This is a genomic window from Mycobacterium sp. 050134 (genome assembly GCF_036409085.1).
Classification (GTDB): domain Bacteria; phylum Actinomycetota; class Actinomycetes; order Mycobacteriales; family Mycobacteriaceae; genus Mycobacterium.
On sequence record NZ_JAZGLV010000019.1, the window covers coordinates 1 to 56,550 of the forward strand.

General features: G+C 69.9%; 53 protein-coding genes and 4 pseudogenes (1 of these 57 only partly in view). 34 read left to right on the plus strand and 23 right to left on the minus strand.

The genetic code is table 11. The features are described from left to right. Positions 1-381 precede the first annotated feature (381 nt). The 6 genes and pseudogenes from hpf (at position 382) to SKC42_RS20810 (ending at position 6,936) form a co-directional block, all read left to right on the plus strand. On the plus strand, positions 382-1,071 hold the full coding sequence (gene hpf, locus SKC42_RS20785) for a ribosome hibernation-promoting factor, HPF/YfiA family (RefSeq protein WP_330966164.1): 690 nt from the start codon (positions 382-384) through the stop codon (positions 1,069-1,071). Between the two features lie 105 nt (positions 1,072-1,176). After that, on the plus strand, positions 1,177-4,023 hold the full coding sequence (secA, locus tag SKC42_RS20790; RefSeq protein ID WP_330966165.1) for a preprotein translocase subunit SecA: 2,847 nt from the start codon (positions 1,177-1,179) through the stop codon (positions 4,021-4,023). After that, positions 4,013-4,364 (plus strand): annotated as a pseudogene (locus tag SKC42_RS20795) (HD domain-containing phosphohydrolase); the annotation flags it as partial. The gene secA and the pseudogene SKC42_RS20795, both read left to right, overlap by 11 nt. 79 nt (positions 4,365-4,443) lie before the next feature. Further along, on the plus strand, positions 4,444-5,208 hold the full coding sequence (gene mddA, locus SKC42_RS20800) for a methanethiol S-methyltransferase (RefSeq protein ID WP_330966166.1): 765 nt from the start codon (positions 4,444-4,446) through the stop codon (positions 5,206-5,208). An 84-nt stretch (positions 5,209-5,292) separates the two neighbouring features. After that, positions 5,293-5,775 (plus strand): cation:proton antiporter regulatory subunit, encoded by a 483-nt coding sequence (locus SKC42_RS20805; protein ID WP_330966167.1) that lies wholly within the window; start codon positions 5,293-5,295, stop codon positions 5,773-5,775. Between the two features lie 3 nt (positions 5,776-5,778). Further along, the gene (locus SKC42_RS20810; protein WP_330966168.1) at positions 5,779-6,936 is read left to right on the plus strand and encodes a cation:proton antiporter; all 1,158 of its coding nucleotides are present in this window, start codon (positions 5,779-5,781) and stop codon (positions 6,934-6,936) included. A gap of 8 nt (positions 6,937-6,944) precedes the next feature. Here SKC42_RS20810 and SKC42_RS20815 read toward each other — a convergent pair whose 3' ends face one another. Continuing rightward, positions 6,945-7,514, minus strand: coding sequence for an Rv3235 family protein (locus tag SKC42_RS20815; protein WP_330966169.1), 570 nt, complete (start codon positions 7,512-7,514; stop codon positions 6,945-6,947). A 191-nt stretch (positions 7,515-7,705) separates the two neighbouring features. On the opposite strand from SKC42_RS20815, the gene SKC42_RS20820 reads away from it, so the two are divergent. The 11 genes from SKC42_RS20820 to SKC42_RS20870 all read left to right on the plus strand — a co-directional run bounded on the left by SKC42_RS20820 (position 7,706) and on the right by SKC42_RS20870 (position 19,984). After that, complete coding sequence (locus SKC42_RS20820) at positions 7,706-9,124, plus strand: WS/DGAT/MGAT family O-acyltransferase (protein WP_330966170.1); 1,419 nt, start codon at positions 7,706-7,708, stop codon at positions 9,122-9,124. 42 nt (positions 9,125-9,166) lie between these two features. Beyond that, positions 9,167-10,033, plus strand: a complete 867-nt coding sequence (gene ppk2, locus SKC42_RS20825) for a polyphosphate kinase 2 (RefSeq protein WP_330966171.1) — start codon at positions 9,167-9,169, stop codon at positions 10,031-10,033. A 2-nt stretch (positions 10,034-10,035) separates the two neighbouring features. After that, a complete protein-coding gene (locus SKC42_RS20830; protein WP_442932213.1) occupies positions 10,036-10,551 on the plus strand; it encodes a DUF6912 family protein in 516 nt (171 codons plus the stop codon). A 128-nt stretch (positions 10,552-10,679) separates the two neighbouring features. Beyond that, positions 10,680-11,825, plus strand: a complete 1,146-nt coding sequence (locus tag SKC42_RS20835; protein WP_330966247.1) for a ferredoxin reductase — start codon at positions 10,680-10,682, stop codon at positions 11,823-11,825. Between the two features lie 84 nt (positions 11,826-11,909). After that, positions 11,910-13,205, plus strand: coding sequence for a fatty acid desaturase family protein (locus SKC42_RS20840; RefSeq protein WP_330966173.1), 1,296 nt, complete (start codon positions 11,910-11,912; stop codon positions 13,203-13,205). A 114-nt stretch (positions 13,206-13,319) separates the two neighbouring features. Beyond that, entirely contained in the window at positions 13,320-14,576 is a 1,257-nt protein-coding gene (locus SKC42_RS20845; RefSeq protein ID WP_330966174.1) for an acyl-CoA dehydrogenase family protein, read from the plus strand. Positions 14,577-14,632: 56 nt separating this feature from the next. Beyond that, positions 14,633-15,697 carry an AraC family transcriptional regulator gene (locus SKC42_RS20850; RefSeq protein WP_330966175.1) on the plus strand — a complete coding sequence of 355 codons (1,065 nt, stop codon included), beginning with the start codon at positions 14,633-14,635 and terminating at the stop codon, positions 15,695-15,697. 87 nt (positions 15,698-15,784) lie between these two features. Then, the gene (locus tag SKC42_RS20855) at positions 15,785-17,281 is read left to right on the plus strand and encodes a flavin-containing monooxygenase (RefSeq protein WP_330966176.1); all 1,497 of its coding nucleotides are present in this window, start codon (positions 15,785-15,787) and stop codon (positions 17,279-17,281) included. Beyond that, complete coding sequence (locus tag SKC42_RS20860) at positions 17,278-18,996, plus strand: GMC family oxidoreductase (protein ID WP_330966177.1); 1,719 nt, start codon at positions 17,278-17,280, stop codon at positions 18,994-18,996. Before SKC42_RS20855 ends, SKC42_RS20860 begins: the two co-directional genes overlap by 4 nt. A 16-nt stretch (positions 18,997-19,012) precedes the next feature. Further along, positions 19,013-19,549 (plus strand): hypothetical protein, encoded by a 537-nt coding sequence (locus SKC42_RS20865; protein ID WP_330966178.1) that lies wholly within the window; start codon positions 19,013-19,015, stop codon positions 19,547-19,549. Positions 19,550-19,600: 51 nt separating this feature from the next. Continuing rightward, complete coding sequence (locus SKC42_RS20870; RefSeq protein WP_330966179.1) at positions 19,601-19,984, plus strand: hypothetical protein; 384 nt, start codon at positions 19,601-19,603, stop codon at positions 19,982-19,984. A 19-nt stretch (positions 19,985-20,003) separates the two neighbouring features. On the opposite strand, the gene SKC42_RS20875 is transcribed toward SKC42_RS20870, so the two are convergent. Beyond that, complete coding sequence (locus SKC42_RS20875; RefSeq protein ID WP_442932207.1) at positions 20,004-20,498, minus strand: DUF302 domain-containing protein; 495 nt, start codon at positions 20,496-20,498, stop codon at positions 20,004-20,006. A gap of 9 nt (positions 20,499-20,507) precedes the next feature. Then, a complete protein-coding gene (locus SKC42_RS20880) occupies positions 20,508-21,686 on the minus strand; it encodes a thiolase family protein (protein WP_330966180.1) in 1,179 nt (392 codons plus the stop codon). 97 nt (positions 21,687-21,783) lie between these two features. Here SKC42_RS20880 and SKC42_RS20885 point away from each other — a divergent pair, with 97 nt between their 5' ends. Next, positions 21,784-22,257 carry a winged helix-turn-helix transcriptional regulator gene (locus SKC42_RS20885; protein ID WP_330966181.1) on the plus strand — a complete coding sequence of 158 codons (474 nt, stop codon included), beginning with the start codon at positions 21,784-21,786 and terminating at the stop codon, positions 22,255-22,257. A gap of 79 nt (positions 22,258-22,336) precedes the next feature. On the opposite strand, the gene rsgA is transcribed toward SKC42_RS20885, so the two are convergent. After that, positions 22,337-23,323, minus strand: a complete 987-nt coding sequence (rsgA, locus tag SKC42_RS20890) for a ribosome small subunit-dependent GTPase A (protein WP_330966182.1) — start codon at positions 23,321-23,323, stop codon at positions 22,337-22,339. After that, positions 23,320-24,615, minus strand: coding sequence for a 3-phosphoshikimate 1-carboxyvinyltransferase (gene aroA / locus SKC42_RS20895; RefSeq protein WP_330966183.1), 1,296 nt, complete (start codon positions 24,613-24,615; stop codon positions 23,320-23,322). The genes rsgA and aroA overlap by 4 nt, the downstream gene beginning before the upstream one ends. Before the next feature lie 55 nt (positions 24,616-24,670). On the opposite strand from aroA, the gene SKC42_RS20900 reads away from it, so the two are divergent. Beyond that, positions 24,671-25,432, plus strand: a complete 762-nt coding sequence (locus tag SKC42_RS20900; RefSeq protein ID WP_330966184.1) for an SOS response-associated peptidase — start codon at positions 24,671-24,673, stop codon at positions 25,430-25,432. Positions 25,433-25,437: 5 nt separating this feature from the next. On the opposite strand, the gene SKC42_RS20905 is transcribed toward SKC42_RS20900, so the two are convergent. Next, positions 25,438-26,793: a PE domain-containing protein gene (locus tag SKC42_RS20905; RefSeq protein WP_330966185.1), complete on the minus strand. Its 1,356-nt coding sequence runs from the start codon at positions 26,791-26,793 to the stop codon at positions 25,438-25,440. Between the two features lie 155 nt (positions 26,794-26,948). On the opposite strand from SKC42_RS20905, the pseudogene SKC42_RS20910 reads away from it, so the two are divergent. Further along, a pseudogene (locus tag SKC42_RS20910) lies at positions 26,949-27,356 on the plus strand (3-hydroxyacyl-CoA dehydrogenase NAD-binding domain-containing protein); the annotation flags it as partial. A gap of 37 nt (positions 27,357-27,393) precedes the next feature. On the opposite strand, the pseudogene SKC42_RS20915 reads toward SKC42_RS20910, so the two are convergent. Together SKC42_RS20915 and SKC42_RS20920 are read right to left on the minus strand one after the other, a co-directional pair. Further along, a pseudogene (locus SKC42_RS20915) lies at positions 27,394-27,552 on the minus strand (TetR family transcriptional regulator); the annotation flags it as partial. After that, the gene (locus SKC42_RS20920) at positions 27,545-28,798 is read right to left on the minus strand and encodes a cytochrome P450 (protein ID WP_330966186.1); all 1,254 of its coding nucleotides are present in this window, start codon (positions 28,796-28,798) and stop codon (positions 27,545-27,547) included. The pseudogene SKC42_RS20915 and the gene SKC42_RS20920, both read right to left, overlap by 8 nt. Before the next feature lie 736 nt (positions 28,799-29,534). On the opposite strand from SKC42_RS20920, the pseudogene SKC42_RS20925 reads away from it, so the two are divergent. After that, positions 29,535-29,756: pseudogene (locus tag SKC42_RS20925) on the plus strand (integrase catalytic domain-containing protein); the annotation flags it as partial. 9 nt (positions 29,757-29,765) lie between these two features. On the opposite strand, the gene SKC42_RS20930 reads toward SKC42_RS20925, so the two are convergent. Together SKC42_RS20930 and SKC42_RS20935 are read right to left on the minus strand one after the other, a co-directional pair. Further along, positions 29,766-30,251, minus strand: coding sequence for an aminoacyl-tRNA deacylase (locus SKC42_RS20930; RefSeq protein WP_330966187.1), 486 nt, complete (start codon positions 30,249-30,251; stop codon positions 29,766-29,768). A 13-nt stretch (positions 30,252-30,264) separates the two neighbouring features. Next, positions 30,265-31,113 carry an SDR family oxidoreductase gene (locus SKC42_RS20935; protein ID WP_330966188.1) on the minus strand — a complete coding sequence of 283 codons (849 nt, stop codon included), beginning with the start codon at positions 31,111-31,113 and terminating at the stop codon, positions 30,265-30,267. A gap of 189 nt (positions 31,114-31,302) precedes the next feature. On the opposite strand from SKC42_RS20935, the gene SKC42_RS20940 reads away from it, so the two are divergent. Then, complete coding sequence (locus tag SKC42_RS20940) at positions 31,303-32,064, plus strand: sigma-70 family RNA polymerase sigma factor (RefSeq protein WP_442932208.1); 762 nt, start codon at positions 31,303-31,305, stop codon at positions 32,062-32,064. Then, entirely contained in the window at positions 32,061-32,363 is a 303-nt protein-coding gene (gene rsrA / locus SKC42_RS20945) for a mycothiol system anti-sigma-R factor (protein WP_330966189.1), read from the plus strand. The genes SKC42_RS20940 and rsrA overlap by 4 nt, the downstream gene beginning before the upstream one ends. A gap of 15 nt (positions 32,364-32,378) precedes the next feature. On the opposite strand, the gene SKC42_RS27810 is transcribed toward rsrA, so the two are convergent. Beyond that, entirely contained in the window at positions 32,379-32,453 is a 75-nt protein-coding gene (locus SKC42_RS27810; protein ID WP_085976515.1) for a 50S ribosomal protein bL37, read from the minus strand. 192 nt (positions 32,454-32,645) lie between these two features. Here SKC42_RS27810 and SKC42_RS20950 point away from each other — a divergent pair, with 192 nt between their 5' ends. After that, entirely contained in the window at positions 32,646-32,861 is a 216-nt protein-coding gene (locus tag SKC42_RS20950; protein WP_108921016.1) for a biotin/lipoyl-binding carrier protein, read from the plus strand. Positions 32,862-32,906: 45 nt separating this feature from the next. Continuing rightward, complete coding sequence (locus tag SKC42_RS20955; protein ID WP_330966190.1) at positions 32,907-34,421, plus strand: sensor histidine kinase; 1,515 nt, start codon at positions 32,907-32,909, stop codon at positions 34,419-34,421. 67 nt (positions 34,422-34,488) lie between these two features. Here the strand turns inward: SKC42_RS20955 and whiB1 are convergent, their stop codons facing one another. Next, positions 34,489-34,743, minus strand: a complete 255-nt coding sequence (whiB1, locus tag SKC42_RS20960) for a transcriptional regulator WhiB1 (RefSeq protein ID WP_330966191.1) — start codon at positions 34,741-34,743, stop codon at positions 34,489-34,491. Positions 34,744-35,013: 270 nt separating this feature from the next. Then, positions 35,014-35,988: a diacylglycerol/lipid kinase family protein gene (locus tag SKC42_RS20965; protein WP_330966192.1), complete on the minus strand. Its 975-nt coding sequence runs from the start codon at positions 35,986-35,988 to the stop codon at positions 35,014-35,016. Positions 35,989-36,058: 70 nt separating this feature from the next. Between SKC42_RS20965 and SKC42_RS20970 the strand changes: the two genes are divergently transcribed. Further along, positions 36,059-36,520 (plus strand): hypothetical protein, encoded by a 462-nt coding sequence (locus SKC42_RS20970; protein WP_442932209.1) that lies wholly within the window; start codon positions 36,059-36,061, stop codon positions 36,518-36,520. On the opposite strand, the gene SKC42_RS20975 is transcribed toward SKC42_RS20970, so the two are convergent. The 3 genes from SKC42_RS20975 to SKC42_RS20985 are packed head-to-tail and all read right to left on the minus strand — an operon-like array spanning position 36,472 to position 38,671. Then, positions 36,472-36,900: a GNAT family N-acetyltransferase gene (locus SKC42_RS20975; protein ID WP_330966251.1), complete on the minus strand. Its 429-nt coding sequence runs from the start codon at positions 36,898-36,900 to the stop codon at positions 36,472-36,474. The genes SKC42_RS20970 and SKC42_RS20975 overlap by 49 nt on opposite strands. A gap of 50 nt (positions 36,901-36,950) precedes the next feature. Beyond that, on the minus strand, positions 36,951-38,063 hold the full coding sequence (locus SKC42_RS20980; RefSeq protein ID WP_330966193.1) for an isochorismate synthase: 1,113 nt from the start codon (positions 38,061-38,063) through the stop codon (positions 36,951-36,953). Beyond that, positions 38,060-38,671 (minus strand): acid phosphatase, encoded by a 612-nt coding sequence (locus SKC42_RS20985; RefSeq protein ID WP_330966194.1) that lies wholly within the window; start codon positions 38,669-38,671, stop codon positions 38,060-38,062. The genes SKC42_RS20980 and SKC42_RS20985 overlap by 4 nt, the downstream gene beginning before the upstream one ends. A 76-nt stretch (positions 38,672-38,747) precedes the next feature. On the opposite strand from SKC42_RS20985, the gene SKC42_RS20990 reads away from it, so the two are divergent. Beyond that, complete coding sequence (locus tag SKC42_RS20990) at positions 38,748-39,548, plus strand: ParA family protein (RefSeq protein WP_330966195.1); 801 nt, start codon at positions 38,748-38,750, stop codon at positions 39,546-39,548. Positions 39,549-39,582: 34 nt separating this feature from the next. Here SKC42_RS20990 and SKC42_RS20995 read toward each other — a convergent pair whose 3' ends face one another. Together SKC42_RS20995 and SKC42_RS21000 are read right to left on the minus strand one after the other, a co-directional pair. Further along, positions 39,583-40,824, minus strand: a complete 1,242-nt coding sequence (locus SKC42_RS20995) for an Rv3212 family protein (protein WP_330966196.1) — start codon at positions 40,822-40,824, stop codon at positions 39,583-39,585. Between the two features lie 11 nt (positions 40,825-40,835). After that, positions 40,836-42,344: a DEAD/DEAH box helicase gene (locus SKC42_RS21000; RefSeq protein ID WP_330966197.1), complete on the minus strand. Its 1,509-nt coding sequence runs from the start codon at positions 42,342-42,344 to the stop codon at positions 40,836-40,838. Between the two features lie 280 nt (positions 42,345-42,624). Here SKC42_RS21000 and SKC42_RS21005 point away from each other — a divergent pair, with 280 nt between their 5' ends. After that, positions 42,625-43,344, plus strand: coding sequence for a ferritin-like fold-containing protein (locus SKC42_RS21005; protein ID WP_330966198.1), 720 nt, complete (start codon positions 42,625-42,627; stop codon positions 43,342-43,344). A gap of 6 nt (positions 43,345-43,350) precedes the next feature. Here the strand turns inward: SKC42_RS21005 and SKC42_RS21010 are convergent, their stop codons facing one another. Then, the gene (locus SKC42_RS21010) at positions 43,351-44,139 is read right to left on the minus strand and encodes an MmpS family transport accessory protein (RefSeq protein ID WP_330966199.1); all 789 of its coding nucleotides are present in this window, start codon (positions 44,137-44,139) and stop codon (positions 43,351-43,353) included. 196 nt (positions 44,140-44,335) lie between these two features. On the opposite strand from SKC42_RS21010, the gene SKC42_RS21015 reads away from it, so the two are divergent. After that, entirely contained in the window at positions 44,336-44,611 is a 276-nt protein-coding gene (locus SKC42_RS21015) for a DUF3107 domain-containing protein (protein WP_330966200.1), read from the plus strand. On the opposite strand, the gene SKC42_RS21020 is transcribed toward SKC42_RS21015, so the two are convergent. After that, complete coding sequence (locus SKC42_RS21020) at positions 44,598-45,281, minus strand: TetR/AcrR family transcriptional regulator (protein WP_330966201.1); 684 nt, start codon at positions 45,279-45,281, stop codon at positions 44,598-44,600. The genes SKC42_RS21015 and SKC42_RS21020 overlap by 14 nt on opposite strands. Before the next feature lie 190 nt (positions 45,282-45,471). On the opposite strand from SKC42_RS21020, the gene SKC42_RS21025 reads away from it, so the two are divergent. From SKC42_RS21025 to SKC42_RS21035, 3 genes are all read left to right on the plus strand, one after another. After that, positions 45,472-46,506, plus strand: a complete 1,035-nt coding sequence (locus SKC42_RS21025; protein WP_330966202.1) for a DUF3152 domain-containing protein — start codon at positions 45,472-45,474, stop codon at positions 46,504-46,506. 212 nt (positions 46,507-46,718) lie between these two features. Beyond that, the gene (gene moeZ / locus SKC42_RS21030) at positions 46,719-47,915 is read left to right on the plus strand and encodes an adenylyltransferase/sulfurtransferase MoeZ (protein WP_330966203.1); all 1,197 of its coding nucleotides are present in this window, start codon (positions 46,719-46,721) and stop codon (positions 47,913-47,915) included. Positions 47,916-48,006: 91 nt separating this feature from the next. Beyond that, complete coding sequence (locus SKC42_RS21035; RefSeq protein ID WP_330966204.1) at positions 48,007-48,861, plus strand: TIGR02569 family protein; 855 nt, start codon at positions 48,007-48,009, stop codon at positions 48,859-48,861. 10 nt (positions 48,862-48,871) lie between these two features. Here SKC42_RS21035 and SKC42_RS21040 read toward each other — a convergent pair whose 3' ends face one another. The 3 genes from SKC42_RS21040 to SKC42_RS21050 are packed head-to-tail and all read right to left on the minus strand — an operon-like array spanning position 48,872 to position 50,179. Continuing rightward, complete coding sequence (locus SKC42_RS21040; RefSeq protein ID WP_330966205.1) at positions 48,872-49,174, minus strand: MGMT family protein; 303 nt, start codon at positions 49,172-49,174, stop codon at positions 48,872-48,874. A 2-nt stretch (positions 49,175-49,176) separates the two neighbouring features. Then, the gene (locus SKC42_RS21045) at positions 49,177-49,989 is read right to left on the minus strand and encodes an alpha/beta hydrolase (protein WP_330966206.1); all 813 of its coding nucleotides are present in this window, start codon (positions 49,987-49,989) and stop codon (positions 49,177-49,179) included. Continuing rightward, positions 49,967-50,179: a hypothetical protein gene (locus tag SKC42_RS21050; protein WP_442932214.1), complete on the minus strand. Its 213-nt coding sequence runs from the start codon at positions 50,177-50,179 to the stop codon at positions 49,967-49,969. Before SKC42_RS21050 ends, SKC42_RS21045 begins: the two co-directional genes overlap by 23 nt. Positions 50,180-50,329: 150 nt before the next feature. On the opposite strand from SKC42_RS21050, the gene SKC42_RS21055 reads away from it, so the two are divergent. Continuing rightward, the gene (locus SKC42_RS21055) at positions 50,330-53,491 is read left to right on the plus strand and encodes an ATP-dependent DNA helicase (protein ID WP_330966208.1); all 3,162 of its coding nucleotides are present in this window, start codon (positions 50,330-50,332) and stop codon (positions 53,489-53,491) included. Next, a protein-coding gene (locus SKC42_RS21060; protein ID WP_442932215.1) for an ATP-dependent helicase crosses the window boundary here: on the plus strand, positions 53,455-56,550 show its 5' portion. 222 nt of this gene lie beyond the right edge of the window; 3,096 of the gene's 3,318 nt are visible here — the first part of the coding sequence; the start codon lies at positions 53,455-53,457; its stop codon lies beyond the right edge, outside the window. The genes SKC42_RS21055 and SKC42_RS21060 overlap by 37 nt, the downstream gene beginning before the upstream one ends.

Consider the following 56,550-nt stretch of genomic DNA (forward strand, 5'->3'; position numbering starts at 1 on the left):
GATCAAGGCCCACTGGGCATCGGTAAGCAACTGAAACCGCGACATACCCCAAGCCTCACGCACAACACCCGAAACCATTGTCAGACACGCCCTAGGTGTGTCCCTGCGTGTGAAGAACTCGCTACGGGTCGGGGAAATCACTGGCATCCCCAGGCGAACACGAGCTAACGTCGAGGACAATCTTCAATGACTCATTGGTCTGGCTCACTGGTCATTTCCAGGGACCCCGCTGACGGGAAGGGGTGAGTACTCGGCACCTTGCTCCGGCGGGCAGCCTGCGGCGGTGATCCCTCTCGGACCCGTTCCCACCCCGTCGGCGCGTTGTGAAAGCCCGGGCACGCAGGGCGCGTGCGACGTGACGAGAGAAACGAGCTGTCCCGTATGTCAAGGAACACCGTACTGTCCGCTCAGATTCTGGACCAATCCCCGGCAGAGGCCGACGCGCAACCCGAACCGACACTCACGGCCGAGGTCGTGTTCAAGGGCCGCAACGTGGAGATCCCCGAGCACTATCGCGTCTACGTCTCACAGAAACTCGCCCGCCTCGAGCGGTTCGATCGCTCCATCTACCTCTTCGATGTAGAGCTCAAACACGCGCCCAACCGCCGTCAGCGCAAGTCCTGCCAGCGCGTCGAGATCACCGCGCGCGGCCGCGGGCCCGTGAGCCGGGCGGAGGCGTGCGCCGACAGCTTCTACGCGGCCTTCGAGTCCGCGGTCCACAAGCTGGAGAGCCGGCTGCGCCGCGTCAAGGACCGCCGCAAGGTCCACTACGGGGACAAGACGCCGGTCTCGCTGGCCGCCGCGACCGCGGTCGTCCCTCAGCCCGACGGGCGACCCAGCCCGGCCGAGGCGCTCGAGGCCCCGTCCGCCAACGGTGCCGACGGCCACGAGCCGGGACGCATCGTCCGGACCAAGGAGCACCCGGCCAGGCCGATGACGGTCGACGACGCGCTCTACGAGATGGAGCTGGTCGGACACGACTTCTTCCTGTTCCACGACAAGGGGACGGAGCGGCCGTGCGTCGTCTACCGGCGGCACGCCTACGACTACGGCTTGATCCGGTTGGCCTGAGGCGCTCCTGAGGTTCGGCGGCCTTTGCGGGGTCGTCACCTACCATGGGAGTCGCCTGATCGAAGACTCCTACCAACAGGGGACATCCCAAAAGGGGACCACACCGTGCTGTCGAAGTTGCTGCGCCTCGGCGAAGGTCGCATGCTCAAGCGTCTCAAGCGGGTGGCCGACTACGTCGACACCCTGTCCGACGACGTCGAGAAGCTGACCGACGCCGAGCTTCGGGCCAAGACCGACGAGTTCAAGAAGCGGCACGCCGACGGCGAGAGCCTCGACGACCTGCTGCCCGAGGCATTCGCCGTGGCCCGCGAAGCGGCCTGGCGGGTGCTGGACCAGCGCCCCTTCGAGGTGCAGCTGATGGGCGGCGCGGCGCTGCACTTCGGCAACGTCGCCGAGATGAAGACCGGTGAGGGCAAGACCCTGACCTCGGTGCTGCCGGCCTACCTCAACGGCATCGGCGGCAAGGGCGTGCACATCGTCACCGTCAACGACTACCTGGCCAAACGCGACAGCGAGTGGATGGGCCGCGTGCACCGCTTCCTCGGGCTGGACGTCGGCGTGATCCTCGCGCAGATGACGCCCGACGAGCGCCGGGTCGCCTACGCCGCGGACATCACCTACGGCACTAACAACGAGTTCGGCTTCGACTACCTGCGCGACAACATGGCGCACTCGCTCGACGACCTGGTGCAACGCGGCCACAACTTCGCCATCGTCGACGAGGTCGACTCCATCCTGATCGACGAGGCCCGCACCCCGCTGATCATCTCCGGGCCGGCGGACGGCGCCTCCAACTGGTACACCGAGTTCGCCCGGCTTGCGCCGCTGATGGAAAAAGACGTGCACTACGAGGTCGACCTGCGCAAACGCACCGTCGGCGTGCACGAACTGGGCGTGGAGTTCGTCGAGGACCAGCTCGGCATCGACAACCTCTACGAGGCCGCCAACTCGCCGCTGGTCAGCTACCTCAACAACGCCCTGAAGGCCAAGGAGCTGTTCACCCGGGACAAGGACTACATCGTTCGCGACGGCGACGTGCTGATCGTCGACGAGTTCACCGGCCGCGTGCTCTACGGCCGCCGCTACAACGAGGGCATGCACCAGGCCATCGAGGCCAAGGAGCACGTCGAGATCAAGGCCGAGAACCAGACGCTGGCCACCATCACGCTGCAGAACTACTTCCGGCTCTACGACAAGCTCTCCGGCATGACCGGTACTGCCCAGACCGAGGCGGCCGAGCTGCACGAGATCTACAAGCTGGGCGTCGTCCCCATCCCGACGAACAAGCCGATGGTCCGCACCGACCAGTCCGACCTGATCTACAAGACCGAGGAAGCCAAGTACATCGCCGTGGTCGACGACGTCGCCGAGCGGTACGAGAAGGGCCAGCCGGTCCTGATCGGCACCACCAGCGTCGAGCGCTCCGAATACCTATCGCGGCAGTTCACCAAGCGCCGGATCCCGCATAACGTCCTCAACGCCAAGTACCACGAGCAGGAGGCGGGCATCGTCGCCGTGGCGGGCCGGCGCGGCGGCGTCACCGTCGCGACCAACATGGCCGGCCGCGGCACGGACATCGTGCTGGGTGGCAACGTCGACTTCCTCACCGACCAGCGGCTGCGGGAGCGTGGCCTCGACCCGGTGGAGACGCCCGACGAGTACGAGGCGGCCTGGCACTCCGAGCTGCCCAAGGTCAAGGAGGAGGCGTCCAAGGAGGCCGACGAGGTGATCGAGGCCGGCGGCCTGTACGTGCTGGGCACGGAACGGCACGAGTCGCGCCGCATCGACAACCAGCTGCGCGGCCGCTCCGGCCGGCAGGGCGACCCGGGGGAGTCGCGGTTCTATCTGTCGCTCGGTGACGAGCTCATGCGGCGGTTCAACGGTGCCGCGCTGGAGGCGATGCTCAACCGGCTCAACCTGCCCGACGACGTGCCGATCGAGGCCAAGATGGTCACCCGGGCGATCAAGAGCGCCCAGACCCAGGTCGAGCAGCAAAACTTCGAGGTCCGCAAGAACGTCCTGAAATACGACGAGGTGATGAACCAGCAGCGCAAGGTGATCTACGCCGAGCGTCGCCGCATCCTGGAGGGCGAGAACCTCAAGGAGCAGGCGCTGGACATGATCCGCGACGTGGTCACGGCCTACGTCACCGGAGCGACGGCCGAGGGCTACGCCGAGGATTGGGACCTGGACGCGTTGTGGACGGCGCTAAAGACCCTGTACCCGGTCGGGATCAGCCACGAGGCCCTCGCGCGCCTCGACGGCGACGGGAACGTCGATGACCGCGACGACCTTACCCGCGAGGAGCTCCTCGACGAGCTGCTCAAGGACGCCGAACGTGCCTACGCCGCGCGGGAAGCCGAGCTCGAGGAGCTCGCCGGCGAGGGCGCGATGCGGCAGCTGGAGCGCAACGTGCTGCTCAACGTCATCGACCGCAAGTGGCGCGAGCACCTCTATGAGATGGACTACCTCAAGGAGGGCATCGGCCTGCGGGCGATGGCGCAGCGCGACCCGCTGGTCGAGTACCAGCGCGAGGGCTACGACATGTTCATGGCCATGCTCGACGGCATGAAAGAGGAGTCCGTCGGGTTCCTGTTCAACGTGACGGTCGAGGCGGTGCCCGCCCCGCAGGTCGCCCCGGTGCAGGTGCCGGAGGGGCTGGCCGAGTTGGGTAAGCCGGCTCAGCCCGCCGAGCAGGGCGAACCCGAGGCCGCCCCGATTCGCGAAGAGCCGCGAAACGTGTTGCACGCCAAGGGGATTGACGACGAGGCGCCCGCCCTGACGTACTCCGGCCCGTCGGAGGACGGCTCCGCGCAGGTCCAGCGCAACGGCGGCGGTTCCCCGAAGGCGCCGGCCGGCGTCGCCGGGGGCGCGAGCCGTCGCGAGCGGCGGGCGGCGGCGCGGCAGCAGGGCCGCGGCGCCAAGCCGGCCAAGTCGGTCAAGAAGCGCTAACGGGCTTCGCCCCACACGAGCGCCCGGCTGGCCGGGCGCTCGAGACCGAGTGCCCGGCCAGCCGGGCGCTCGCGGCCCCGGGCGGCTACGCGGCCGGGCGCAGGCGGGCCAGCTGGACCCGATCGCCGTCGAGGCGGTGCTCCGGGCGGCGGGACAACCGGCGCGACGGACCAACCTGCGGCCGGATGGGCTGACGCCGAGCGGTCGAGGTGCTGTGCCACGTCGCCCGGTGATCAGCGAGAAGACGGCCCGCAACCACGTGGTAGCGCACCCACACCAAGATTGGGGTGTCTGACCGCATCGGCGCCAGCATGTACGAGCTCCGGCGCCGCCTAGTCAATCTGACTAGGCGCCACGGCGGGGCCAAGTTGAGGCAAATGACCTATATCCCAAAGGCCTTGCTCGGCGGACACTTAGCCCATGAAGCGTTACCTCACCGTCGCCTACGGCGCCGCGGCGTACCTGTTGTTCCTGGGCGCCTTTCTCTACCTCGTCGGTTTCCTCGGCAACATCCTGGTGCCGCGAACCGTCGATCACGGGCTGCCCGCGCCACTCGGCCAGGCGGTGCTGGTCAACACGCTGCTGGTGGGCGCGTTCGGCGTTCAGCACAGCGTCATGTCACGGCCGGCCTTCAAGGATTGGTGGACGCGCATCGTGCCGCCGTCGATCGAGCGCAGTACCTATGTGTTGCTGTCCAGCGCGGTGCTGGTCCTGCTCTACTGGCAATGGCGAACGATGGGCGCCGTCGTCTGGGATGTGCGACCACGGTCGGGGCGGCTTGCGCTGTGGGCGTTGTTCTGGCTCGGATGGGCGATCGCCCTGGCGTCGACTTTCATGGTGAGCCATTTCGACTTGTTCGGTCTCCGGCAGGTGTACCTTGCCTGGCGAGGAAAACCCTACACCCACATCGGTTTTCGCGTGAGGTTGTTGTATCGGCTGGTGCGCCACCCGCTGATGCTCGGTTTCCTCATCGCGTTCTGGGCGGCCCCCACCATGACGGCCGGACACGCCCTCTTCTCGATCGCCATGACCGGTTACATCGTGCTTGCCCTGCAGCTGGAGGAACGCGATCTGGTCGCGGCCCTGGGCGACGAATACCGCCGGTACCGCAGCGATGTGCCGATGCTGGTTCCCCTCAAGCAGCTGCCGCGGCGACGGACCCCGGCGGCCGTTCGGAAGAATTGACGCCCGCCCCAAGCCCTATGAGTTTGGCCGGCATCGCCCGCAACCGACCGCCCCTGCGCCACGCCGTCCCGGTATGTTGCGGGTATGGACGTCAAGGAGGTGTTGCTGCCGGGCGTCGGGCTTCGCTACGAATTCACCGACCACAAGGGTGACCGCATCGGGATCATCGCGAGGCGAAGCGGCGAATTCGACGTCGTCGTCTACGCCCGCCAGGACCCCGACGAAGCCCGGCAGCTCCTGCACCTCAGCGACGAAGAGGCCGAGGCCGTCGCCCAGATCCTGGGGGCGCCGCGGATCGCCGAGCGGTTCACGGAGCTGGCCTCCGAGATTCCCGGCCTCGAGACGGGACAGGTCCACATCCTTGCCGGCAGCCCCTTCGTGGGCCACCCGCTCGGGGATACGCACGCCCGCACCCGCACCGGGGCGTCCATCGTCGCCATCGTGCGCAACGAGCAGGTGCTCGCCTCACCCGGCCCGGCCGAAATGCTGCACGCCCGGGACGTGTTGATCGTCATCGGCACCGAAGACGGCATCGCCGGTGTCGAGCAGATCATCGATAAGGGTTGAGGCGTGCAGGTTTCCGGGGCGCTGCTGCTGCAACTCGGCGCCCTCCTGACGATGCTCGCGCTGGTGGGCGCCGCCGCGCGCCGATTCGCGCTCTCGCCGATACCGGTGTACCTGCTGGCGGGTCTGTCCCTGGGGAAGGGCGGGATCCTGCCGGTGGCCGCGGCCGGGGATTTCGTCACGACGAGCGCGCCCATCGGCGTCGTCCTGCTGCTGCTGACGCTGGGGCTGGAGTTCTCGGCCACCGAATTCGCCAGCAGCATGCGGCACCACCTGCCGTCCGCCGGCGTCGACATCGTGCTCAACGCGGCGCCCGGCGCGATCGCGGGCTGGCTGCTCGGTCTCGACGGCGTCGCCATCCTGTGCCTGGCCGGCGTCACCTATATCTCATCGTCCGGGGTCATCGCGCGGTTGCTCGAGGACCTCAACCGGCTCGGCAACCGCGAGACGCCCGCGGTGCTCTCCGTCCTGGTCCTGGAAGACTTCGCGATGGCGGCCTACCTGCCGCTGTTCGCCGTGCTGGCCTCCGGGGGTGGGTGGCTGCACGCCGTCGGTGGGATGGCCGTCGCGGTCGGCGCGCTGCTGGCGGCGTTCGCGGCGTCCTACCACTGGGGCCATCATGTCGGCCGGCTGGTCGAACACGCCGATTCCGAGCAGCTGCTGCTGCGGGTGCTGGGTATCACCCTGATGGTGGCGGCCGTGGCCGAGAGCCTGCACGCGTCCGCCGCCGTGGGCGCGTTCCTGGTGGGGCTGACGCTGACCGGTGACACCGCCGACCGGGCGCGCAAGGTGCTGGGGCCGCTGCGCGACCTGTTCGCCGCGATATTCTTCCTGGCGATCGGGCTGTCGGTCGACCCGCACGAGCTGGTCCCGATGCTCCCGGCGGCGCTGGTCCTGGCCGCGGTCACCGCGGCGACGAAGGTCCTGACCGGAATGCTCGCCGCCCGGCGCGACGGCGTGGCGCGCCGCGGCCAGCTGCGCGCCGGGACCGCGCTGGTCGCCCGCGGCGAGTTCTCGCTGATCATCATCGGGCTGGCCGGTGCGTCCGTCCCCGGGGTGGCCGCGCTGGCGACGTCCTACGTCTTCGTCATGGCGATCGTGGGTCCGGTGCTGGCGCGCTACACCGGCGGTCCGTTGCCGGCCAACGCCGAGCCGCCGGGCTAGTCCCCGGCTCAGCCGATGTGCAGGGCCACCACCTGCCACCGCTGCGCCACGCCCGCCGGCGCCCGCTCCACCCGGCAGGCGATGGCGTGCATCCGGTTGCCCCGGCTGTAGGAGCCGAAGACCTCCGCCGCGCCGTCGGGGTCGCGGTGGCCGGCGGGCTGCACTCGCGTCCGTCGGAGCACGGCGGCGCCCTGACCGGCCGCGGGCCCCGTCAGGGACCGGCCCGCCGACACCACGGAGTCGACCAGCGCGGGGGCGAGCATGGGCCGCAACTGGGCGGCCGGCCGGCGCCGGTCGATCACCTCGAGCACCCGCCGCAGGGCGGCGTCGGCGAACGCCGCCGCCTGGCGCATCGGCGCCGACATGACGGTGGCGACTTCCGGCGGGTGAGGCGCCGCCCCGGGCTGCCCGGTGCAGGGCGTCCGTGCTGCGCGCGGCGGCGGCGTCCGCCGGCGCCCCAGCGGCCGGCACTGGGGGCCGTCGCGCGGCACGTCCTGCGTCGGGGGCTCGTAGTCGACGACGGGGACGACAGCGAAAGCGCCACGGCCGGCGCGGCTTACGACATGGCTTGTTGTCAACGCGCACTCTCCAACATGCTCGATCCTTAGAGGGTGGCCTGCTGGAGAGTGGCAGACGGTGTTCGATCAGTGGTCATCATGGCACAACTTGCGCCCTCGCGTACCCGCGCGGAGGCGGGTGCCCACCGGGCGGTTACCGTGGGCGGCGGGATGGGTAGACAGCGTGAAATGACGAGGAGAACAGCGCCGTAATGGTGACCCGGTTGTCCCCCTCGGACACGTCGTTCTACCGGCAGGAGAACACCGCCACCCCGATGTACGTTGGGTCGCTGTCGATCCTGCGGCGGCCGCGCGCCGGGTTGAGCTACGAGACGCTGCTCGCCACCGTCGAACAGCGGCTCCCACAGATACCGCGATACCGGCAGAAGGTTCGCGAGGTGCGGATCGGCATGGCCCGGCCCGTGTGGATCGACGACCGTGACTTCGACATCACCTACCACGTGCGGCGTTCGGCGCTGCCCTCGCCCGGCAGCGACGAAGAGCTGTACGACCTGATCGCCCGGCTGGCCGCGCGGCCGATGGACAAGTCGCGCCCGCTCTGGGAGATGTACCTGGTCGAGGGGCTGGCCAAGAACCGGCTCGCCCTGTACACCAAGTCCCACCAGGCGCTCATCGGCGGCATGAACGCGCTGGAGATCAACCACGTTATCGCCGACCGCACGAGGCGGCCGCCCCCGTTCCCCGAAGACATCTGGGTACCGGAACGGAACCCGGGCAGCACCCGGCTGGTGATCGGCGCCATCGGCGACTGGTTGGCGACTCCGGGCGCGCAGCTGCAGGCCGTCGGGTCGGCGGTCGCCGGGTTGGCCACCAACTACGGCGAGCTCCTCGACGCCGGCCGCCGGGCCGTCGACTTCGCGCGCAACGTTGCGCGCGGCACCGCCCCGAGCAGCCCGCTCAACGCGCCCGTGTCGCGCCACCGCCGGTTCACGGTTGCGCGCGGCAGTCTGGAGGACTACCGCGCCGTGCGCGCGCGGTATGACTGCGACGTCAACGACGTGGTGCTCGCCGTGATCGCCGGCGCGCTGGGCAACTGGCTGATGTCGCGCGGGGTGGCGGTGTCGCCAACCGCGACGGTCCGGGCGATGGCGCCCCTGTCGGTCTACGCCGACGGCCAACTCGACGCGAGCGGGCCCGGCCAGAAGATCAGCCAGGTGATGCCGTTCCTGGTCGACCTGCCGGTGGGGGAGCCCAACGCGGTCGTGCGCCTGTCGCAGATCGCCCACGCGACCGAATCGAACCCGACGGCCGGATCCCTAGTGGATGCCAGGACCATCGTCACCCTCTCCGGTTTCGCGCCACCGACCCTGCACGCCATGGGGATTCGCGTCGCGACCAGCTTCCCGAGCTTCTCCCGGCGAACGTTCAACCTGCTCATCACCAACGCGCCCGGGGCGCAGTCGCAGATGTACATCGCCGGAACCAAGCTGCTGGATACCTACGGCGTGCCACCGCTGTTGCAAGACCAGGCGTTGGCCATCAGCGTGACGTCGTACAACCGGATGCTGTATTTCGGGATCAATGCCGACCGCGAAGCCATGAGCGACGTCGATCTGCTGCCCGGCCTGTTGAGCCAGTCGCTCGAGGAACTCCTGGAGGCGTCCCGCTAGCAGTCGGCCGTCCGAATCGTCGCCGCCATCTATCATTCGGTGGTGAGCACCGCGACAAACGACGGCGCGTCGGCCAAGGCGAAGAAGCGGAAATCGCCTTCGGCGGGCGCACCCAAGATTTCCGATTCCGTGTACCAGGCCGAGTTATTCAGGCTGCAAACGGAATTCGTGAAGCTTCAGGAATGGGTCCGGCATTCCGGGGCGCGCCTCGTGGTGATCTTCGAGGGTCGCGACGCCGCGGGGAAGGGCGGTGCGATCAAGCGGATCACCGAGTACCTGAGTCCGCGCGTCGTGCAAGTCGCCGCGCTACCGGTGCCCACGGAACGTGAACACGGGCAGTGGTACTACCAGCGCTATATCGCCCACTTGCCCACCAAGGGCGAGATGGTGCTGTTCGACCGGTCGTGGTACAACCGCGCCGGCATCGAAAAGGTCATGGGATTTTGCACGCCCCAGGAGTATGTGCTGTTCCTCCGGCAGACGCCGATCTTCGAGCAGATGCTGATCGACGACGGGATCCTGTTGCGCAAGTACTGGTTCTCGGTCTCCGAGGGGGAACAGCTGAGACGTTTCAAGGCGCGGATGAATGACCCTGTGCGGCAATGGAAGCTGAGCACGATGGACCTGGAATCGGTGTATCGGTGGGAGGATTACTCGCGCGCCAAGGACGAGATGATGGTGCACACCGATACCCCGGTCAGTCCTTGGTATGTCGTGGAATCCGACATCAAGAAACACGCGCGGCTGAACATGATGTCGCACCTGCTGTCCACGATCGATTACTACGACGTCAAACAGCCCAAGGTCACGCTGCCGAAGCATCCCGTCGTGAGCGACAACTACCACCGACCGCCGCGCGAGTTGTCGACCTATGTCGATGACTACGCGGCCACGTTGATCGGAGGCTGACCATCCAGGTCTTCATCCCGGTCACCCTCGCGATGCTGCAGGGGCTGATCACCGACGGTTCGCTGCGGCCGGTCAACGGCACCGCTTTTGCGGTGACCCCGACGCTGCGGGAGGCCTACGCCGAGGGCGACGACGACGAGCTTGCCGACGTGGCGCTCCGCGAGGCGGCGATGGCGTCGCTGCGCCTCCTCGCGGCCGATCCCGCCGACGACCCGGACGGCGTGGTGCGGGTGCCGCCCCGGCGCGCCGTGCTGGCCGCGGACGTGGGCGACATCACGTACCGCCCCGATCTGGACGACGCGGTGGTCCGGATCGGTGGGTCGGTCGGGCTCGATCAGGTGATCGCCGCCTACGTCGACAACGCCGGCGCCGAGGGCGACGTCCTCAAGGCGATCGAGGTCATCGACGCCGCGGACCTGGGCGACGAGGATGCCGAACTCGTCGTCGGCGACGCGCAGGACCACGACCTGGCGTGGTACGCCAACCAGGAACTTCCCTTCCTGCTGGAACTTCTCTAGCCCCGCCCCGGCGACACGCGCCCTAGCTACGGGACCGTAGGTTACGGTACCGTAGGTTTCGTGATGCCTACGGAATCGACAAGAATGTGAGCGTAAGCCAGAAGCCACGTCGCGATCAGGAGCTTCCTCTGGGCAAGCGCAACCCCTCGATCAAGGGCGACGTCGTCGACACCACCCGGCCCGTCGTCGCCGGCACTGACCGGCATCCCGGCTGGCACGCCCTGCGCACGATCGCGGCACGGATTACCACCCCGCTGTTGCCCGACGACTACCTGCACCTGGCGAACCCGTTGTGGTCGGCGCGCGAACTCCGGGGCCGCATCCTCTCGGTCCGCCGGGAGACGGAAGACTCCGCGACCCTGGTGATCAAGCCGGGGTGGGGCTTCAACTTCGACTACGAGCCCGGCCAATACATGGGCATCGGGCTGCTGGTCGACGGCCGCTGGCGTTGGCGGTCCTACTCGCTGACGTCGAGCCCGACCCCCTCCTCTCGCGGACGCCGCACCGTCACCATCACGGTGAAGGCGATGCCCGAGGGCTTTCTGTCCTCCCACCTCGTGGCGGGCGTCGAGCCGGGCACCATCGTCCGGTTGGCCGCACCGCAGGGCAACTTCGTCCTGCCGGATCCCGCGCCGCCGTCGATCCTGTTCCTCACGGCGGGTTCCGGGATCACCCCGGTGATGTCGATGCTGCGAACATTGCGGCGCCGCAACCAGATTGGCGACGTGATGCACCTGCATTCGGCGCCCACCGAGGCCGACGTCATGTTTCGGGGCGAACTGGCCGCCCTGGCGGCCGACCAGCCCGGCTACCGCCTCCGGCTGCGGGAGACGCGCTCGCAGGGCCGGCTCGACCTTGCCTCCCTCGACCGGCAGGTGCCGGACTGGCGCGACCGCCACACGTGGGCCTGCGGGCCCGAGGGCATGCTGGCGCAGGCCGAGAAGATGTGGACGGCGGCGGGTATCGGCGACCGGCTGCACCTGGAACGGTTCGCGGTGACCAAGGCCGCGCCCGCCGGCGCCGGCGGGACGGTCACGTTCGCCCGGAGCGGGCGCACCGTGGCCGCCGACGCCGCGACCTCGCTGATGGATGCGGGGGAGGGGGCCGGCATTCAGATGCCCTTCGGCTGCCGGATGGGCATCTGCCAGTCGTGCGTGGTCGTGTTGGCGGAGGGTCACGTCCGTGACCTCCGAACGGGTCAGGAGCACGATCCTGGAACCCGGGTGCAGACGTGCGTGTCGGCCGCCTCGGGCGACTGCACGCTCGACATCTAAAAGCTACTCGGAGGTAACCTACGGATTCGTAGGTTACGATAGCGTAGGTATCACCCGCACATCGACCGCAGGGAGAAAAAGACGATGGCGATAACCGACGTCGACGTATTCGCCCATCTGACGGACGCCGATATCGAAAACCTGGCCGTTGAGCTCGACGCCATCCGCCAGGACATTGAAGACTCTCGTGGTGCCCGCGACGCCAGGTACATCCGCCGCACCATCGCGGCCCAGCGCGCGCTGGAGGTGGCCGCCCGGCTGACGCTGGCCGCCAGCTCGAAGCGCTCGGCCTGGTGGGCCGGGGCCGTCACGCTGGGCGTGGCGAAGATCATCGAGAACATGGAGATCGGCCACAACGTCATGCACGGCCAGTGGGACTGGATGAACGACCCGGAGATCCACTCCTCGACGTGGGAGTGGGACATGAGCGGGTCGTCCAAGCACTGGCGCTACACCCACAACTTCGTGCACCACAAGTACACCAACATCCTCGGGATGGACGACGACGTGGGCTACGGCCTGCTGCGCGTCACGCGCGACCAGCGCTGGAGGCGTTTCAACCTGTTCAACCTGGTGTACAACACGATGCTCATGCTCCTCTTCGAGTGGGGAGTCGGCCTGCAGCACGTCGAGCTCGGCAAGATCGCCAAGAAGCGGATGGACCACGACGACGCCCGGCAGCGGGTCGACGAGTTCCTGGCCAAGGCCGGTCGGCAGGTGCTCAAGGACTACGTCGCCTTCCCGACGCTCACCGCGCTGTCGCCTGGCGCGACATACACCTCGACGCTGAAGGCGAACGCGGTCGCCAACGTGATCCGCAATGTGTGGGCCAACGCCGTCATCTTCTGCGGCCACTTCCCCGATGGCGCCGAGAAGTTCACCAAGACCGACATGATCGGCGAGACCAAGGGCCAGTGGTACCTGCGCCAGATGCTGGGCAGCGCCAACTTCGAGGCCGGGCCGACGCTGCGTTTCATGAGTGGCAACTTGTGCCACCAGATCGAGCACCACCTGTATCCCGACCTGCCGAGCAACCGGCTGCACGAGATCTCGGTGCGGGTGCGCGCGGTCTGCGACAAATACGACCTGCCGTATACCACCGGTTCTTTCCTCTTGCAGTACGCCAAGACCTGGCGCACGCTCGCGAAGCTGTCGCTTCCCAACCAGTACCTGCGAGACAGCGCCGACGACGCCCCGGAGACCCGCAGCGAGCGGATGTTCGCCGAGCTGGGACCGGGCTTCGCCGCGACCGACCCGGCGACCGGCCGCCGGCGCGGGCTCAAGACGGCCATCGCCACCGTGCGGGGCTGGCGCCGCGACCGGCGCGCCAAGCGGCAGGCCGCGCCGGTGGCCAAAGACGCCGACGGCCTGGCGGCATAGGAGTCCTCGCGCCGAACGTGCGCTGAGGGCGAGGTCTCGCGCCGTCTTTCGCAATCAGTGCACGTTCGGCGCCGGATCGGGTGCCGCGCGGCCGCCAGGACGTACCTTCGTGGCATGGATTTCTCCCCCTCCCCGCGCGCGGCCGAGCTCACCCACGAGGTGCGCGCCTTCGTCACCGACGAGGTCCTGCCGGTGGAAGAGGCGTTGCATCGTCGACGGCGGGAGGCGCGCCCGGGTGACGACCCCTGGCGGGTGCCCGCGGAAGTCCACGCGCTACGCCGCGAGGCCCGCTCGTGGGGCCTGTGGAACCTGTTCCTGCCGGCCGGGCACGAGGGCCCGTACGCCGAGCGGTTCGGCACCCGTGACGGCGTCGGGCTGAGCAACGTTGACTACGCGCCCATCGCGGAGGCGACCGGGTGGTCGTTCCTGGCCCCCTACGTGATCAACTCCAACGCACCCGATTCCGGCAACGCCGAGGTGCTATTGCGCTACGGCAGCGAGGAACAGAAGTCCCGGTGGCTGGAGCCGCTGCTCGCCGGCGACATCCGGTCGGCGTTCGCGATGACCGAGCCGGGCGTAGCGTCTTCGGACGCCACGAACATGCAGCTGACCGCCGTGGTGGATGCCGACGAAGTGGTCCTCAACGGCCGCAAGTGGTGGACCACCGGGATCGGACACCCCGATTGCGCCGTGCTGATCGTCATGGGGCTCACCGACCCGCACGCGAGCAAGTACGCGCGCCATTCGATGGTGCTGGTGCCGCGCGACGCTCCCGGCGTGCGGGTCGAGCGGATGCTCGACACGATGGGGTTCTTCGACGAGCCCTTCGGTCATGGCGAGGTGTCCTTCACCGACGTGCGGGTGCCGCTGGCCAACGTCGTCGCTGGCCCGGGCCGCGCGTTCGAGATCGCCCAGGGCCGGCTCGGCCCCGGCCGGGTGCATCACGCCATGCGCATGGTCGGGCTGGCCGAGCGGGCACTGCATCTCGCCTGCGAGCGAGGCCTGAGCCGGACGGCGTTCGGCAAGCCGATTATCAACCTCGGCGGTAACCGGGAGCGAGTGGCCGAGGCCCGGATTGCAATCGATTCCACCCGCCTGCTGATCCTGGACGCGGCGTGGAAACTGGACACCGTCGGCCCCCTCGGGGCGCTCAGCGAGGTGAGCGCGATCAAGGTGGCCGCGCCCAACGTGGCCCAGCAGGTTATCGACTTCGCCATGCAGATCCATGGCGGCGCCGGCATGTCCAGCGACTTCCCGCTGTCGGCTGCCTGGACCGCGGCCCGAGCCGTGCGACTGGCCGACGGCCCCGACGAGGTGCGCAAGAACGTCATCGCCCGCGTGGAGCTGGGCAAGCACGGCGCCAGTCGCTGACCGGCGCCCGCGTGGCCTGTTCGGGGGTGCCGCACCCGTTGGCCATACTGGGATGCGTGCAGGTGTTCGCCGGGCAGCAGGTGTCGCACTGGGATTTCCCCCGCAACATCGCCAGCGTCGCCTTGATGGCCGAGTTCGCGCGCGAGCGCGGGTTGGCCGTTGTGGACGTGCTGGAGGGGTCCGGCCTGTCCGAGGCCGGGCTGCACGACCACGACCGCATGATCGTGGGACGCCAGGAGCTGGCGGTCGCCACGAACTTGGTGAACCGGCTCGGCGACCCGGCCAACCTGGGGATGCGGGTCGGCCGCCGCTACTACGTCGGATCGTTCGGCATCTTCGGCTTCGCCTGCCTGACGAGTTCGACCCTCGGCGATGCGGTCCGGTTCGCGGCCAGGTTCTACGAGCTCACCTACGGGTTTTGCTTGCCGAGCGTGACGGTGGACGGTCCCCTCGCGGCGCTGCGGCTCGACCTGCCGGACCTGACGGGCCCCGTCGCGGAGTTTCTCGTCCGGCGCGACCTGGCGGCCATCGCCCGGGTGATGGCGGAGTTGTTGGGCCGCCCCATCCCGTTCACCGAGGTCGAATTCGCCGGTCCGGCACCGTCGTCGGGTGACGCCGAGGTCCGCGAGGCGTTCGGCGTGACGCCACGCTACGACTGCCCGGCCAATGTGGTCCGCTGGCCGGCCGCGCTACTGGACAGCCGGTTGCCCCAGGCCAGCGAGATGAGCGCGGCGATGTGCGAGCAGCAGTGCCACGACCTGTTGGAGCGCCGCCGGCAACGCACCGGTGTCGCCCGGCGGGTCCGTGAGCGCCTCGCGTCGATCGGCGGCGAACCGCACACGATCGGCGTCGTCGCCCGGCAGCTGGCGATGAGCGAGCGGACGCTGCGGCGGCGTCTCGCCGAGGAGAACACGACGTTCCGCGAACTCGTCGAGGAGGTTCACCGCGTCCTCGCCGAGGAGCTGTTGGCGACGGGTGCCCTGTCGGTGGAGGACGTCGCGCTGCGGCTGGGCTACGCCGAGGCGACCAGCTTCATCGCCGCGTTCAAGCGCTGGACGGGCACGACTCCCGCCCGCTACCAGCGTGCGGCGGCGCCCCGGGCGCGGCTGCTGGCCGTCTGACCGGTGGCGAGGGTGTGGCCGGAATCATGGATTTGCCGTCCGCAATCGGCTGCCGGTGGCGTGCCCCGCACTCCTAACTTGTGAGGCATGACTTCGTCTCTTCGTCGCCCGCGCGTGCTGGTGATCGGGGCGGGCTTCGGCGGCCTCGCCGCGGCCCACGAGTTGTCCCGGGATGGGCTGGCCCACGTGACCGTGTTGGAACAGGCTGCCGACATCGGCGGCGTCTGGCGGGAGAACACGTATCCCGGCGCCGCTTGCGACGTCCCGTCGAACCTGTATTCGTACTCGTTCGCCCGCAAGACCGACTGGGGCCGGCGCTACGCCGAGCAGCCCGACATCCTCGGCTACATTCACGACACCGCCGACCGGTTCGGCCTCCGCGGCCTGGTGCGGACCGGGGTCGAGGTCGCCTCGGCGACGTACGACGACAGCACCGCGACGTGGCGGGTCGCCACGTCGGGCGGTGACGTCTACGAGGCCGAGGTGCTGGTGCCCGCCGTGGGTCAGCTGTCACGCCCGGCGTTGCCGGCGATTCCGGGGCTCGACACGTTCGCGGGCCCGTCGTTCCATTCGGCGCAGTGGCGTCACGACGTCGACCTGGCCGGCAAGCGCGTCGCGGTCCTCGGCACCGGCGCGTCGGCGATCCAATTCGTGCCGCGCATTCGCGAAACGGCCAGGCACGTCACCGTCTTTCAGCGATCCGCGCCCTACGTCGTCCCGAAGCCAGATCGCGCCTACACCGGTGCGCACCATGTTGCATTCCGGAGGGTGCCCGGGTTCGCCGCCGCCATGCGCACGCTGATCTGGGAGATCAGCGAGTTCTTCGGTCTCGCGCTGACCCGGGTGGCCCCGCTCGCCCAGCTGATCGGCGTCGCCGCGTCGCTGAACCTCAAGCGCCACATCAAGGATCCCGTGCTGCGGGCGAAGCTCACCCCCGACTATCAGATCGGCTGCAAGCGCGTGCTGTTCAGCAGTGAGTGGTACCCGGCGCTGGCCCGCGAGAACGTCTCGGTCGAAACGGCCGCCATCACCGAGGTGACGCCGACCGGTGTGCGCACCGCCGACGGTCGCCTGCACGAGGTGGACGTGATCGTCTATGGCACCGGGTTCAAGGCCACCGAGTTCCTCGCGCCGATGACGATCACGGGCCGCGACGGCCGCGACCTGCACGACCAGTGGGCCGAGGGGGCGCGCGCCCACCTTGGCATGGCGGTGCCCGGATTCCCCAACATGTTCCTGATCTACGGGCCGAACACCAACCTCGGCACCAGCTCGATCATCCTGATGATGGAGCAGCAGGCCCGCTACATCCGCCAGCTCACCGAGGAACTCGCACGCGGGGGAGTGGCCCGCGCGTTCGAGGTCCGGCGCGAGGTCGAGCAGGCCTATGACGAGGATGTCCAGTCCCGCCTGGACCGCGGAGTGTGGACCACCTGCCAGTCCTGGTACCGCACCGCGTCCGGCCGGGTCACCACCAACTGGCCGGGGCTGGTGCACGAATACCAGCGCCGCACAACGGATGTGGTGCTCGCGGACTACATCGAAGTCCGGCCCCGGTCCGCGGCGGAGGCAGTCGGCGCGTGACGCCTTTTGACTACGACGTGCTGGTGATCGGCTCGGGCTTCGGCGGCAGCGTCACCGCGCTGCGGCTCACCGAAAAAGGTTACCGGGTCGGCGTTCTCGAGGCCGGCCGCCGCTTCCGCGACGAGGACTTCGCCAAGAACAACTGGCACGTCCGCGATTACCTGTTCAAACCGTCCCTCGGCTGTTACGGCATCCAGCGGATCGACCTGCTATCCGATGCCGTCGTGCTCAGCGGCGCGGGCGTGGGTGGTGGCTCGCTGGTTTACGCGAACACGCTCTACGAGCCGGGCGACTCGTTCTACGCCGACCCGCGCTGGAGCGGGATCACCGACTGGCGCGACGAGCTGGCACCCGCCTACGACCAGGCCAAGCGGATGCTCGGTGTCGCAACCTATCCGCGAATGACGCCCTCGGACAAGGTGATGCTGCAGGTGGCCACCGACCTCGGCATCGCGGACTCCTTCCACGCCACCCCGGTCGGCGTGTGCTTTGCCGGGGAGGACGGCCGCCTCGCGGCACCGGGCGCCCCGGTCGGCGACCCCTACTTCGGCGGCGCCGGGCCGGCCCGCGACGCGTGCCGCCACTGCGGCGAATGCATGACGGCCTGTCGGCACAACGCCAAGAACACGCTGGTGAAGAACTATCTGTACCTCGCCGAAAAGGCTGGCGCACAGGTCCACCCGCTGACGACCGTCGTCGACGTCCGGCCGCGGCGCTGCGGCGGCTACGATGTCGTCACACGCCGCACCGGGGCCAAGGTTCACCGCCGGCGCCGCACGTTCACCGCCGAGCAGGCGGTGTTCTCGGCCGCCGCCCTGGGCACCCAGCGGCTGCTCCACCGGTTACGTGACCGCGGCAGCCTGCCGCGGGTGTCGCCCCGCCTTGGGGAGCTGTCGCGAACCAACTCCGAGGCGATCCTGGCGGTGCGGGCGCGCAGCGACGACGTGGACTACTCGGAGGGCGTGGCGATCACGTCCTCGATCCATCCCGACGAGCACACGCATGTGGAACCGTGCCGTTATGGCCACGACTCCAACCTGATGGGGTTGCTCGGAACCGTTCTCGTCGACGGCGTGGACGGTGGACGGCGCTGGCGGTCGGGGATGAAGGAACTGGTGCGGCAGCGACGCGATCTCGCCCGCCTGCTCAACCCGACGAACTGGTCCGAGCAAACCATCCCGCTGCTGGTGATGCAGACCCACGACAACTCGCTGACCACCTTCACCCGCCGCGGCCTGTTCGGGCGGCGCATGCGGACCCGTCAGGGGGTGGGCGAGCCGAATCCGACGTGGATCCCGGTCGGCCACGAGGTGGCCCGGCGCGCGGCCGCATACCTGGACGGCATCGCCGGCGGCGCCTGGGCGGACCTGGCGGACATCCCAATGACCGGCCACTTCATCGGCGGCTGCGTGATCGGCCAGACCGCCGCCGACGGCGTCGTCGATCCCTACCACCGCATGCACGGATATCCGGGCCTGCACGTGATCGACGGCTCGACGATCACCGCCAACCTGGGAGTGAACCCGTCGCTGACCATCACGGCGCTCGCCGAGCGCGCGACCTCGCTGTGGCCCAACAAGGGCGAGCCCGACCCGCGCCCGCGGCTGGGGTCGTCCTACCTGCGCGTTCCGCCCGTGGCGCCGCGCACCCCCGCCGTCCCGGCCGGAGCGCCGGGCGCCCTGCGCCTCGAGGCCGACGCCGCGCGCAGCGGGTAGGTCTACAGTCGGAAACATGCTCGCAGCGTTTGGATTCGAAACACTGGGTGTGGTCGTGGGCGACATGTTCTTCGTCGATCCGCGCCCGCTCGAAGGTCAGGAAACCCCGGAGCGGGGCGTCAGGCTGGAACTGCGCCTGGTCGACCGCGACGAGCCGCAGGGGTCGATCTACGCCGGCGTGCCGATCGGCTTCAACCGCCCGGTGTGGCGGGTGGACCTGTTCGGCTCCACCGAGAGCCCGCCCGGGACGCTCGACCGGGCCCATCACCACCCGCGGTTCGACGGGTGGGAGCCGGGGCGCCGGCACTTCGTTCCCGAGTTGTCCGCGGATCCCGTGGCGTGGCTGGCCGGGCAGCTTGCCGACCCGGCCGCCGTGCTGGAGCGGGCGGGCGTCGATCCGGACGGGATCCCGGACGCCGACAAAGCCGGGCTTGCCTCGGCCGCACCGGAGATCGTCGCCGCCGTGCAGCGGATGCTCGACGGCGTGCGGGACGGGGAGTTGGCCCCGGCGCCCCCCGAGCCCGTCGCCGCCGCCCGCACCGGCTGGCTCTGATTCGTTCCCGTCGGCGGCCAAGACGCCCGGCGGTCCCGTGAGGATGTCGACATGGACTTCCGGATGCGCTACGACCGGTGGTATCGCCCGCTGGCGGCGCTTCTGGGCGCCGGGCCGAAGCGGACGACGATCCGGGTGGACCAGAGCGCGCTGCACGTCAAGCACGGCTGGATGTTTCGAATCGACGTACCGCTGAACGACATTCGGTCGGCTCGGACGATACCCGGGCGGCCGCTGGCCTGGGGGATCCACCCGACCGGAGACGCCTGGATGGTCAACGGCTCGCGGGACGGGATCGTCGAACTGAAGTTCTCGCGTCCGGTGACGTCGAAGGCCGTGCAGCTGATGAGTTCGAGCTGGGGCGAAGTCCGCTGCCTCTACCTCAGCCTCGAGGATCCGGCGGGCTTCGTCGCCGCGGTGAGGTCTGCGCCCTGACGTGGGCGCCATCCTCCTGTCACGACCCGACGGTCACCTTCTCGGCCAGCGCGGCCAGCTTGGCGTCGAGTTGCTCTGCCGCCCTGAGCAGTTCGGCATTCGGCTCGACCACCATCAGCGATGACGGCTTGACGTAGGTCAGGCTGCTGCCGGTTCCCTCGTCGGTCAGCAGCAACTCGACCGGGGCGAACAGGCCCGCGCTCACGTCGTGGCGCAGCATCGTGATCGCGATCAGCGGGTTGCCGACGATCACGCGCATCACCTTGCGCTCGATGCCCGCCTTGGCGATCCACGCCCCGTGGTCCAGCAGCGCGAACAGCATGAATCCGCTTGGACCGACGTAGGATTCGACCCGCTGCCGGTACGAGTCCCAGTCACCGGTGTCCGTTGCGATGTCGTGGATCGGCACCGGCTTGTCGCCGATGTCGGCCAGCAGGGCGTCGAGCAATTGCGCGTAGGCCTTGGGGCTGTCGTAACGGACCCGCACTCCTTGAAATCCCGTTTCCTGCGTCATGCTGATCCCCTACAGCCGCTCGATGATGGTGGCGTTGGCCATGCCGCCGCCCTCGCACATGGTCTGCAGGCCGTACCGCCCGCCGCGCTGCTCGAGCGCGTTGACGAGTGTGGTCATGATGCGGGCACCGCTGGCGCCCAGCGGGTGGCCGATCGCGATGGCACCGCCGTTGACGTTGGTCTTGGCCAGGTCGGCGCCGGTGTCATGGGCCCAGGCGAGCACCACGGGCGCGAACGCCTCGTTCACCTCGAACAGGTCGATGTCGGCCAGCGTGAGGCCGGCCCGGCGCAGTACCTTCTCGGTGGCCGGGATGACGCCGGTCAGCATGTAGAGCGGATCCGAGCCCACCACTGTGGTGGTGTGGATCCGGGCCAGCGGGCGCAGCCCGAGCCTCGCGGCGACCTCGCTGGTGGTGATCAGGACCGCGGCGCTGCCGTCGGAAAGCGGCGACGAGTTGCCCGGCGTGATCGACCAGTTGATCTGCGGGAAGCGCTCTTTCATGGCGTCGCTGTAGAAGGCTGGCTGCAACCCGGCGAGCGTCTCGACGGTGGTGCCGGGCCGGACGATCTCGTCGACGGCGAGCCCCGCGATCGGGATGAGCTCGTTGTCGAAGAGTCCGTCCTTGGTGGCGCGGGCGGCCTTGTCGTGGCTACCGGCGGAGAACTCGTCGAGCTGCGCGCGCGAGAAACCCCACTTGGCCGCGATCAGCTCGGCGCTGATGCCCTGCGGCACCAGGCCGTCAGGGTAGCGGCGCGTCATGTCCTCGCCGAACGGGTTGCTGCCGGGGAGCACCGAACTGCCCATCGGGACGCGCCCCATGGACTCGACCCCGCCGGCGACGACGAGGTCATAGGCCCCGGCGATCACGCCCTGGGCGGCGAAGCTGATGGCCTGCTGGCTGCTGCCGCACTGCCGGTCGATGGTGACGCCCGGAACCGACTCCGGGAAGCCCGCCCCCAACAAGGAATTACGCGCGATGTTGACGGCCTGGTCGCCGGCCTGGGTGACGGCCCCGGCGATCACGTCGTCGATCTGCGCCGCGTCGACACCCGTCCGCGCCACCAGTTCGCGCAGGCTGTGCGCCAGCAGGTCCGCGGGCAGCACATCGTGCAGCGCGCCGCTGGCCTTCCCCTTGCCGATGGGCGTTCGAACGGCTCCGACGATGACGGCGTCCCGACCTTGAACCATGGCTCCTCCTTGAGTCCCGTGAGGCTAAGTCGCCTGTGCTATACCCAGGTAAACACCTAGGTATGCTGAATGCAACCCAGGCCGGGAGGTGATCTACATGACATTCCTGCAAGGACCGCTGGCGCACCGTGACGAATGGTCGGCGGTCGGCGAGTGCGCGATCGAAAAGACCATGGCGGTCGTCGGCACGAAATCCGCGATGCTGATCATGCGCGAGGCCTACTACGGCACCACGCGCTTCGACGATTTCGCGCGCCGCGTCGGCATCACCAAGGCCGCCACGTCGGCGCGGCTGGCCGAACTCGTGGACCTGGGCCTGCTGCGCCGCCAGCCCTACCGGGAGCCCGGGCGGCGCAGCCGCGACGAGTACGTGCTTACCGAGGCCGGTGTCGACTTCATGCCGGTGGTGTGGTCGATGTTCGAATGGGGCCGTCGGCACCTGCCCGGCCGCCACCGGCTGCGGCTGACGCACCTCGGTTGCGGCGCCGATGCCGAGGTCCAGATGCGGTGCACCGAGGGCCATCTGGTGCCACCCGACGAGCTCGGCATGCGGATGGCCGGGTCGGGCTGAGCGCGAGCGTGCGCAAAGGTACGCCTCAACCGGCGCGTCGGCGTGCAAACACGCACGCTCGCCGGGGGTCGAGGCGCGGTCACGGCTCGGCGGAGCGCAGCGCCGCCAGCAGCCGGCGGGCCGCGGCGACGCGGCGCTCGGCTGGCCCGGACAGCGCGTCCAGCGCGCATTCGGGGTCTGCGGGCGGGCCCAGGTGTCCGCAGCCGCGCGGGCAGTCCTGGATCGTCTCGGCCAGATCCGAGAAGGCCATCAGCACGTCGTCGGGCCGGATGTGCGCCAGCCCGAACGAGCGGATGCCCGGGGTGTCGATGACCCATCCCGAGCCGGCCAGCGGCAGGGCCAGCGACTGCGTCGACGTGTGGCGGCCTCTGCCGATGTCGGTCACCTCGCCCACCGCCCGGGCCGCCTCTGGCACCAGGCGATTCACCAGGGTCGACTTGCCCACCCCGGAATGGCCCAGCAACACGGTGATCTTGCCGACCAGCAGGTCGGCCACCGCTAGCAGCGGATCGTCGCGGCCCGCAACCACCACCGTCAGGTCCAGGTCGATGAACTGCTCGGCGAACGGGCCGGGTGGGGCGAGGTCCGTCTTGGTCAGGCAGAGGATGGGCTCGAGACCGCCGGCGTAGGCGGCGATCAGCGCCCGGTCGACGAGGCCGGTGCGGGGCGGCGGGTCCGCCAGCGCCACCACGATCAGCAACTGGTCGGCGTTGGCCACCACCACCCGTTCGGTCGGGTCGGTGTCATCGGCGGTGCGCCGCAACACCGTTCGCCGCTCACCGCGCCGCACGATGCGGGCCAGGGTGTCGGGCCGTCCGGAAAGATCACCGACCAGGTCGACGTCGTCGCCGACGACGATGGGGGTGCGGCCCAGCTCGCGGGCCCGCATCGCGGTGACGCGGTGATCGGGCTTGCCGCCGAGCACGCAGCCCCAGCGGCCGCGGTCGACACTGACCACCATGGCGGGTTCGGCGTCGGCGTGGCCGGGACGGGTCTTGGTTCGCGGGCGCGAACCCCGCCCGGAGCGGATCCTGACGTCGGACTCGTCGTAGTCGTCAGGCCTCAAACGGTGGCCCCCGGATCGCCCAGCATGTCCGCCCACAGCCGCGGAAACTCCGGTAGCGTCTTGCTGGTGGCGCCGATGTCGTCGACCTGGACGCCGGCCACCCGCAGGCCGACGATCGCGCCGGCCATCGCCATCCGGTGATCGGCGTACGCGCGCCAGGTGCCGGGCCGCAGCGGCGTCGCGGTGATCACCAGCCCGTCGGGCGTCTCGGCGCAGTCGCCGCCCAGCCGGTTGATCTCGGTCCGCAGCGCGGCCAGCCGGTCGGTCTCGTGGCCACGCAGATGGGCGATCCCGGACAGCCGCGACACCGATCCCGGGCTCGCCAGCGCGGCAAGCGCCGCCACCGACGGGGTCAACTCGCCGACGGCGCGTAGGTCGACGTCAAACCCGTCATAGCCGGCGGAGCCGGTCACCTCCAGGTATGAATCACCCTGTGCGACAATCGCATTCAGCTTTCCCAGGACGTCCAGGATGTGATCGGCGGGTTGCACGCTGGCCGTCGGCCAGCCGGTGATGCGGACCGTACCGCCGGTGACCACGGCGGCGGCCAGGAACGGAACGGCGTTGGTCAGGTCGGGTTCGACGTCCCAGTGCCGGGCCGCGACCGAGCCGGCGCGTACCCGCCACCGGTTGGGCGCCGAGTCGTCGACGTCCACGCCGGCCTGCCGCAGCATCGCCACCGTCATCGCGATGTGCGGCGCCGACGGCAGCTCCGCGCCGGTGTGCTGCACGGTCAGGCCCTCGGTGAACGACGGCGCGCACAGCAGAAGTCCCGACACGAACTGCGACGACGCCGAGGCGTCGATCGCCACGGTGCCCCCGGCGACCGAACCGCCGCCGTGCACCCGGAACGGCAGCCCGTCGCCGTCGATCCGGACGCCGAGACCGCGCAGCGCGTCGAGCAGCGGTGCGATCGGCCGCGCCCGGGCCTGCTCGTCGCCGTCGAACTCGACCACCGCGTCGGCCAGCGCCGCCAGCGGGGGAACGAAGCGCAGCACCGTGCCGGCCAGGCCGCAGTCCACCCGGGCGCCGGGCCCCGGCTCGATACGGCCGCCGACCGTCAACTCCGGCCCGGTCCCGTCGACGCGCAGCCCGAGGGCGCGCAGCGCCGCGATCATCAAATCGGTGTCGCGGCTGCGCAGCGCCCCGCTGATGGTCGACGTGCCTCCGCCCGCCGCCGCGAGCGCGGCCAGCACCAGCGTTCGATTCGTCTGCGACTTCGAGCCCGGGACCGTCACGGTCGCATGCACGGGTGCGGTGGCGCGCGGGGCGGCCCAGGGTTCGGTGCTCACGCGCCTTATCCTGCCGTGTCGGCGAGTGCCATGGGTATTCGGCACGATGGAAGCCATGTGCGGACGTTTTGCGGTCACCACCGATCCGGCCCTGCTGGCCCAGAAGATCAAGGCGATCGACGAGGCCACCGGGACGACGCCGAACACCGGCGCCCCGAATTACAACGTGGCCCCGACCACGAGCATCGCGACCGTGGTCAGCAGGCACGCCGAGCCCGACGACGAGCCGACGCGGCGGGTGCGACTGATGCGCTGGGGGCTCGTCCCGCCGTGGGCGAAGGCCGGCGCCGACGGGGCGCCCGAGGTCAAAGGCCCGATGCTGATCAACGCGCGCGCCGACAAGGTCACCACCTCGCCGGCCTTCCGGTCCAGCGCGAAGTCCAAGCGGTGCCTGATCCCCATGGACGGCTACTACGAGTGGCGCGTGAACGACGCGGACGCGGGTAAGAAGTCGCGCAAGACGCCCTTCTTCATGTACCGCGAGGACGGGGAGCCGCTGTTGATGGCGGGCCTGTGGTCGGTGTGGCGGCCGACGAAGGAGGGGCAGCCGCTGCTCAGTTGCACGATCATCACCACCGACGCGCCGGGCGAGCTCGCCGACATCCACGACCGGATGCCGCTGGTGGTGCCCGAGAGCGAATGGGACCGCTGGCTCGACCCGGACGCGCCGGTCGACGAGGGGCTGCTGGCCGGCACCCCCGACGTGCGCGGCATCGGCATGCGCGAGGTGTCGACGCTGGTCAACAACGTGCGCAACAACGGCCCGGAGCTGATCGAGCCGGCCGTGCCACAGCCCGAGCAGGCTCGCCTGCTGTAGGGCGGTTACAGCACGGCCACGTCGATGATGGGGTGCGCCGAGACGCTCGGGCCGGCGCCCAGCGCGCCAATGAGGTCGCGGGTGACGGCGCCGGGGAAGTTCAGCGCCGCGTTGCCGACCCCGTCGACCCCGTTGCGGATCGAGCTCGCGATGGCGGTGGGATCCCCGGTGAACAGCGACTGCCAACTGCTGTAGGCCGCGAACTGCGGCGCCATGACCAGGTCGCGCACGTCGACGAACAGCTGGGTGGGCAAGGACGCCGGCGCGACGGGCACCCCGTCCCAGCTGACCAGGTTCCAGCCGTCCTGTGGGTCGCCCTGCACCACGACGACGCCGGTGTTGGACAGCGGGTGGGTGAGCATCAGCAGGAGGTCGGGGTTCTTGACGTTCATCAGCGTGCCGACCTCGATCGCGAACTCGCTGGAGAAAGCGACGTCGGTGATGTGGCCGGTCTGCGCGACCACCGGGTTGGCCATCGCGGTCGAGTACATCGTCTGCAGCGCGTTGGTGAAGCCCTGGTCGAACACCACGCCGTTGAACTGGACGGATCCCGGCGTCAGCATCGGCACCAGCGGGAATCCGAGCGTCCACGCCAGCGGGGCCGGGATGTACAGGAGGCCCGCGGGGATCTCCGGGAAGCTGCTGAAGATGCCGGCGTCGATCTCGTTGAGGCCGGGCAGGGCCGGCACGGTCAGCATGCCGGCCAGCGGCGCGGCGGTCTCCTGGGCACGGAGCAGCTGCGACGAGAAGATTCCGGCGAACGGTCCCTGCGCCCCGAGAGCGGCGGCGATGGCCTGCGCCTGCTGCTCGCCCAGCGCGGTGAGCCCCGTCCCGGGCACCGCGGTGTCGATGAAGCCCAACGCATTGCCGAACGACTGCCCGTGCCGCACGAAGTCGATGACGATCTGGGTGGCGCGAGGCGCCGTCCCGATCGCGCCGTCGCCGATCAGGTCACGCCCCAGCAGCACATCGGTGGGAGCGTTGATGAGCGGGTCGAGCACCCGGCCCAGCGGGCTGCCGACCCAGGCTTCGCCGACGGCGCGGAGCGGATCGCTGGCGAACGACTGCAGCCCCGTGGCGATGCTCGCCTCCGCGGCTGTATAGGCGCCCGCGGCCGCGCTCAGGTTCTGCACGAACTGCTCGTAATACGTAGCAGCCTGCGCCGCCGCCGCTTGATACTGCTGGGCGTGCGTGCCGAACACCGCCGCGATCGCCGCCGACACCTCGTCGGCGCCCGCCGTCGCCAGCTCGGTCGTCGGGATGAGCGCGGCCATGTTGCCGGCCCTGACGGTCGCACCGATGTGCGCCGCATCGGACGCCGCCGTCTCCAGCAATTCCGGCGCCACGTTCACGAAAGACATTGCCCCACCCCCGCGGCTAAGACCTCCGGCCATCCCGGTTTTTCGGAGTTCGTCCGAATCGGTGACCATTGGTGGCAGCCACACAGTAGGCCAATGCGCGTTCTTGCGAGGGCTTTTTGGGCAGGGAATCGGCGGTGCGGCCATAACGTGCGTGGGTGACCGGCTCGTCCGCCCGCACGTTCGTCGACATCCGCGCCCGACCCGTCGCCCTCATCGGGGCGGGCACGCTGGGACGACGGATCGCGCTCATGTTCGCCAGCCGCGGTGGAGCGGTCCGGATCTTCGCGCGGCGCGCCGGACAGCTGGCCGCGGCGAGCCGCCACGTGACTGAATCCCTGCCAAATTTGTTGCAGTTCAGGGAACTCGGCGAAATCGGTAGCGTGATCGAGACCAGCTCGGTCGGAGGCGCTGGACGTGCCTGGCTCGCAATCAAATCCGTGACCGAGAGGCTGGACGTCAAGGTTCCGCTCTGGGGCGAGATCGACCGGGGCCGCCCGGCGCAGCTCGTCGTCATTCCCGTCGCGGCTGCTGGCCGAGAACGTCGCGACAAACGGCGGTTGTGCGGTGAACGGCGCGCTCGCGAGCGGGAACGCCCTAGCCGTACACCGTCTGCCGGGTGGCCCCGAGCCGACGGGGGACGTCGGCGAGGCGTAAGGCCGATCCCTGTTCGGCGACCACTTCGTCGACCGCGTCGAGGATTCGGGCGATTGCCTCCTCGTCCGACGCGGGTGTCAAACCCGCCCAGCCGCGACTACGCATTCGGGGTCACCAGCATGTCGACGTCGAACTCGATCTCGAGTGTTGTCGGGCCGGTCAGTCCCAGCAATGATTTCCTGGGGGCCGGACCGACGCGACGGGGTGCCAGGAGGCGTCGGGTGAGGATGGTGAGCGCTTCGGCCAGTTCCCGGCGGGCGAGGTTTGCCCCCAGGCAGTAGTGCGCGCCGCCGCCGAAGGTCAGGATGGCGGGCGCGTCCTCGCGGGCGATGTCGAACCGATCAGCGTCGTCATAGATCGCCGGATCACGGTTGGCCGCAAAGGTGTTCACGAGCACGAGGGTCCCGGCCGGGAATGTGTAACCGGCGAATTCGACTTCTTTTGCCGTAGCCCGTGGCACGATAGAAACCGCCGGTGAGTGGCGCATGCTCTCCTCGACCGCGCGCATCGCCAGCTCCGGTTGATCGGCCAACTTCGCCCATTGATCCGGATGCTCGCAAAGCACCTGCACCGACGCGACCAGTTGGTTTCGCGTCGTGTCCGTTCCCGCCATCAGGAAACCGCCCACCAGCATGCGGAGTTCGTCGAGATTGAGCCGGTCACCGTCGCTTTCGGCGCGGATGAGCTCAGAGAGCAGATCATCGGTGAGGTTGTCGCGGCGGACCGCGACCATGCCGTCGACGTACGCGTCCAGCTCGCTCCACGCGCGCATGACCGCGGCCTCATCGAAGGTGACTTCCGGATGAAGATTGAGGGCCTTGAAGACTTCGTCGGTCCAATCCGCGAACAGCTGCCAGTCCTGGCGAGGCACACCAAGCAGCGCGCAAATGATCGGGGTGGGGTACGGCCGCGCGATGTCGGTCACGACGTCGCAACGCCGGGCGTCGATCACTTGATCGATCAGCCCGTTCACCACCTCGTGGATGGTGTCTGAAAGACGTGCTGTCGCGCGAGGAGTGAAGGCTTTAGAAACCAGTTTGCGCAACCGAGTATGCGGCGGGCCGTCGAGGCCCACGAGGCTGCTCGTCAGCTTGTCGTACAACGGACCTGAGGTGACGCCCTGCGCCGCCAACGTGATGCCGGGTGGCATAGCGAACCTGTTGTCGCGCAGCATATCCCGAGCCAGTTCGTAGGACAGGATTTCCGGGCCGAGGGGCCCGATGGCGATGGGCGCGCATGATTGCGCCTCGCGGATATCGGCCAGGATGTCGCTCGGGGTGGCGGTGGGGCTGTAGTTCAGCGTGGGGAGGCCGGCGTCGAAGACGCTGGGAGCCGTGCTGTTCGCGTTCATCGATGTTTTGACTTCCCGTCGGGCGTCGGCAGAGTGCGGCGGTTACGGACAATTCCGCGGCAACCGTACCATCGCCTCAGAGCCTCAATGACGGACCTGTTCTGACCACGGACGTTGGTAACGGCGTTAGCTGTCTCAAACACCTTGACAGCTAACGCTTACCCGGCCGAGCGGGAAGAAGGTCAACGATCAAACCCTCTCTGGCAGGGTTGGGCGCGACAGCAGAGCTTGGAAACATCTGACCAGGTTTGAGGGCAAGTAGGGATTGGAACGAACGGTGACCGCGACTTTGGCTGAAACCAGGACGGATGGCGCCGATGATGGAGGGGTGGATAGCGATTCGACCGAGGGTCCAGCGGGTCGTCCCCGGCGGCGCAGCTTCACCCCGGGGTACAGGGCGGCGGTTGTGGCGGCAAAGACCGCGACAAGGTCGAGATCGAACGGCTACGCAAGCGGGCCGAACGCGCCGAGGCCGAGCTCGAACGCACCAGGGCTGCACCGGATCTGGCGGTAAAAGCACAAGCACTCTTGGAGACGCTCTCCGAGAGCACCAGCACGCGGCCCAAGTCGAAGAAGTGATCGAGGCGGCCGAGCACACGCAGATCCTGGCCGTGTTGTGCGAGCCGCGCTTCGCCGACAAGGCGGTCGCACAGGTGTGGGCCGAGCTGCTCGACGAGGGCGTCTACCTAACTTAGGCTCGCAGTCCACGCTGTATCGGAGATCCTGCGCACACAACATGACCCGGGAGCGGCGGCGGGTGGCCACACACCCGCCGCGGATCAAACCCGAGCTCGTGGCCCACCAACCCAACGACGTGTGGTCCTGCGACATCACCAAGCTGGCTGGGCCGCTGCGCGGACAGTCCTACCAGCTCTACGTGATGCTGGACATCTTCAGCCGCTACCCCGTCGGCTGGCGCGTCGAACACCGCGAGGACGCCGACATCGCGCAGGCATGGATGGCCGAGCTAGGCGCGGAGGTCCGCGGTGCTCGCGCCGGTCAGCCGGATCAGCTCCCTCGGCGCGAGCCCGACGTCCCAACCGCGTCGGCCGGCGCTGCAGTACATCCGCTCCCAGGCGAGCGCCGACGAGTCGACAACGGTCGGCAGCGCCCTGCGCTGCCCCAGCGGCGACATGGCGCCGACGACGTAGCCGGTGGACCGCTCGGCGGCCGCGGGGTCGGCCATGTCGGCTTTCGCGACCCCCAGCCCGGCCGCGGCCGCCTTCAGCGAGAGCCGTGCGGGCACCGGCAACACCGCCACGGCCAGGCCATTCGGCACCGCCAGCACCAGGGTCTTGAAGATCTGTTCGGCGGCGATGCCGTGCTCGGTCAGCGCCTGGACAGCCTCGGCGCCGAACGAGCGCTCGCGGGGGTTGTGCCCGAACTTGACGACGTCGTGCGGCACACCGGCTTTCGCCAACGCGACTAGCGCGGGTGTGGCGGCACGAGGCACGGCGGTTGCCCGGCTAGGGGCCGGTGTACCCCGGCGGGTTGACGCCGTCGACCCAGAAGTCGACGCCCAGTTCCCCGCCCGGTACGCAGTTGTAGGCGGACAGGTCCTCGACGCCGGATTCCAGCAGGACGTCCTCGCACAACAGCATGTTTCCGGTGTACTCCCGGGAGGGCTTGTTGAGGACCACGTAGGCGGCGTCGGAGTACACCTCGGGCTTGCGGGCGCGCCCCATCGCCTCGTCGCCGCCCAGCAGGTTCTGCACCGCGGCGGTCGCGACCAGCGTGCGCGGCCACAGGGTGTTCGATGCGATGCCGTCCGCGCGCATCTCCTCGGCGATGCCCAGGGCGCACAGCGTCATGCCGAACTTCGCCATCATGTAGGCGGTCGGCTTCAACCACTTGCTTTCCAGCAGCACGGGCGGCGACAGCGTCAGGATGTGCGGGTTCTCCCGTCCCTTCAGGTGCGGGATGCACGCCTGCGACACGGCATACGTGCCGCGCACCTGAATGCCGTTCATCAGGTCGAACCGCTTCATCGGCACGTCGGTGATGGACCCCAGGTTGATCGCCGACGCGTTGTTCACGCAGATGTCGATGCCGCCGAACTGTTCGACGGTCTTGGCCACCGCAGACTCGACCGACTCCGGGTCGCGGACGTCCCCGACGATCGGCAGGGCCTGGCCACCCGCCTCCTCCAGCTCCTTGGCGGCGGTGTAGACGGTGCCCGGCAGCTTCGGGTGTGGCTCGGCGGTCTTCGCGATCAGGGCGACGTTGGCGCCATCTTGCGCGGCCCGTTTGGCGATCGCGAGGCCAATGCCGCGGCTGGCTCCGGAGATGAACATGGTCTTGCCTTGCAATGACATGGCGTCACCCTAACGCCCGCCGGACCGGCGCGGATCGGGCCCTGGAAATAGCGCGTCGGCCGCCACTGTTGACGGAATTGGTTTCTGATGCAGATGAGGTGGCAAGCCCGGGCAGACACTGTCAGGGGCTGCCTCTAGATTGGGAGGAGCAGTCTGGTGTCAACGGCGACGGCCCTACGGGGCGGCTCGATGAACGCCGAGCAGCTGGCCTGCCTCCTTGCGAGTCCGGCGGCGGTCGCATTGCCGTCCGGAGACACCGCAGCAGAAGGGACCGGGTTAATCGATATGGCCGAGTCTGAACATGGCCCTGATCCTGACCAAGACGGCGCGTCAGGGGCGGAAATCGTCGAGCCGGTGGAGACGGACGCCGAACTGATGGCGCGCTTCGAGCGCGACGCGATCCCCCTGCTCGACCAGCTCTACGGCGGCGCTCTGCGCATGACGCGCAATCCCGCCGACGCCGAAGACCTGCTGCAGGAGACCATGGTGAAGGCCTACGCGGGTTTTCGCTCGTTCCGGGCCGGCACCAACCTCAAGGCGTGGCTCTACCGGATCCTGACCAACACCTACATCAACAGCTACCGCAAAAGGCAGCGCCAGCCCTCGGAGTACCCGACCGAGGAGATCACCGACTGGCAGCTGGCGTCCAACGCCGAGCATTCCTCCACTGGCCTGCGCTCCGCCGAGGTCGAGGCGCTGGAAGCGCTGCCTGACACGGAGATCAAAGAAGCGCTGCAGGCTTTGCCGGAGGAATTCCGGATGGCCGTCTACTACGCCGATGTCGAGGGTTTCCCGTACAAGGAGATCGCCGAGATCATGGATACGCCGATCGGGACGGTAATGTCGCGGCTGCACCGCGGCAGGCGTCAGCTACGTGGCCTGCTGGCCGACGTCGCCAAGGAACGGGGCTTCACCCGCGGTCAGCAGGCGCACGAGGAGGTGTCGTCATGAGCGAGTTCGCGGACCCGACCGAGCGGTGCCCCAACGACCACTCCCACGGCGGCGTCGGCTGTGCCGAGGTGATTGCCGAGGTATGGACGCTGCTCGACGGCGAATGCACCCCCGAATCACGGGAGAGGCTGCGTCAGCACCTCGAGGCCTGCCCAGGGTGCTTCAAGCACTATGGGATCGAGGAGCGGATCAAGGCGTTGATCGCCACGAAATGTCGTGGTGAGCGGGCCCCCGAGGGGCTCAAGGAGCGGCTGCGGCTGGAGATTCGGCGGACCACCATCGTCCGCGGTCTGGATTAGGGCCGGCGGCCCGGGCTAGCTGTTGGGGCGCTTCCCGTGGTTGGCCTTGCTGTGCTTGCGGTCACGCTTCTTGCGGCCACGCTTGGCCATGGTGAAAACCTCCGTTGATCGTTCGTGGAATCGGGCGATGACGCCCGTTGGCTTGCTGCCATTGTCTCATGTGAGATGCCCCGCTTCGCCAATGGCCCGCGCGCCGCGAGCCCGAACCGACACTGTGGTTCGATATACATGAGCTTGACCGATCAGCAGCCAGCCTGCGCAGATGGCCGAAACGGGGTGAAGATGGCGGAAGATGTTCGGGCCGAGATCGTGGCTAGCGTGCTCGAAGTCGTAGTCAACGAGGGCGACCAGATCGGCAAGGGCGACATTGTGGTGCTGCTGGAGTCCATGAAGATGGAGATTCCCGTCCTGGCCGAAATCGACGGAACGGTCAGTAAGGTCAGCGTGTCCGTCGGCGATGTCATCCAGGCGGGCGACCTGATCGCCGTCATCTCCTAGCGGTTGAACAGCCGCAGCGCCGGGAAAACGACTCGGGAGTAGTTGATGTCGACTCTCGGTGACCTGCTCGCCGAACACACCGTCCTGCCGGGCAACGCGGTGGACCACCTGCACGCGGTGGTCGGGGAGTGGCAACTGCTCGCCGACCTCTCGTTCGCGGACTACCTGATGTGGGTGCGCCGCGACGACGGTGCGCTGGTGTGTGTGGCGCAGTGCCGGCCGACCACCGCACCCACCGTTCTGCAGACCGACGCCGTGGGCAGCGTCGTGGCCGCCGACCAGCTGCCGCTCGTCGCCGACACCTTCGCCTCCGGCAGCGCCAAGCTGGAAGACCATGGCCCGCAAGACCCGTCATGGCCGCTGCCGGGCCAGCATGTCGAGGCCTCGCCGGTTCGCTACGGCGAGCAGGTGGTCGCGGTGCTCACGCGCCACCAGACCGCGCAGGCGGCCGACCACATGTCGGGGCACCTGGAGACCGCCTACCGCGATTGCGCCACGGACCTCGTCCACATGCTCTCGGAGGGCACGTTCCCCGACGTGCGCGACGTGGCCATGTCGCGCTCCACGCCCCGGGTCGGCGACGGCTTCATCCGGCTGGATGTCAACGGCGACGTCGCCTACGCCAGCCCCAACGCGCTGTCCGCCTACCACCGGATGGGACTCACCAGCGAGCTGGAGGGCCGCAGCCTGATCAAGGTGACGCGGCCGCTGATCTCCGACCCGTTCGAGGCCCAGGAGCTGGCCGAGCACGTGCTCGACCTGCTGGCCGGCGGGAAGAGCATGCGCATGGAGGTCGACGCCGGTGGTGCCACCGTGCTGCTGCGCACGCTGCCCCTGGTCGTCGCTGGTGTCGGCGCCGGCGCCGCGATCCTGATCCGCGACGTCACGGAGGTGAAGCGGCGCGACCGCGCCCTGATCTCCAAGGACGCCACCATCCGCGAGATTCACCACAGGGTCAAGAACAACCTGCAGACCGTGGCGGCGCTGCTACGCCTGCAGGCCCGCCGCACGGTCAACGTGGAGGGCCGGGAGGCCCTGATCGAGTCGGTGCGCCGCGTGTCGTCGATCGCGCTGGTCCACGACGCGTTGTCGATGTCGGTGGACGAGCAGGTGAATCTCGACGAGGTGATCGACCGGATCCTGCCGATCATGAACGATGTGGCGTCGGTGGACCGGCCGATCCGGATCAACCGCGTCGGTGACCTCGGCGTTCTCGACTCCGACCGCGCGACGGCCCTGATCATGGTGATCACCGAGCTGGTGCAGAACGCCATCGAGCACGCCTTCGATCCGGCCGCACCGGAGGGGTCGGTGACGATTCGCGCCGAGCGCTCGGCGCGCTGGCTCGACGTCGTCGTGCACGACGACGGCCGTGGCCTGCCGGAGGGATTCAGCCTCGACAAGTCCGACAGCCTGGGGCTGCAGATCGTGCGGACCCTGGTATCGGCCGAGCTGGACGGGACGTTGGGCATGCGCGAGGCCCCGGGCCCGGGAGGCAACAAGGGCACCGATGTGGTGCTGCGGGTTCCGATCGGCCGCCGGGCGCGGTTGCCCATCTAGGTCGCAACGCCGGACGCAACAGTGCGGCCCCGACGATTCGTCGGGGCCGCACTGTTTGCTGACTGGGTCAGACTCCGCTACGGGCCTTCGTCCGGGCGTTGCGACGCTTCAGCGCGCGCCGCTCGTCTTCGCTCATGCCGCCCCAGACGCCCGAGTCCTGGCCCGTGTTCAGGGCCCAGGACAGGCAATCTGTGGTCACCGGGCACCGATTGCAGATCAGTTTCGCGTCAGCGATCTGCGCGATAGCCGGGCCGCTGTTCCCTACCGGGAAAAACAGCTCGGGGTCCTCGTCGCGACAGACCGCCTTGTGGCGCCAATCCATAAGTTGTTACTCCTCACTGAGTGCGCAGCAAGGCGCACGGCCAATTTTCTTCGGCTGTTAAGCGTGCACAAGAAAAGGGTCCGCGCCCCTACGTAAATTTCTGCATGCAACCTTTTAATCGTTTCACAGGCTCAACAGAAGTCAATAGCAGTGAGTTCGCTCGTGGGCTATCTCACTTCGCCCGTTACGTCGTTGAGTCCTCACTCAGTTGTACTACACTGATCGGCTACTTCTGGAAATTTTCATGCCGGCGGGCGATTCGCGTCCGCGTCACCGCAGGTCGCGCGGCGTTTTCGCGGGCGGCGCAACCACCGGCAGCAGGTCGGGCACCGACCGGAACGTCATGGCGCCGCGCAGGCCCAGGTAATCGCCGTCGAACTGGCAGGCGATCGGCTCCCCGGGGCAGGTGACTCTGGCGCACGCGACATCGTCGTCGCGGATGAGTTGCTCTGCCTGCGGATTTCCCCGCTTCGACAGGATCTGGCCCACCAGTCGGAGCGTCGGGAAGATTTTCATGCTGGTCAGGGCGAACACCCCTAGGCCCGTCTCGAAGCTGCAACCGGGGTTGGGTCGCAGCGGCCGGTTGTTGCTGTACGTCCAGGGGTTGGTGTTGGACACCCACACGAAATGCACCCCCGAGACCGGTTCGCGCCCGGGCAGCTCCAGCGTCAGCCGTGGCGCCCGCCGGCTGAAGGCCACCGACGTGGGCACCGCCACCCACCAATAGCGCAGCGCGTTGACCTTGACGCCCTTGTCGCGCTGGGCCTCCACCCCGGCCACCACCTCCGCGTCCACGCCCATCCCCGCGTTGAGCACCGCCCACCGCTCGCCGCAGTCGATCAGCCCGATTCGGCGCCATGCCTGGTGGCGGCGGTAATCGTCGATCAGCTGGATGAGCTGATTGGTGGCGGCGACCGGGTCCGTCGAGATGCCCAACGAGCGCGCCAGCACATTCGCCGAGCCGCCGGGCAGCACCGCGACGGCGGGCAGGTGCGCCGGCGGCGTGGAGCCCGGCTGGCCCAGCAAACCGTTGACGACCCCGCTCACCGTGCCGTCGCCCCCGTGCACGACCACCAGGTCCAACCCGTCCGCGACGGCGTCCCGTGCGAGCTCGGCGCCATGACCGGGATGGGTGGTGTGCTCGACGGTGAGTTCCAGGCGGCTCTTGAGCGCGTGCGCGACCAGGTCGCGGGCTGCCGGAGTGGTCGAAGTGGCGGTGGGATTCACGATCAGCACGGCGCGCATGATGCTCGAGCTTATGCGCGGCGGTTATGGCCCCGCTGTGGCAGCCGGGACCCCCACTACGCTGGCGCATGTGACGCAGCCCCGCAATCCGGCCGGATCGACCAACCCGGTGCCGCCGGCCCCCGTGCGCGCCGCGGGCGTCATCGTCGCGATCCAGGGCGCGGCCGCGCTGGTGGTGGCGGTGATCCTCGGGGTGCGGGGCCTCGCCGGGGCCGACCAGCGCATCGTCAACGGGCTGGGTACGGCCGTCTTCTTCGTTGTGGTCGGCGCCGGGGTGCTCGCGGCGGGGCGCGCGCTGACCGTGGGCAGGCGCTGGGGTCGTGGGCTGGCCGTCATCACCCAACTCCTGCTGTTGCCCGTGGCGTGGTACCTCGTCACGGGTTCGCACCAACCGGCCGCCGGGGTCCCGGCCGCCGCGGTTGCACTGACGGTTTTGGTCCTGTTGTTCACTCCGGCTGCGGTGCGCTGGGCCGCGACCGCCGGTCAGGGCGGTCCGGCCAGCCCGGCCAACCGGGCACCCGACAACCGGTAGGTCGTCCATTCGCGCTGCGGCTGACCCCCAACGCCGTCGTAGAGCGCGATGGCGTCGGAATTCCAGTTCAGCACCGCCCACGACAACCGCGTGTAGCCGTTCGCGAGGCACTCACCCGCCAATGTGGCCAGCAGCGCGCGGGCGAGGCCGAGGCGGCGAAACCTGGGACGTACGAACAGGTCTTCGAGGTGGATACCCGCGACGCCGTCCCAGGTGGAAAAATTGGTGAACCACAGCGCCATCGCGGCGATCTCGCCGTCGATTTCCGCGACGTGCCCGTGCAGCGTGGGCGATTCACCGAAAAGCGCGGCGGTGATTTGCGTTTCGGTGACGGTGCATTCGTCGGCGGCGTGCTCGAATTCGGCCAGCGCGTGGATCATGTCGGTGATATCGGCGGCGTCCTGAGGAATGACGCCGCGAATGTGCGCGCTCACGACCGGACCCCCAGCGCGTTCAGCATCGTCGTGAATTTCGTTGTGGTTTCCGCGACTTCGGCGTCCGGGTCGGACTCCACGACAATGCCGCCGCCGGCGCGCGCGAGGGCGGTGCGGCGGTCCGCGGACAATTGCGCGCAGCGAATGGACACCACCCAGCGGCCGTCTCCGCTGGCGTCGCACCAGCCCACGGCGCCGGCATAGAAACCGCGCTCGCCGTCCAATTCGGCGATCAACTCGGTCGCCGCCTTCGTCGGCACCCCGCCCACCGCCGGGGTCGGATGCAGCGCCAGCGCCAGATCGATTGCGGTGGTTGACGGGTCGCGAAGCCGGCCGCCGATCGGGGTGCACAGGTGCCAGACCGCCGCGGTGCGGCCCAACTCGGGCTCGGGCGCGATCGTCAGCTCGTCGCACAGCGGCTCCAACGAGTCGCGCATGCTGTCGATGACCAGCCGGTGCTCGTGGCGGTCCTTGGCCGAGGCCGCCAGCGCGGCGGCGTTGGCGGCGTCGAGTTCCGGGTCCGCGGCGCGCGGGGCGGACCCGGCGAACGGCCGGCAGACGACCCGGTCACCGCTGCGCGCCACCAGGAGTTCCGGGCTGGCCCCGACCAGCGCCGCACCCGCATAGCCCTCGCCGGCCGCAGTCAGATCGACGAGGTAGCCGTATGCCGCCGGATCCGCGGCCACCAGTCGACGCAGGATGGCGCGGGCGTCCAGTGGTGCGTCGGCGCAAAGACGCAGCGCGCGGGACAGCACGACCTTGCTCAGCGGGTTTCCTGGCGCGGCCAGCTGCTCCCGCGCCCGGCCGACGATCCTGCGGTAGTCGCCCGGTGCCGGGATGGCGGCATCGATATGCACCGGCGGCGGCGGTCCCGTCGGCCAGTCCGGCGGTGCGGCGGCCCGCACCGAGCCCGGCGTCAGCAGCGCGGCCGGCCTGCCGATGTCAAAAGGCAACGCGCCCATCACGATCGGCGCCGATGCCGAGCGCAGCGCCGCCTGTGCCGCCCCCACGTCGCGGTAGCGTTGCCGCACACCGTCGGCGATTAGGGTCCCTTCCGGGCCGCACAGCGCGAACGGGGGCTCTGGGCTGAGCTCTTCGGGACCGCTCACCCGGGCGTGATCGCCTGCGGCTGGGCGGTCAGGCCGAGCGCGGCAAGCTGCCGCACTCCGTGCTCGAAACCGCACACCCCGATGGAGCCGGCGAGCATCCAAAAGCGGCTGCCCTCGACCAGCGGCAGCTCCACCCAGCGCGTGATCACCGACCGGGAGAAGTGGCTGTGGCCCACGAACACCACGTCGCGTGCGGCCATGTGCTCGAGGGCGAAGGCGACGGCGCGGTCGGCCCGGTCGCTGACCTGCGCCACGCTCTCGCCGCCGGGGCAGCCGTGCGTCCAGACCAGCCAGTCCGGCACCGATTCGTGGATCTGCGCGGTCGTCAGTCCCTCGTAGGAGCCGTAGTCCCACTCGGAAAGCAGGGAAGACACTTCGTCGACGGCGAGCCCGGCCAGCTTGGCCGTGGTCAACGCCCGGATGCGCGGGCTGCTGACCACGAGCGGGTTCGACAGGTGCAGTTCCCGCAGCACGCGCCCGGCAAGCTCGGCCTGGACACGGCCGGTGTCGGTGAGCTCGAGGTCGGTCCGGCCCGTGTGCTGGCCCGACTTCGACCATTCCGTCTCACCGTGGCGGAGCAGCACCAGCCGGTGGTCGTGTATGCCCATATCGACTGATTCTGCCCGACGATATGCCGACTCAGTGCCCGGAGCGGGCGGCGGGCGAACATGCCAGGATGGCAATGTGAACAAGACCCGGGTATTGGCGGTTGCAAACCAGAAGGGCGGCGTGGCCAAGACCACGACGGTCGCCTCGCTGGGCGCGGCTTTTGCGGACGAGGGGCGGCGGGTGCTGCTCGTCGACCTGGACCCGCAGGGCTGCCTGACGTTCTCGCTCGGTCAAGACCCCGACAAGCTGCCCGTGTCCGTCCATGAGGTACTGCTCGGCGAGGTCGAGCCGAGCGCGGCGCTGGTCACCACGATGGAGGGCATGACGCTGCTGCCCGCCAACATCGACCTCGCGGGCGCGGAGGCGATGCTGCTGATGCGGGCCGGCCGCGAATACGCGCTCAAGCGCGCGCTGGCGAAACTCTCCGATCAGTTCGACGTCATCATCATCGACTGCCCGCCGTCGCTGGGCGTCCTCACCCTCAACGGACTGACCGCGGCCGACGAGGTCATCGTGCCGCTGCAGTGCGAGACCCTCGCCCACCGCGGGGTCGGCCAATTCCTGCGCACCGTCGCCGACGTCCAGCAGATCACCAACCCCGATCTGCGGATGCTGGGCGCGCTGCCGACGCTGTATGACTCCCGCACCACCCACACCCGCGACGTGCTGCTCGACGTCGCCGACCGCTATGACCTTCCGGTGCTCGCGCCGCCGATCCCGCGCACCGTGCGCTTCGCCGAGGCCAGCGCCTCGGGCGCGTCGGTGATGTCCGGGCGCAAGAACAAGGGCGCGTCCGCTTACAGTGAGCTCGCGAAGGCGCTGCTCAAGCACTGGAAGACCGGCAAACCGCTGCCGACTTTCGCCGTCGAGGCCTAGTCGAGGCCTAGTCGCGGCGCTCACCGGGGCGAGGTCAGCCGAGCGCCACGACAGTGTCGCCGCGCTGCTCGAACACCCGCGATCCCGACACCGCGGGGACCACGGCCGCGGTGCTCGGCACCCGGTCCACCGGAATGTAGCGTTCGTTGACGCCACTGATCGGGTCGTAGACGCCGATCGCGCCGGTCACCGGCACCAGCAGCCGGCCGGCCATCATGACGCCCGGCCCCAGCGGGGCCGTCATCCCGCCCGCGGCGATGGTGTAGCGCAGCGTCAGGTTGCTCGCGTCGAACACCATCAGCGAGTCGCCGGTCCACCAGGTCACCAGGCTGCCGGACTGTGCGACCACCGACTGCGACGGCGGCTTGGGCAGCAGGGTGCTCGACACCGTGGTGCCGGTCCCATCGATCACGTCGACGCGGGGCTGGGCCGCGGCGCTCCCGGCCTGCGCGCCGGGAATACCGGGCAGGTAAACCGCCGTGTTGCTCTCCCAGACCGCTAGCACCCGGGCACCCGAATCGGCCGGGATGCCGGGCTCCGGGACGATCTGCTGCTGGGGCTCGTCGTCGTCCTTGCCTGGCCGCAACAGCACCAGCCGCAGGTTCGCCTGGTTTCCGCAGCCCTCGAGCACCGAGACCGCCGACGAGCTGGCCGCGGCGGAAACCAGGGTGCACCCGGAGTGCAGACCCCGCGCCGACGGCTTGACCCGCGCATCGGTCTCGCCGTACGACATCATCCGGACCAGGTCCGAGCGCCATAGCTCCAGTCGCGTAGAACCCGCCGACAGCACGGTCGTGCCGTCGGAGGTGAGCCGCACGCGCGTGTCGGCGTAGCTGCTGCGGGCCGGTCCGCGGCGTCCGGTGGACGCGTCGAGCGCGCTGACCTGGCCGCAGCCGCGGTCGTCGCGGAAGACTGCGATCGCGTAGTGGTACACCCAGGACACGCCGCACAGGTCGGTGTCGCGGGCGTAGCTCCAGTGGGATTGCCCGGTGCCGGGGTCGCGGCCGTCGACCCGGCGGCCGTCGCCGGTGGCGAGCGTCCCGCCCACCACGATCGGGGTGGTGGTCGCGGGGCTGTGCGCGGTCCACAACTGATGCAGCGTGGCCGGCACTTCCCGGGCGGAGCTCGGATTCGGGGCCGGGACGGCGGCCGGCCGGCTGATGGTGGCCCGGGCGTCGCTCGTCCACCAGATCAGCGACGCGGCCGCGGCGACGGCGAGCGCGATCGCCGCGGCGGCGACAACGTCGCCCCTGGTCCGGCGTTCGGGCTTGACCATGCCTCGGCGCGCTAGTTGGCGGGTGCGCCGGCTTCAGCCGGCTTGCGGCGCCGGCGGCGGCGCCGGCTGGCGCCGGGGTTGCCGGACGGGGCGCTCGAAGCGGCCTCGGCGGCGGGCTCGCCGGCGGCGGGGCCGGCGGAAGCGTTGCCGCTGGTATGCCCGCTGACGGGCTGACCCCCCCGCGTGCGGCGCCGGGTGCCTGAGCGCTTCCGCGCCGGCTTGTCCGACTTCTCCGCCTCGCCGTCCCGGCCGGCCTCGCGGCGCTTGGTCTGTGTGCCGCGCGGGGACCCGACTGTGCCGCGCGCCTCGGCGGGGATGCCCAGCTCGTCGTACAGGTGCGGCGAGCTGGAATACGTCTCGGCGGGCTCGGGGGTGTCGAGTCCCAGCGCCTTGTCGATCATCGTCCAGCGGGGCAGCTCGTCCCAGTCGACCAGGGTGACCGCGACACCGGTCTTGCCGGCCCGCCCGGTGCGCCCGATCCGGTGCACGTAGGCCTGTTCGTCCTCGGGAATCTGGTAGTTGACGACGTGGGTGACGTCGTCGATGTCGATGCCGCGGGCGGCCACGTCGGTGGCCACCAGCACGTCGATGTCTCCGGCGCGGAATGCCTTGAGCGCCTTTTCCCGGGCAACCTGGTTCAGATCGCCGTGCACGGCGCCGACCTTGAAGCCCCGCTCGGCCAGCTCGTCGGCGACCTTCTGGGCCGTGCGCTTGGTGCGCGTGAAGATCATCGTCGCGCCGCGGCCCTCGGCCTGCAGGACGCGGCTGACCAGCTCGACCTTGTCCAGCGCGTGGGCACGGTAGATGAACTGCTCCGTCTTGTCGTGCACGGCCGAGGAATGAGGCGCCTCGGCGCGGATGTGGGTGGGCTGGTTCATGAACGTGCGGGCCAGCGTGATGATCGGTCCCGGCATGGTCGCCGAGAACAGCATCGCCTGCCGGTCGGTGGGGATCTGGCGCAGGATGCGCTCGATGTCCGGCAGGAAGCCCAGATCGAGCATCTCGTCGGCCTCGTCGAGCACCAGCATCGACAGCCCGCCGAGCTGCAGGTGGCCCTGCTGGGCGAGGTCGAGCAGCCTGCCCGGGGTGCCCACCACCACGTCGGCACCGGCGCGGAGCGCCTCGATCTGGGGCTCGTAGGCCCGTCCGCCGTAGATGGACACCACCGACACCCGTCGGCCGTCTTCGGCGGTCAGGTACTTGGCGGCCGTGGCCAGGTCCTCGGTCACCTGCACGCAGAGTTCACGGGTGGGCACCACGACCAACGCGCGCGGCGCGCCGGTCAGCGGCCGTTCGCCGTTGCCGATGCGCTGCAGCAGCGGCACCCCGAAGGCGAACGTCTTGCCCATGCCAGTGCGAGCCTGGCCGATGACGTCGTCGCCGGCCAGGGCCATCGGCAGGGTGAGTTCCTGGATGGCAAAGGGACGCTCGATGCCCTTCTCGGCCAGTGCCCGCACGATTTCGTCGCGGACGCCGAGTTGGGCAAAGCTGAGTTCAGTTGTGTTTGTGAGTGCAGTCATATGGGGGAGGGAAACCTTTCGGTGACGTTCCGTCGTGTGTCGGTGTTTTCTCGGTCGCGGTTCACGCGCGCACGAGTTCCGACTCCGAAAACGTCGCCGAGTCGCCGGCCCCTCGCTCAGCCCGAGGTTCGATCTGAGCGGGCCCAATCCAGGCGGGCCAGCACGTGCACGCACATTTCGCCGGTAATGGCGGCAACGGACATGCCAATACCTATGCCCATGATAGCTGGTCGACAGCCGGCCCCCATGAACCGGCGGATTCGCCGACTAGAGTGTTGCCATGACTCGGTCCTCCTGGCAGCCCTCCGAAGCCGATCTGGAAGCCGACCGGGCGGACGGCCCACGGGCCTCGCTGCTGACGGCCGATCATCCCGGCGTCAACGAGCTGTTCGCGGTCCTGGCATACGGCGAGATCGCGGCGTTCTACCGGCTCACGGACGAGGCGCGGATGGCACCCAACCTTCGCGGCCGGATCTCGATGGCGAGCATGGCTGCCGCCGAGATGGGCCACTATGAACTGCTGCGCGACACGCTGGAGCGCCGCGGCGTCGACGTCGTCGCGGCGATGTCGAAATACGTTTCCGCGCTAGAGAATTACCACCGGCTGACGATGCCGAGTACGTGGCTGGAAGCCTTGGTGAAGACGTATGTCGGCGACGCGCTGGCCGCGGACCTGTACCTGGAAATCGCCGACGGCCTACCCGATGAGGTTGCCGACGTCGTGCGGGCGGCCCTGGCCGAGACCGGGCATTCGCAGTTCGTCGTCGCCGAGGTGCGCGCGGCGGTGACCGCGAGCGGCAAGCAGCGCAGCCGGCTGGCGCTGTGGGCTCGCCGGCTGTTCGGTGAGGCGATCACCCAGACCCAGTACGTGCTTGCCGACCACGACGAGTTGGTCGACCTGGTCCTGTCGGGCGCTGGTGGGTTGGGCCAGCTGCACGCATTTTTCGACCGCCTGCAGCAGACCCACGACCGGCGGATGAACGAGCTCGGGCTGGCGTAAGGCCGCTCAGCGCGTGCAGGTCGCCAGATTGTTGTTGTTCGCCGACGCCACCACCGTTTGACCGGCGGCGTTGACCACCGAGCAATTCAGCTGGCCATAGAAGCTGCTCGCCACCACCGACACCGTCTGGACCCCGGGGTTCAGCACGATCATCCTCGACCAGGGCAGCGCCACGTTGAACTCGGTCTGCGGGTAGCCACGGGCGTCGGTGTAGACGATGTTGACCAGGTCCAGCAGCTGCTTCGAGCCGGTCACGGTGTAGACGACGGTGCGGGGGTTGATTGTGGCCGTCGGCGACGGGAGGGCCGGCGCCGGCGCGGCGGTGGGCGTCGGCACGAGGGTCTGCGGGGGCAGCGTGTTCGTCGGCGCGCTGCGCGGCGGGACGGTGGTGACCGTCTCGGGCGGCAGTTGCGCCGCCGGGGCGGGGGCCGCGGACGCGCTGGGCGGGTTGGTCGCCGTCGGTGACGGGGTCGCGGAGGTCGACGTCTGCGGCATCGGCGGAACCACCGTGGCCTTGGTCGACGCGCTGTCACCGCTGTTGATGATCACCGCGGTCGCGATCGCGCCGATCGCCACCACGGCGCCCAGCAGCGCCGCGATGGGGCGCCAGCGGAACTCGGCGGGCCAGCCCGTCCAGTCGTAGTCGTCGGCGGGCAAGGAGTCGGTGTCTTCGGTTCCCCAGGCGTCGTCGCCGGCGTAGTCATCGGGGTAGTCATCGGGATAGTCCCGGAATCGGTCGTCGGGGCGGGGCTTGCCCAGGGGGGACTTGCCCGGGGGCGACAGAGTGGTACCCATGGTGCCGAAGGTAATGATGTGAAATCAGGGGTGCGGCGCTGCGCGCCACTGTCGATCCACCTGCAAGCGAATCGTTACCTGCGCGCGACCGGGTTTCACTTACCGCGAACCGGCCTGGGGGGCCGAGGCGCGGCCTATGCCCGTCCACTAGCCTGCTGCTGACAGGTCTGCGACTTCGAACGCCATTGGAAGAGGGGTGACCGTGGAGGTCAAAATTGGTATCACGGACAGTCCGCGCGAACTGGTGATCTCCAGCGCGCAGACGCCGGCCGAAGTCGAGGAACTGGTGACCGCTGCGCTGAGCCAGGGCTCGGGTTTGCTCAGCCTCGGCGACGAGAAGGGCCGTCGCTTCCTGGTGGACAGCAAGAAGATCGCCTACGTCGAGATCGGCGCCCCGGATGCGCGCCGGGTGGGCTTCGGTATCGGTGCGGAGGCGGCGCGGCTGGCCGCCAAGGTCGCTAAGAGCGAGTAAGCGGCACGTGTGACAGCCCGCCCCAGGCGAACTGGACGGTGCCTTCGACGGCGTCCGACTTCGAGATCGGGCGGTCGGAGTCCAGCCAATAGCGGGCGCAGTCGACGCTGATGCCGACCAGCCCGACGGCGATCATCCGGGCACGGTGCGGATCGAGGCCGGAGTCGGCGCTGATCAGCGCGAACACCGCGTCTGTGCACGATTCCGTGGCGACACGCACCTGCGCGGCGACCTCGGGCTCGGTGACGTAGTCGTTCTCGAAGATCAGGCGGTAGCCCTGGCTGTCGTGCTCGATGAAGTCGAAGAACGCCTGGACAGCGGCGTGCAGCCGCTGCCGGTTGTCGGTGGTGGTGCGCAGCGCCTGCTGCACCCCGGAGACCAGGTTCTCGACGTGCCGGGCGAGAACCGCCAGGTACAGCTCGAGCTTGCTGGAGAAGTGCTGATACAGAACGGGTTTGCTGACGCCCGCGCGCTCGGCGATCTCGTCCATCCCGGCCGCGTGGTAACCGTGGTCCACGAAGACGTCGCTGGCGACCACCAACAGCTGGCCGCGGCGCTCGTCGCGCGGCAGTCGGTTGCCGCGGCGATTCTGGGTTGACGCGGCGTCGGGCCGGACGCGGTCGTTCGCTCTGACGGCACGGCGCGCCGCCGTCTTGGCGAGATCGCTCATCGAGTCCCCATCCGGTCCTGGCGACTGACCGTTTCCCGTCTGGGCCAGCCGCGCTCGTCGCACCGACCTTACTACTCGCGGCGTGTTGACGATCGTTGTGGAAGCCGTCGCCGCTGGCAGGGCGGTTGTCGTTCGGCCCGCTCGGGCGCGCCAAGGGCTGCGGTCGCCGGACCTGTGCCATCCTGGGGAAATGACGTCGCAGCGGCCTGTGCGCGGCACCGGTCGGGTGCCGGTGCTACGCGACGAGTGGCGAGAACCACTGCGCGCGCTGCGCGACCCGATCGGGCGGGAGGGGGGACGCGTCCGCGCCGACCGGGAGCGGCCGCGCCAGTGGCGCAAACAGACGTGGCTGGGCCGGTTCGTGTCGACGTACGGCTGGCGCGCGTACGCGTTGCCCGCGCTGGCGGTGCTCACCGCCGTGGTGATCTACCAGACGGTCACCGGCACCAGCGCGACGAAACCGGCGGCGACCCACTCCATTCAGGCCCCGCCCGCCATCGGCGCGGTGGGCACCGCAATCATCGATGCGCCGCCCCGCGGGCTCGCGGCGTTCGACGCCAACCTGCCCGCCGGAACGCTGCCCGACGGCGGCCCCTTCACCGAGGCGGGTGACAAGACATGGCATGTCGTCCCCGGGACCACACCGCAGTTCGGCCAGGGCACGGCCAAGGTGTTCCGCTACACCGTTGAGGTCGAAAACGGCATCGACCCAACGATGTTCGGCGGCGACGCCGCATTCGCCCAGATGGTCGATCAGACACTTGCCAATCCCAAGGGATGGACGCACAACCCGCAGTTCGCGTTCATCCGGATCGACGACAGCACCGGCGCAAAGCCCGATTTCCGGATCTCGCTGGTGTCCCCGGTGACCGTCCGGGAGGGGTGCGGTTACGAGTTCCGGCTCGAAACATCCTGCTATAACCCGTCGTTCGGGGCGGACCGGCAATCGCGGGTCTTCATCAACGAGGCGCGCTGGATCCGCGGGGCCGTGCCGTTCGAGGGCGACGTCGGCTCCTACCGGCAGTACGTGATCAACCACGAGGTCGGCCACGCCATCGGGTATGTGCGCCACGAGGCGTGCGACGTGCAGGGCGGGCTGGCGCCGGTCATGATGCAGCAGACGTTCTCCACGTCCAACGACGACGCCGCCAAGTTCGACCCCGACGTCGTTAAGGCCGACGGGAAGACCTGCCGCTTCAACCCCTGGCCCTACCCGATCGCCTGACCCGCTCTTGAGCCGCGCTCGAGCCGCTCTCGAGCCGCTGCGACTGCGGCCCCGGCGCCCAGCCTGCTCCCACGGCGTACAACGGACGGGTCACCACGATCTGCGCGCAGGCTCGGGGCAGTCACCGCGGGCTCGTTGCCGCGCCTGGAGAGTCCTGCTGAGATGGATCGTGAACGGGAGCAGAGAACGCTAGAGAAACCGGGAGATGTTCGGTGTCGAAACCCCAGCCGTCGCTGCCGCCGCTGGTGGAACCCGCGGCCGCGCTGAGTCGCGAGGAGGTGGCCCGCTACAGCCGCCATCTGATCATCCCGGACCTGGGGGTGGACGGGCAGAAGCGCCTGAAGAACGCCCGGGTGCTGGTGATCGGGGCCGGTGGCCTCGGGGCGCCGACGTTGCTGTACCTGGCCGCGGCCGGCGTCGGCGCCATCGGCATCGTCGACTTCGACGTCGTCGACGAGTCCAACCTGCAACGGCAGATCATCCACGGGGTGGCCGACGTCGGGCGCCCGAAAGCCAGCTCCGCCCGCGACTCGATCGCGGCGATCAACCCGCTGGTCGACGTGCGCCTGCACGAGGTCAGGCTGGACGCGAGCAACGCGATCGAGTTGTTCGGGCAGTACGACCTGATCGTCGACGGCACCGACAACTTCGCCACCCGGTACCTGGTGAACGACGCCGCGGTGCTGGCCGGGAAGCCCTACGTCTGGGGGTCGATCTTCCGCTTCGAGGGCCAGGTGTCGGTGTTCTGGGAGGACGCTCCCGACGGGCGAGGGCTGAACTACCGCGACCTCTACCCGGAGCCGCCGCCGCCCGGATCGGTGCCGTCGTGCGCCGAGGGGGGCGTGCTCGGAATCGTCTGCGCCTCGATCGCTTCGGTGATGGGCACCGAGGCTATCAAGCTGATCACCGGGCTCGGCGAATCGCTGCTGGGCCGGTTGATGATCTACGACGCCCTGGAGATGACGTACCGCACCATCGCGATCCGCCGGGACCCGTCCGACGCGTTCCGGCCCCGGATCACCGAGCTCGTCGACTACGAGCAACTCTGCGGTGCGCCGACCGCCGGCGTGGGCGGGACCGAGGGCGGCTCGTCGATCACTCCGCGGGAGTTGCGCGAGTTACTGGACTCGGGCACGAAGCTGGCCCTGATCGATGTCCGTGAGCCGGCCGAGTGGGACATCGTGCACATTGATGGCGCTCAGCTCATTCCGACGTCACTGCTCAGCACCGGGGAGGGGCTCGCCAGGCTGCCGCAGGACCGCATGCCGGTGCTGTACTGCAAGACGGGCGTTCGCTCGGCCGAGGCGCTGACCGCGGTGCGGAAGGCCGGATTCACCGATGCGGTGCATCTGCAGGGCGGCATCGTTGCCTGGGCCGAACAAATGCAGCCCGACATGGTCATGTACTGATCCGGTCGGCTGAGGCTCCGGGCGGCGACCCGCCGCGCCCGGCTTCGCCGCGCTTGCGGTCGCCGCGAGGCCCCTCTATTACGCTACGCATGTGATTGTCGAGCCACCGCCGGAGCATGTCCTGTCGGCGTTCGGCTTGAACGGCGTGCAGCCCGTCGCGCTCGGTCCCGGCTGGGAGGGCGGCTGGCGATGCGGCGAGGTCGTCCTGTCCACCGTGGCCGACCACGCGCGTGCGGCCTGGTCGGCCCGGGTGCGCGAGACGCTGTTCGTCGACGGCGTTCGGCTGGCCCGGCCGGTGCGTTCGACCGACGGCCGCTACGTGGTGTCGGGCTGGCGGGCGGACACCTTCGTGGCGGGCGTCCCCGAGCCCCGGCATGACGAGGTGGTCTCGGCGGCGGTGCGGCTGCATGAGGCGACGGGCAAGCTCGACCGGCCCCGGTTCCTGACGCAGGGCCCGACGGCGCCGTGGGGGGAGGTCGACGTCTTCATCGCCGCCGACCGCGCCGCGTGGGAGGAGCGGCCGCTGGCGTCGGTGCCGCCGGGGGCGCAGACGGCCCCGACGGCGGCGGACGCCGAGAGATCCGTCGAGCTGATCAACCAACTCGCCGCATTGCGCAAGCCGACCAGGAGCCCCAACCAGCTGGTGCACGGGGACCTCTACGGCACAGTGCTTTTCGTCGGCACCGCCGCGCCCGGCATCACCGACATCACGCCCTACTGGCGGCCGGCCTCGTGGGCGGCCGGGGTGGTCGTCGTGGATGCCCTGTCCTGGGGCGAGGCCGACGACGGGCTGATCGAGCGCTGGAGCGCGCTGCCGGAATGGCCGCAGATGTTGTTGCGGGCGTTGATGTTTCGGTTGGCCGTCCACGCGCTGCATCCGCGCTCGACAGCCGAGGCGTTTCCCGGTCTGGCGCGCACGGCGGCCCTGGTTCGGCTGGTGCTCTAACCGCCGGCGCTCAATCCGCGAACGTGTGACGGACTTCGTGCAGCGCCACCTTGCCGTCGGCCGCGAGAACCCCCTCGGCACGCAACAATTCCAGCTGCCGGGTTCTCAGGTGCTGTGCCGGGCGCCCCGACGCGGTGATCACGCGGTGCCACGGCAGGTCCGACGAGTCCGTCCGCATGATCCACCCGACGATGCGTGGGCTGGAAAGCCCCGCCACGTCGGCGATGTCGCCATAGGTGGCGACCCGGCCGGCGGGAATCGACGCGACCAGCGAACGCACCCGCTCGACCTGCTCCTCGGTCACCGGCGCCACGGTCAGTCGACCCCGGCCAGCCCGCGGACCAGCGCGGCGACTTCGTCGGGCTTGGCGTAGGGCACCATGTGGTTGCAGTCGAAATCGAGCAGCGTGAAGTCGGACCCCAGGCGCTCGTTCAGCCCCGCGACGAGTTGGTCGCCGACGTAGGGCGGCGTGGTCTGCTTCGCCCGGACCAGCGTCGTGGTCGTACCGGCGGGCGGCAGCACGGCGGCCCGCGCCAGCTCACTCCAGTACGAGATCATCGCCGGCAAGCTGACGCGCCAGCCGTACCGGCCGGTGGGCAGCGTGACCAGGTGTTCGTCGATCTCGGCGTCGAGCAGCGCGGGGTCCACATCCGCCCAGGAGCCCGTCGCCTTCTCCATGCGCGCCTCCTCGGCGTCCGGGTAGTCCGGGGAGGACAGCATCGCCTCGGCGATCTGGCGCATCCGGTTGCCGTCGAGCCCCACCGCGGGGTCGAGCAGCAACAGCGCCTTGACGAGGTCCGGCCGGGCCGCGGCCAGGTGCATCGCGAGCGCGCCGCCGAACGAGTGGCCGACCACGAGGACGGGCGCGTCGGCCCCCTGGTCGAGCAGCGCGGCCAACGCGCCGACGTTGGCGTCGATGGTCCACGGCGCCGCCCACGACGACCGACCGTGGCCGAGGAGGTCCGGCGCCGCGACGGCCAGGCCAGGCAGGTACCCGGCCAGGTGCTCCCAGCGCTGCCCGTGGCCGGTCAGGCCGTGGACCGCGAGGACGTGCACCGCACCGGGCGGACCGTAGCGGTGCACGTACATGCCCGCGACCGCCGGCTCAGCGATTGTCGTCCCAATCATCCTCCGCCGGAACGACGAACGCTTGCTCGATCACGTCGGCCTCGTTGGCCTCGCGTTCCCCTGCGGTCAGGTAACTGGTGTCCAAGCCCGCCTCGTCGTCGAGGTCGACGGGTTGCTGTTGCTCCACGGCGTCGCCTTCCGGCGCGTCGTCGATGGGAAAGCCGCGATCGACGTTCTCCACGATCAGAATCCCTCCTTACCCATTCTTCATCCGTTCATCGGGCCTTGGATCGGCCGCTGAATCACGACGCAATAACGACGTGCACCCTCCACCCTAGGATCCGCCGGGATCGGCGCATCCCGGGTCGACTTGTCATACCCCGGTGGTTGCATGCAGCCCATGTCATACACCTGGGACGACGGGCCGGCCACCCTCCTGGCGCCCGGCGCGCGCGGGTTGGTGCGGGTGCTGGGCGGCCCCGGCACCGGGAAGAGCAGCCTGCTGGTCGAGGCGGCGGTCGTCCGCATCCGAGCCGGGGCCGCGCCGGAATCGGTTCTGCTGCTTACCGGGTCGGGCCGCATCGGGACGCGGCAGCGCACCGCCTTGACGACGGCGCTGCTGCGGGCGAGCGACGCCGGATCGGTGCGGAGCGCCGTCCGCGAGCCGCTGGTACGCACCGTGCACAGCTACGCGTACGCGGTCTTGCGGCGTGCCGCCCAGCGGGGCGGCGATGCACCGCCGCGGTTGGTCACCAGCGCCGAACAGGACGCCATCATCCGGGAGCTGCTGGCCGGCGACCTCGAAGACGGACCGCGGGCCGCGGTCGCCTGGCCCGCGCATCTGCGCCCGGCCCTGAGCACCGCCGGGTTCGCCACTGAACTGCGCAACCTGTTGGCCCGCTGCGCCGAACGCGGGGTGGACCCGCAGGCGCTCGAGCGGCTGGGCCGGCGTTGCCGGCGCGCGGAATGGGTCGCGGCCGGCCAGTTCGCGCGCCAGTACGAGCAGGTGATGCTGCTGCGGGCGGCGGTCGGGACGGCGGCGCCGGAGGCGACGACGCCGGCGCTCGGTGCCGCCGAGCTCGTCGGCGCCGCGCTGGAAGCGTTCGCGGCCGATCCGGAGTTACTGGTCGCCGAGCGCGCCCGGGTCCGGGTTTTGCTGGTCGACGACGCGCAACAACTCGACCCACAGGCGGCCCGGCTGGTCAGGGTGCTCGCGGCGGGCGCCGACCTCGCGCTGGTGGCCGGCGATCCCAATCAGGCGGTGTTCGGTTTCCGGGGTGGGGAGCTGAGCGGACTGCTCGCCGACGATTCCCCGTCGGTGACGCTGACGGTCTCGCACCGCTGCGCCCCGGCGGTGGCGCGCGCCGTGACCGCCGTCGCCCGGCGGCTGCCCGGCGGCAGCGGTGGCAAGCGGATCGAGGGCACCGGCGATGACGACGGGTCCGTCGCCGTGCGCCTCGCCGCGTCGGCCCATGCGGAGGCGACGATAATCGCCGACACGCTGCGTCGCGCCCACCTGGTCGACGGCGTGCCCTGGTCACGGATGGCGGTGCTCGTCCGCTCGGTGCCGCGCTCCGCCGCCCGGCTGCCCCGCGCCCTGGCCGCCGCGGGTGTCCCGGTGGCGGCGCCGGCCGCCGGGGGAGCGCTGTCGGCCGAGCCGGCGGCCCGGGCGCTGTTGACGGTCCTGGCGGCCACCGTCCACGGATTGGATGGTGACCGGGCGCTGGCGTTGCTGACCGGACCGATCGGCCGGGTCGACCCGATTTCCCTGCGGCAGCTGCGCCGAACCCTGCAGCGCGCCAACCCCGATCGTTCACCCGGCGACTTCGGCGGCCTGCTGGTCGAGGCGCTGACCGGCGACCGGGCACCCGTGGGTGCCCAGGCCCGCGCGCTGCAGCGGGTGCGGGCGGTGCTCGACGCGGCTGCAGCCGGCCACGTCGCCGACCCGGGCGCGCCCGCCGTGGGGGGAGATCCGCGCAACACCCTGTGGAACGCGTGGCAGCGCTCCGGGCTGCAACGCCGCTGGCTGTCGGCCGCCGAGCGGGGCGGTCCGGCGGGCGCCCAGGCCGCCAGGGATCTCGAGGCGGTCACCGCACTGTTCGACGTCACCGACGACTACGTGTCCCGCACGCCCGGCGCGTCGCTGCGGGGCCTGGTCGAACACGTCTCGGCGCTCCGGCTGCCGAGCGGCAACCCCGAACCGGTGAACGTGGCCGAGCAGGTGCGGGTGCTCAGCGCGCACGCCGCGCTCGGGCACGAATGGGACGTGGTAGTTATCGCCGGCCTGCAGGAAGGCCTCTGGCCCAACACCGTCCCGCGCGGTGGCGTGCTGCGCACCCAGCGGCTGCTCGACGTGCTGGACGGCGTCACCGACGATGCGTCGGTCCGGGCCCCGCTGCTGGCCGAGGAACGCAGACTGCTGGTGGCGGCCATGGGCCGGGCCTGCCGCCGGCTGGTGGTGACGGCGGTGGACGGCGACGCCGTCGGCGCCGACGGGGAGTCGGCGCTCCCATCGCCCTTCTTCCACGAGCTCGCGCAACTGGCCGAGCACGCCCAGGGCTTGCCGGAGCCCGTCTCGGCCCCCCGGGTGCTGTCGGCGGCGGCGGTCGTGGGTCGGTTGCGCGGCGTCGTTACTGCCCCCGATGGGGCGGTGGCCGACGACGCCCGCCGCTGCGCCGCGACGCAATTGGCGCGATTAGCCAAGGCCGGTGTGCCGGGCGCCGACCCGGCCGGCTGGCAGGGCCTGGTCACGGTGAGCACCAACGAACCTCTGAGGTCCCCGCAAGACCCCGTGACGCTCACCCCGTCGAGCCTGCAGACCCTCGACGACTGCCCGCTGCGTTGGCTGGCCGAGCGGCACGGCGGCACCGACGCGCGGGACCTGCGGTCCACGGTCGGCTCGGTGGTGCACGCGCTGGTCGCCGAAACCGACAGGGCGGATGCCGAGTTGCTGGCCGGACTGGAGCGGGCCTGGAAGCACCTGCCGTTCGACGCCCAATGGCACTCGGTCAACGAGTTGGCCCGTCACCGCGCAATGATCGAGGCCTTCGTCGAGTGGCGGCGCCAGACCCGGGGCGAGCTGACCGAGGTTGGGGTCGAGGTCGACATCGATGGGACGCTGGCGAGCGTCCGCGACGGCGGCGGCGAGGTCCGGCTTCGCGGCCGGGTCGACCGACTGGAGCGTGACGCGGCGGGCCGGCTGGTGATCGTCGACATCAAGACGGGCAAGACGCCGGTCAGCAAGGACGACGCCCAGCGACACGCCCAGTTGGCCATGTATCAGCTGGCGGTGGCCGAGGGTCTGGTGCCGGGCGAGTCCCGCGATGGCGAGCCAGGTGGGGCGCGGCTGGTCTACGTCGGCAAGAGAGGCGCGGCGGGCGCCACCGAGCGCCAGCAGGATCCGCTGACCGCGGCCGGCCGCGACGAGTGGCGCAACCGCGTCGGGGCGGCGGCCGACGCGACTGTGGGCCCGCAGTTCGTCGCGCGCCGTAACGACGGGTGCACGCACTGCCCGATCCGGCCGTCTTGCCCGGCCCACACCGAGGACAGGGGACCGCTGTGAAACCGCGCTACACGCCGGCCGAATTGGCCGACGCGCTTGGGCTTTTCGCGCCCACGGCCGAGCAGGCCGCCGTCATCGCCGCGCCGCCGGGACCGCTGGTCGTCATCGCGGGGGCCGGCGCCGGCAAGACGGAGACGATGGCCGCGCGGGTGGTGTGGCTCGTCGCCAACGGGTACGCAGAACCCGGCCAGGTGCTGGGGTTGACGTTCACCCGCAAGGCGGCCGGTCAGCTGTTGCGCCGCGTGCGGTCCCGGCTGGCCCGCTTGGCGGGCATCGGCCTGACGGGCGCCGGCGCGGTGGTGGCGGATACGGCCGGAGCGCCGGTGGTCAGCACGTACCACGCCTTCGCCGGTTCGCTGCTGCGCGACCACGGCCTGCTGCTGCCGGTCGAGCCCGACACCCGGCTGCTCAGCGAAACCGAGTTGTGGCAACTGGCTTTCGACGTGGTCAACGGCTACAGCGGGGAACTGCGCACCGACAAGTCGCCCGCCGCGGTCACCGCGCTGGTGCTGCGATTGTGGGGAGCGCTGGCCGAGCACCTGGTGGACACGGGCCAGCTGCGCGACACCCACGGTGAGCTCGAGCGGTTGGTGCACGCGCTGCCGGCCGGCCCCTATCAGCGCGACCGGGGCCCAAGTCAATGGCTGCTGCGGCTGCTGGCCACCCAGACCGAGCGGGCCGAGTTCGTGCCGCTCCTCGACGCGCTGCGGGAACGCATGCACGCCGCCAAGGTGATGGACTTCGGCGCCCAGATGGCGTCCGCGGCGCGACTGGCGGGGGCCTTTCCGCAGGTGGGGGAGGAGCTGCGCAACCGCTACCGGGTGGTCCTGCTCGACGAGTACCAGGACACCGGGCATGCCCAGCGCATCGCGCTGTCCGCCCTCTTCGGTAGGGGCATTGACGACGGGCTGGCGCTGACGGCCGTCGGGGACCCCATCCAGTCGATCTACGGCTGGCGTGGCGCCTCGGCGACCAATCTGCCCCGGTTTGCCACCGACTTCCCGAAGTCCGACGGCACCCCCGCGCCGATCCTGGAGTTGCGGACCAGCTGGCGTAATCCCCCGAGCACGCTGCACGTGGCCAACGCCATCTCGGCGGAGGCGCGGCGCCGTTCGGTCGCCGTGCATGCCCTGCGCGCCCGCCCGGACGCGCCGCCCGGCACCGTCCGATGCGCGCTGCTGCCGGATATCCAGGCCGAGCGGGACTGGATCGCTGATCATCTGCAGCGCGAGTACGAGCGGGCCCGCGCCGACGGGGTCAGCCCACCCACCGCCGCGGTTCTGGTGCGCCGCAACGCCGACGCGGCGCCAGTCGCCGCCGCACTCGCCGCCCGCGGCGTGCCGGTCGAAGTGGTGGGGCTGGCCGGGCTGCTGTCCATCCCCGAGGTCGCCGACGTCGTGGCCATGCTGCGGCTGGTCGCCGAGCCGACGGCGGGCGCGGCGGCGATGCGGGTGATCACCGGACCGCGGTGGCGCCTGGGCGGCCGGGACGTCGCCGCACTGTGGCATCGCGCGCAGACACTCGGTGGGCGACGTGGCCCCGATGACGCGGCGTCGCCCGAGGCGATCGCGATCGCGGCGGGCCCCGATGCCGATGTGGTGTGTTTGGCCGACGCGATCAGCGATCCGGGCGGCGCCGACGCGTATTCGCCCGCCGGGTACCAGCGCATCGCAGCGCTCGCCGTTGAGTTGACCGCGTTGCGCGCCCACCTCGGGCATTCGCTACCCGACCTGGTTGCCGAGGTGCGTCGCGTGCTGGGCGTCGACTGCGAGGCGCGGGCCGCGGCGGGGGTCGCCGCCGGGTGGAGCGGAGCCGAGCACCTCGAGGCGTTCGCCGACGTCGTCGCCGGCTACGCCGAGCGGGCGGGCGTCGCCGGGACCGATGCGTCGGTGGCTGGCCTGCTGGCCTACCTTGACGCCGCGGAGGCCGTCGAGAACGGCTTGCCTCCCGCGCCGGCGGTCGTGGCCCGGGATCGGGTGCAGGTGCTCACCGTGCACTCGGCCAAGGGCCTGGAGTGGCAGGTGGTGGCGGTCGCACACCTGTCGGGCGGCGTGTTCCCGTCCACCGCGTCGCGCGGCAGCTGGCTCACCGATCCCGGCGAGCTGCCGCCCTTGTTGCGCGGCGACCGCGCCTCGGCGGGTGCGCTCGGCATTCCGGTGTTGGACACCTCCGCGGTGACGAATCGAAAACAGTTGTCGGACAAGATCGCCGAGCACCGCGGCCAGCTGGACCAGCGCCGGGTCGACGAGGAACGCCGGCTGCTCTATGTCGCCATCACGCGGGCGGAGGACACCCTGCTGGTGTCGGGCCACCATTGGGGTGGCAGCGGCGCCAAGCCGCGCGGGCCGTCGGACTTCCTGTGCGAGCTCAAAAGCGTCATCGACCAGTCGGCTGCGGACGGCGAGCCGTGCGGAGTGGTCGAGCAATGGGCCCCTGCCCCTGCGGATGGGGAGTCGAACCCGCTGCGGGACAATGTGGTCGAAGCGGTCTGGCCGGCAGACCCGCTGGCTGCGCGTCGCGGTGCCGTTGAGCGCGGCGCGGTGCTGGTGACCCAGGCGATGTCGGCAGGCGACGCCGGGGCCGCCGGGGATGTCGACGGCTGGACCGCCGACGTCGACGCGCTGCTGGCGGAGCGGGCACGGTCGGCCGCGCCGCGCGTGCACAGCCTGCCCGGGCAAGTGTCGGTGAGCGGCCTGGTCGACCTGGCCCGCGACCCCGCGGCCGCCACGCAGCGGTTGTTGTACCGGCTGCCGACACGTCCCGACCCGCACGCGCAGCTGGGCAATGCCTTCCACGCTTGGGTGCAACAGTTCTACGGCGCCGAGTGGCTGTTCGACCTCGGCGACCTCCCCGGCGCGGCGGACTCCGAGGTCGGCGAGCTGACAGGACTCGCGGCGTTACAGGCGGCATTCACCGAATCGCCCTGGGCGGCAAGGACTCCGGCCGCGGTCGAGGTGCCGTTCGAGATGGCGATCGGCGATCGGGTGGTGCGCGGCCGCATCGACGCCGTGTTCGCCGACCCCGACGGGGGCTTCACTGTGGTGGACTGGAAGACCGGC

Excerpts from the sequence above, each read along its gene's own strand:
- rsrA (WP_330966189.1), top strand. The coding sequence starts at position 32,061 with ATGAGCGAGTTCGCGGACCCGACCGAGCGGTGCCCCAACGACCACTCC.
- SKC42_RS20920 (WP_330966186.1), bottom strand. The coding sequence starts at position 28,798 with ATGAACGCGAACAGCACGGCTCCCAGCGTCTTCGACGCCGGCCTCCCC.
- SKC42_RS20995 (WP_330966196.1), bottom strand. The coding sequence starts at position 40,824 with ATGGTCAAGCCCGAACGCCGGACCAGGGGCGACGTTGTCGCCGCCGCG.
- SKC42_RS20900 (WP_330966184.1), top strand. The coding sequence starts at position 24,671 with ATGTGCGGACGTTTTGCGGTCACCACCGATCCGGCCCTGCTGGCCCAG.
- SKC42_RS20955 (WP_330966190.1), top strand. The coding sequence starts at position 32,907 with ATGTCGACTCTCGGTGACCTGCTCGCCGAACACACCGTCCTGCCGGGC.
- SKC42_RS21025 (WP_330966202.1), top strand. The coding sequence starts at position 45,472 with ATGACGTCGCAGCGGCCTGTGCGCGGCACCGGTCGGGTGCCGGTGCTA.
- SKC42_RS20865 (WP_330966178.1), top strand. The coding sequence starts at position 19,013 with ATGCTCGCAGCGTTTGGATTCGAAACACTGGGTGTGGTCGTGGGCGAC.
- SKC42_RS20965 (WP_330966192.1), bottom strand. The coding sequence starts at position 35,988 with ATGCGCGCCGTGCTGATCGTGAATCCCACCGCCACTTCGACCACTCCG.
- SKC42_RS20975 (WP_330966251.1), bottom strand. The coding sequence starts at position 36,900 with ATGATCCACGCGCTGGCCGAATTCGAGCACGCCGCCGACGAATGCACC.
- SKC42_RS21055 (WP_330966208.1), top strand. The coding sequence starts at position 50,330 with ATGTCATACACCTGGGACGACGGGCCGGCCACCCTCCTGGCGCCCGGC.
- SKC42_RS20985 (WP_330966194.1), bottom strand. The coding sequence starts at position 38,671 with ATGGGCATACACGACCACCGGCTGGTGCTGCTCCGCCACGGTGAGACG.
- SKC42_RS21010 (WP_330966199.1), bottom strand. The coding sequence starts at position 44,139 with ATGGGTACCACTCTGTCGCCCCCGGGCAAGTCCCCCCTGGGCAAGCCC.
- SKC42_RS20845 (WP_330966174.1), top strand. The coding sequence starts at position 13,320 with ATGGATTTCTCCCCCTCCCCGCGCGCGGCCGAGCTCACCCACGAGGTG.
- SKC42_RS21020 (WP_330966201.1), bottom strand. The coding sequence starts at position 45,281 with ATGAGCGATCTCGCCAAGACGGCGGCGCGCCGTGCCGTCAGAGCGAAC.
- SKC42_RS21005 (WP_330966198.1), top strand. The coding sequence starts at position 42,625 with ATGACTCGGTCCTCCTGGCAGCCCTCCGAAGCCGATCTGGAAGCCGAC.
- SKC42_RS20880 (WP_330966180.1), bottom strand. The coding sequence starts at position 21,686 with ATGGTTCAAGGTCGGGACGCCGTCATCGTCGGAGCCGTTCGAACGCCC.
- SKC42_RS20840 (WP_330966173.1), top strand. The coding sequence starts at position 11,910 with ATGGCGATAACCGACGTCGACGTATTCGCCCATCTGACGGACGCCGAT.
- SKC42_RS21000 (WP_330966197.1), bottom strand. The coding sequence starts at position 42,344 with ATGACTGCACTCACAAACACAACTGAACTCAGCTTTGCCCAACTCGGC.
- SKC42_RS20940 (WP_442932208.1), top strand. The coding sequence starts at position 31,303 with ATGAACGCCGAGCAGCTGGCCTGCCTCCTTGCGAGTCCGGCGGCGGTC.
- hpf (WP_330966164.1), top strand. The coding sequence starts at position 382 with ATGTCAAGGAACACCGTACTGTCCGCTCAGATTCTGGACCAATCCCCG.
- SKC42_RS20805 (WP_330966167.1), top strand. The coding sequence starts at position 5,293 with ATGGACGTCAAGGAGGTGTTGCTGCCGGGCGTCGGGCTTCGCTACGAA.
- SKC42_RS20885 (WP_330966181.1), top strand. The coding sequence starts at position 21,784 with ATGACATTCCTGCAAGGACCGCTGGCGCACCGTGACGAATGGTCGGCG.
- SKC42_RS20875 (WP_442932207.1), bottom strand. The coding sequence starts at position 20,498 with ATGACGCAGGAAACGGGATTTCAAGGAGTGCGGGTCCGTTACGACAGC.
- SKC42_RS21045 (WP_330966206.1), bottom strand. The coding sequence starts at position 49,989 with ATGATTGGGACGACAATCGCTGAGCCGGCGGTCGCGGGCATGTACGTG.
- SKC42_RS20935 (WP_330966188.1), bottom strand. The coding sequence starts at position 31,113 with ATGTCATTGCAAGGCAAGACCATGTTCATCTCCGGAGCCAGCCGCGGC.
- SKC42_RS20870 (WP_330966179.1), top strand. The coding sequence starts at position 19,601 with ATGGACTTCCGGATGCGCTACGACCGGTGGTATCGCCCGCTGGCGGCG.
- whiB1 (WP_330966191.1), bottom strand. The coding sequence starts at position 34,743 with ATGGATTGGCGCCACAAGGCGGTCTGTCGCGACGAGGACCCCGAGCTG.
- SKC42_RS20820 (WP_330966170.1), top strand. The coding sequence starts at position 7,706 with ATGGTGACCCGGTTGTCCCCCTCGGACACGTCGTTCTACCGGCAGGAG.
- mddA (WP_330966166.1), top strand. The coding sequence starts at position 4,444 with ATGAAGCGTTACCTCACCGTCGCCTACGGCGCCGCGGCGTACCTGTTG.
- SKC42_RS20855 (WP_330966176.1), top strand. The coding sequence starts at position 15,785 with ATGACTTCGTCTCTTCGTCGCCCGCGCGTGCTGGTGATCGGGGCGGGC.
- SKC42_RS20950 (WP_108921016.1), top strand. The coding sequence starts at position 32,646 with ATGGCGGAAGATGTTCGGGCCGAGATCGTGGCTAGCGTGCTCGAAGTC.
- SKC42_RS20905 (WP_330966185.1), bottom strand. The coding sequence starts at position 26,793 with ATGTCTTTCGTGAACGTGGCGCCGGAATTGCTGGAGACGGCGGCGTCC.